Below are 55055 nucleotides of genomic sequence, written 5' to 3' on the forward strand. Positions count from 1 at the left end.
GCATATTCGGCGCCCGCCGACTATTTAGATCTTACTGTTCTCTCAGCCCGAGCTAAAAATTAGTGAAGTACTGAATCTAGTGGATTGCATTCACCACAGCCCGTGTGCCAATTCAAAATGTAATATTTAAGACAGATAGTTTGCATATAAAAAAAACATGGAGACTAGAATCAGTTATCAAACTTTTATATTTTTGATGATGATAATTAGTTCCTTTTCTGGATGTATTGGCGATACTGATACACAAACAACGACATCAACACCAAAATATCAGCAAGGCGACATTGTTTCAATTAATAGCACAGAGAAAGTGGGATTTGCCATCTTAAAATACAATACGGTTAATGATACATATCTTTCGAGAACGATTATTCAATTTCAGAACCACTCATGGGGTTTCTATAATCCGGATGATCTCCCAAAAGAATATGATCGGAAGGTTATTGAAGAAACACTCCCGTATAAATGTCTCCATTTAACAGATCTTAATAAAATCCCGTCATTCAAGACTGCTTTTGCGGTAGTACCTGTGACAGAAATGAACGTTAGGAAAATTATTTCTAAAAATATTGACACAAATACTGAATTAAAAAATGTCGAAGTAGTAGGAAGTACAGTAAGAATTCAACAATATATTCCGACCTTTTGGGATGAAGCCACTCTTTTTTCTTCTTCACTTAAGGCTGACACAAAACTGATGGAAATATTATTTGAAAATCCGAGTGTCGAGAAATGTAATTTTGAGACGTCTATTGATTTAACGGATGAATACGGAAATAAAGTAAATAAAATTGTTTTAAATATCACTGTTAATCGAGCAACACATGAAAAAATAAATTATGACAATTTCAATACCGACAACCTTTGGAATATCGCTGATTCTCATTGGAGACATCCGGCGATTTCACGAGGATTGGGTTTAAGCAATTCGGAGATTATTGCAGAACAAATCCTTAATGGGCAACAATGATCTGAATAATTATTTCTTCATGATAAAAAAATAATTGTTGCCCTGTGAGGGACACGTAGTAGTTACATCTTTTTTAATTCACATGTCGATTGCACTAGAGGCACTGGACATCATACGCGTCTGTGGTGAAGGACCAACCAATACTTGTTTTCTGTCTTTTACGACGATACAAAGTAAAAGCCTTTATAATATATTATAGAGAGAATGCAATAAAAATCAACTTGTACGACGTACGATGACTGAAAACGATTATACGGACTTCTTTCCGATAACGAAGGCAGTATTGACTTGCTTTCCGTTATTCTCCACATACCGAGATTCTGTCTTATAAATCTCTTTAATAAATTTCTTTATCCCCTCAACATCATAGATTTTAATTCTCTCGTGCAAGTCAGTAGCAATCACTTGAAGAGGAAGTGGCTCATCAGGATTGTCTTTAATCAACTTATCTATATTATCTTCAATAAACCGCTTTATTAGGGGTTTTAGTGCTGCTTGACTTGCTCTTCTATATGCATCGAAGAAAGGTGTCTTTCCTTTCTTTTTCCCTTGAACTATTGGGATTTCAGGTCTGATATTAGTCTTGATAACTGTACTACCATTTTGCTCTTTACACTCTTTGGCGATATCTATACTAGTGAAAACAATCACGATCTTAACAGCATTCGGAAAATCGGGACTATCACGAAGATTTCTACCAATCATCTGCACGAGATTAATTTTTGCCTCATGATCTGCGATTTTTCGAGGAACGTATGACAGAAATCCGTTCGGATTCTTTTCCCTCTCTTTCTTAATTTGCGCTTTAGTTTTCCAATGTGGCTCGAATGCAGGATGTAAGAAGTATTCTTGAGGATAGTATGGTGTGCCAAGAAGAAGTGAGATTGGATAATCTCTGTAATCGTTTGTACCACGAGTGTTAGATCCAAAATAGATTTCCGATGCAGTCTCTACACCAGAGAATACACTTTGTTTTCCCCATTCTTTTAGAACATCAGAATGTCCAAAAACGAGTAATTTTTGTTCTGTTGCAGACAATGTTGGTTTAATAACTTTTGTGATTTCTTTTACATCACCCTGCATTCTTCTTGATTTTTTAACGGTATCCTTTGTTGTAGCACTATCCATAATCTGAAAAACAACATATTTTTTTGATTCCTCAACAGTTGCTTTGAGAGTTTTGTAATCACCCAATTGCTTTATACAATATTCATCTTTGATGCCAGGTGTGGCATTGAGATAACACACTCTAATAGGCTTGAATTTCGATGATTCATCGGAGACGATTTTGAGTCTGTTAAAATCTGAATAGAAGTGGAGACTCCCATTAGTATTTACAGCAAGAATCAAACGAGATAGAAATGCAAGACCCTTGTGACTAGGTAAAACAGAAGTCCCTGTGTTATCTGTCAAGAATTGTTGTAACTCTCGTTTTAATTGACCATCATTTAAGGTTATGAAAGTGATTATTTCGATCTCGTTATCTTTCGTATAGTCTTTCAGCATCAAAGCCAATTCGTGAAGTTTCTGTGCTCGTGTTCCTTGTTTTTGTAAGTGCAGAATTAGTGAATCTAAATCATAAGATGTAATTTCACTTTCTGGCATCACGACTGAACAGAGTGAGATGTCGTCAATTATTAGAACTGGATTTAGATCCTTAATTTCAGAATAGACCTTATTGAAGTTCTTCTCTGTTGAAAGAACACAAAACCCTTCTTTGGACTTGGAGAAGTCTGATAAATCACTTAATTGCTTTTGGTATTGACAATTCTCTGATTCCGGACATTTATCGCATTCATTTTTTGGGGGTGTCTTGTCGTTCCAGAGTTTTTTATATTTCCGAGAATGAATACACAAACCCTCTTGGGTCTTACCTTTGAAAATTAGGGTTGGCACATTTGCTTCAACCAACTGCGGATGATAATTATTCTCTAATCGCTCATAGGATTGCATCAGGACGATAACAGGTCTATTCTCCTTAACGACGTCTATTATGTAATTGAGGGCTGCTGTAGTCTTTCCACTACCTGTGAATCGCGTATCGAAGATGTTTTGTTCCGTGATGTCAGAATAGCGTATCTCGTCCCGTGTGCTCACAATATCACGCTGATTTAGAAAGGTGAGTATGGAAAGTAATTCAGGATTCCGTTTTTCCTTTGAGATTCCTAATCAACCTGAAAGGTAGTAGTAAAAAATTGTCTTACTTCGAGATTTGTTGGTATTGTTATAATACCACAACCCATTATTCCACCTCTTGGGCAGGTACGAATAAGTGGCCTAACATGCTCATTGAACAACTGTGAACCAAATCGACGTCTCTGAAGGTAACCCAACGTCGCTCCTGCGATATAATCAGCAAATTGGATTCCACTACTATGATGAGATAATTCAAAATGAAGGCAATCTTTAATCACAAAATATCGTTCGATTAAGTCACCGTTTAAGTAAAGTTCATTGTAGGCATCGGTCAGTAATTTATTAATTTCACGAGAAACAGGATCCATGAAAATCAAACATAGGTTCTGGTTCGTATATGGATCTCTATCGGTCTGTAAATCCATCTGGATTCGTTGCATTAAATCTTGGATATGCATTTTATAGAGATTGATTTCACCAATTCGCCCAATTGCATCATTTTTAGATATGGTTATGATAATATTCGCGTATGGTAACGCATCGAGGATCCTAAAAGAATCCAAAATAAACTGCTCAATATGGTCAATGGGATAATCCTGAAAAGGAGTTAGTCTCGTTGCAAGTTGCCTTGTTGGTTCTCTTTGGTAACGGTAAAGAGTCCAGATGTCTGCATATTTAATTTCTGTTTCATGGGGTATCTGATATTCCTCTTTTAATTCTTTAAAACAGTTATCAAGAAAAAACCATGATTCCCCATCAATGATTAAAGTAGATCTTAGGTAATACGGGTTGCGTTGGTTATATTCGTCAGTTCGATATTGTCGATATTGTCCACTCTCATCACTGAATGCGAAATATATCCCCATCACTGGTGTGTTGAAAGTAAACTGAAATAATTGTTATCAAATTTTTATTTTACAATTTTCATTATTTGCCACACAAATTGTTATATAACTTAAGTTACATAACATTATACAACCAAAGGTGAGGCTCGTGAAGTTAGTAGGCAGATCGAAAATCGGCAAGGTTACTCCAAAGCCGAATATTACCTATCCATTTGCTCGTTTACCTCAAGAATGTGAAAATGTGATAGGTCATAATGTTGGAATTTATGAGACAGAACATGAGGGCAAGCGCGCGATATTACTCGTAATGGATGATGAAACAACATTACCCACTAAAGTTATACAATCAAGTGATACAACCAATACTGAAAAGCGCCTATCTGAACTTGAAAACGATATCAAAGAGTTAAAACAGGCAATTCTGAATAAATCTCCTCAAACCGTTGAGGAAACAGTAAAAGATTTACGCCCAGGTCGGAATTCGAATCCGAGTCGATTGCGTGACAGGCAATCATGATAGGCCACTACACTACCTGGGCATCTTTACAGTAAGTCCCGCCTCCCAGATTCGAACCGGGGACATCGCGGTAGCCGCGCAGTTACCTTGAACGGTAAACCAATCTACAGCCGCGCACTCTACCAGGCTGAGTTAAGGCGGGGCACTGCCTTATAGTGTAGGGGTAAATCAGTATTAAACGTATCGTAGCATCGCCCCGTTTTCCGGGGTAAACCGGCGGAAAAATGGCTGGTGCAGCGATTGTTTATATGGATCTCCTGCCCATTATGTTTGTATGACTGCTCGCAAGGATGTTGCGGGGGATCGTCTTCTTCACCGATAGCGAAGCTCGTGAAGAAGTGACTGTTTTTGACACTACGCTCCGGGACGGAGAACAAACCCCGGGGATTGCATTCACCTTTGAACAGAAACTCCAGATCGCACGCCAGCTCTCCGACATCGGCGTCCATGCAATCGAGGCAGGGTTCCCTGCATCAAGCAAGGCCGAGAAGGAGACGGTGACCGCTATCAAAAAGCTCGGTCTTGAGTCAGTGATCTGCGGGCTTGCCCGCTCCACGAAGAACGATGTTGACACCTGCCTTGAGTGCGGTGTCGACATGGTCCATGTCTTCATCCCGACCTCGGATATCCAGCGGGAGAACACCATCAACAAGACGCGGAAGGAGGTGCTCGGGATCACGGCCGATATCGTCGGCCATGTCCGGAGGCACAAGGACCTCTGCATGTTCTCCGCCATGGATGCAACGCGGACGGACTGGGACTACCTCATCGAGGTGTTCCGGACCGCTGCCGATGCCGGGGCCACGATCATCAACGTGCCCGACACTGTCGGCGTTATCTCGCCGTCCGCGATGAAGATGCTCGTCAGGCGCATCAACAAAGAGGTGCGTTGCCCCATCGATGTGCACTGCCACAACGACTTCGGCCTTGCGGTGGCAAACACCATCGCTGCTGTCGAGGCCGGGGCATCGCAGGTGCAGGTGACCGTGAACGGCCTCGGGGAACGGGCCGGTAATGCCGACCTTGCCCAGACCGTGATGATCATGGAGTCGATGTACCGGATCAAAACGGGGATCGAGAAGTCGCGCCTTGTCGAGACCTCTCGCCTCATCTCCCGGTTCAGCGGGATAACCATCCCGCCCACCCAGCCCGTTGTCGGGGAGAATGTCTTCTCGCACGAGAGCGGCATCCACTCGCACGGGGTTATCAAGAACGCGGCCACCTTCGAGCCGGGCATCATGACCCCGGAGATGGTGGGTCACCGCCGCAGGCTTACCCTCGGCAAGCACGTGGGCCGGCACGCGGTGCGGCAGATGCTGACCGACGTTCACATCGACCCGACCGACCAGCAGCTGGACGCCATCATCGAGAAGGTGAAGGCCATCGCCAGCCGGGGCAAGCGCGTGACAGACGCGGATCTCTACGAGATCGCAGAGACCGAGATGGGGATCGAGCTGGACAAGAAAGCGTTCGACCTCGTGGACATTGCCATCATGACCGGCAATCACGCCATCCCGACGGCAAGCGTCCGGGCAAAGGTGAACGGGAAGGAGCATGTCTTCTCTGCGGTCGGCAACGGCCCCGTGGACGCAGCCCTCAAGGCCATCCTCGGGATCACACCCTCGAAACTCCAATTAAAGGAGTTCAACATCGAGGCTATCTCCGGCGGCTCTGACGCGATGTGCCACGTCACCATCGCGGTGGAGGACGAGCACGGCAGGATCTTCGATGCGGCCGGCAGCGGGGATGACATCGTGTTGTCCTCAGTCGAGGCCATGGTCAATGCCGTGAACCTGATCAACCGGGCGTAAAAAATATCACCTTTTTCTGACGGTATGATGGGTTTCAGATTCGTATAATGGGGATGATTCCCCATACCCCCGATGTGATAACCGGCTGCTGCCCCCGCGGGGGCGCTCCCGCGGCGGCTTCATGTACCGGTTTTGTAAAGAAGTAATTTCCCCGCCATGCCGCGGAGCGATCCTGAGGCGGGGGACCATCATAATGGAGGGTCACCAATAAAAAACTGAAATGATTATTTCACAACCTCTTCAGATTCGAGTTCCGGATCTCGACAAGAATCCCAAGCGCCTCATCATACCCGTACTTCCCTGCCCGCTTCGACAGTTTCCCGATGACCTCATCGGTCGAGGCAAGGTAGCGCTTCGTGAATCCCCCGTTTCGGTCCGCGGAGTCAAGAAGGTTATCGATCCGGTCGCAGAGCTTAACGAGCGTTGCTTCTGGGGGTGCATCGAGGATCCGGTCGAGGCTGTCAGAGAGCCGGTCGGATTTCCCCGCAATGGTGTTCTTCTTGGTGAGTGCTGCGACTATCGCAGCAATATCACGACGCTCGCGGGCCGGCAGCGGCAGGCTTTCGATGAGTTCGTCGGTCTTCACGATCCATTCCGGCGAACAGTCCTCGTACACATCGTGAAGCCACGCGGAGATAATGGCGACATGGGACCCGTTGAAGGTTCCGACAAGGCCCGCGACGCGTGCCGGGTGAGTGATGTACGGAGTCTTCCGGTCCTTCCTGAACTGCCCTTTGTGGGCGCGGGATGCGTGGTCGGCGGCGGACTTGATCACAAGGAGGCGGTGGGCCGGTCGCTCCGTGAGGAAGTCCGCCAGGTGATCCATGCAGAACCTTGACTGCAAAATCCTATGAGGTTTTTGATCTGTTCACCGGATAACCGTTGCCCGGCATATCCCGGGAAAGGATGATCCTGCGGGTATTATCGATACGTTTCCTCCATTCCATGGTTTGCAGGCATACCTTCTTGAACCTGTCCGGATAATTCCCACACAACAGGTGGTCATACACGGAACAGCGGGAGATTATCATCATCGCCATCGGGGCAGGGATCCTGATCCTCGCGATCCTTGGTATCTCCGTCCTGCAGCAGGCAGGCCCAAAACCAGATCCGGCAGGAACCGCGGATCCCGGGTTCCTATCGCTTCCCCCGGGGTTCAAGGCGGAGATCTTTGCCGACAATCTCCCGGGCGCACGGTCCCTTGCCCTCGGAGACAATGGCACGGTATTCATCGGAACGCGCGACCGGGGCGTGGTGTATGCGGTCATGGATACCGATAACAACGGGCAGGCTGACCGGCGCTGGATCATAGCAGAAGGGCTTTTCACGCCCAACGGTGTCGCCTTCCGGAACGGATCGTTATATGTAGCGGAAGTGAACCGTATCCTCCGGTTTGACAATATTGAGGACAGGCTCGATAACCCCCCGGACGCAGTCACGGTCTACTCATCCCTGCCGTCGGATACCGCCCACGGGTGGAAGTATCTCCGTTTCGGGCCGGACGGGATGCTCTATATTCCCGTCGGGATGCCCTGCAACATCTGCGATCCGGCCGAAGAACGGTATGGTACCATCCTTCGTATCCGTCCTGACGGGAGCGGGTCAGAGATTTATGCCCGTGGCATCAGGAACACGGTAGGGTTTGACTGGGATCCCGAAACCGGGGATCTCTGGTTCACGGAGAACGGCCGGGACTGGCTGGGTGACGACCTCCCTCCCGACGAGCTGAACCGGGCACCGGTCGCGGGCATGCATTTCGGGTTCCCGGCGTATTACGGGAACTGCACGGAGGACCCGGAATATGCAGGGAAAACCCATTCCGAAGACTGTGTTCCTCCGGCCCTGAACCTGCCGGCACACGTCGCACCCCTCGGTATGCGGTTTTACACCGGTTCGATGTTCCCTGAAGAATACCGCAACGCGATATTTATTGCAGAACACGGGTCCTGGAACCGGAAGACGCCAATCGGGTACCAGGTCGTGACCGTGCAGCAGCATAACGGTACCGCCATGCCTGTCGTACCATTCGCGTGGGGATTCCTTGGCGCTGACGGAACAGTCCGCGGAAGGCCGGTCGATATCGGTATCCTCACCGACGGTTCAATCCTGATCTCAGATGATTATGCCGGGAGGATTTACCGGATCGTGTGGCTGACCCCATGGTGATTTCCCGACAGCCACGCACGGGACAAAGCCCTGCGGCAGCCGGTACCGGATTAACAGGACGGAAAAAATATTGCGGGAACCACGTGTTCCCGGCAAAAAACAGATCTGCAGCGCATCGGCACTGCAGGCTGAATTGGTGCGGGATCAGGTAGCCTGCGGGGCGCCCTTGCCCTCAAGGGCAGACTTGATCTGCGCCTGGAGCTGCTCGAACTTCCCCTGCAGCATCTTCTCCTGCTTCTCGAGCGACTTGATGCGGAGCTCGAGGGTTTCGACCTTCTCGGTGAGTTTTGCGTCAATGACCTCTTTCTTCTTCTGCATCATGACGGTGCCGACGCTCATGTACATCACCGCATCGTCGGCAGAGTCCTTGATCTCTTCCTGTGCGCGTTTGGCTTCGCGGACCGCCAGTTCGTACTGGGTCTTCTGCTGCAGGATAGTCTGGAGCTGCTGCTGGAGCTGCTGGAGCATGCTGATCTGGTTCTGGACTTTGGGTGAGATAGTGTTCATGATAGATCCTGTATCAATATCGGCGTCATCTGGTAAAAAGCGTTATTCAGGTATACAGAAGAAAACGGGCTCAGAAGAAATCCATTCCTCCCAACGCACACAATGGAATTACGAGGGTGGCCCCCCATCTTCCCCAGAGGGGGAAACAACCCAGGGGGGCAGGCGAGCCTGACCCCGGATTCTATCATTTTTCCGGATGCCCGGATAACGTCATGCTCCACGGGGCGAGGGTCGACAGACCCCGGGCGCCCGTTGCTCCATCCCAATCGGACGCTATACACCAGGAGGTTTTCTACCGGACCAAAAAATGAACTCCAGGACCGGGCCGAGATCCGTTATTTTTTCACGAGCCCCTGAACCTCATCGGCAACGTTCACGAGCCTGAGGATCATGTTGAGCGCTGCCCGGAGCGCTGCGGTATCCCCGGCCTCGACCTTCACAACAAGCGTTGACGGGCCTTCAAGCCAGCATCGGGTGGTTGACCGGGGATTGACTTCATCGGCCAGTTCCGGTGCAACGGCCCTGCAGATCTGTTCGGCATGATCGGTCGTGAAACGGAAGATCGCTTCATGCTGCGGCATGGGATTTCACACGGGAGTTGGGGAAAAAAGAAGATAAACGTATGGTATTATTACCGGGAATGAGTTACGTTACCGGGCTTTCAGTTCCTTGATTGCCGCGCCGCGTTCCTTGAAGAGGATGCGGTGCCCGCAATAGGGGCACCGGACGTTCACGTCAATCTCGACCTTCTGCTTGCACCGGGCACACTTGTAGGTACTTGCCATACCCAACCCTTCTTACTCGGTCCCTTCAACGGTCCGGTCGATTGCACGCTGGGCAATCTTCATGGTGGGGGTCGTCGGCTGGTATGCGCCGCCGGCGAACTTGAACCCGCACTTGCGGCACTCCCAGATGCCGGTGCCCTTGCGTGCCACGGACTCCATGTCACACTTGGGGCAGCGGTGAAGCGCCCGCGAGATGGTTTCGATGTCGGTTACACGCTTGCGCACGAACCTTCCGTACCGGCAGCCGAAACGCCCGGCGCTGCCGGTGACTTTTCCCTTTGCTTTCTGTGTTGATGACGATGCCATGATGGGTACCTGCCAATCTGTCTTCTTTTATTTGTCTTCCGTCCTAATATATCTGATTGAGGATCTTGACCTGCCCTTCGCCCTTGGAGAGCTTGTTGATGAGGTCGTAGAACTCTCCCTGGATTCCCGCGGGGATACGGACCACGCAGACCCACGAGCCGTCCTTCTGCCACTCGTCTTTCTCCATGGTCGAACCCGCAGCAATATCCCCGTAGGCCCTGGCAGCGTAATCGGCCGGGATCTTGATCGCGAGCCGGAGTTCCTCGAACCGGATCGGGAGGATGGGGCGGAGAGCCTTGACCGTCTCCTTCACCAGCTCGTCGAGGTGTTTGAAGGGATCGATGTTGACCCGGGCTTCCTCCATGGCCATCTCGATCCGCGTGGGCGGGTGCGGGTGGCCGGTCTGCGGATTGACCGCGTTCCGTGAGATAAACGTGACTACCTGACGGCGCTTCTCCTCGATCATCTGCTTGCGCTGTTCGGCAGTGAGGTGGATCTCGCCCTTCTCGATGATCTTCCGTGCAACGGTATCGAAATCGGTGGTATGGAAAACCTTCATGAGGGCTTCGTCCGAAGCGCGGGTGGCCTTCGATGAGTTGCCAAAGACGTTGAGCGCGGCTACGACGTCCTCGATATTGACCGGCTGGCCCTGCCGGACAAGGGCTGCCTGTTTGGGATCAACCAGGATCTCGAACCGTTCCCCGTGACTTTCGAGCCGTGCAACCACCGCATGGTCAAGGGAGATCATACACGATCACGGCTTGAACTGCTCGACGAAGGTAGCGACTTCCTGCCGGCTCATCTTCCGGAAGACCGGGTTGTTCCTCTCGATAACCCCGATCTCGACCTGGTCGCCGTCAAACTTGCCCTCGGTTGCCGAGTGGAGCGCCTTGAGTCCCAGCGGGATGGCGTCCCTGATCGCAGCTTCGGGATTGTACTCCTCCTCGAAGACCTTCATGGCAGCAGGCCGGCCGATGCCGATCCCGGTTGCCTTGTACTCGAGGAGCGTGCCGGAGGGGTCTGTCTCGAAGAGGCGGACCTCGCCGTCGCTGACGCCAGCAATAAGGAGGGCCGTGCCGTACGGACGGATGCCGCCGTACTGGGTGAGGGACTGCATGTGGTCGCAGAGCTTCTTGGCCAGGGCTTCAACCTCGATGGGTTCATCGTACGAGACGCGGTTGATCTGGCACTCGATCCGGGCACGGTCGACGAGTGCCCGGGCATCGCCGACCAGGCCCGATGAGGCGACCCCGATGTGCTCGTCGATTTTGAAGATCTTCTCGATCGATGATGCCTCAAGGAGCTTGGAGCTGACGCGTTTGTCGACGATCAGGACCACGCCGTCCTTTGCCTTGATACCGACCGCGGTCGTCCCCCTCTTTACGGCCTCGCGGGCGTACTCCACCTGGTAGAGCCTGCCGTCGGGCGAAAAAACGGTGATTGCCCGGTCATATCCCATCTGATATTGTGGCTGCATTATGAATTCTCCAGATCACTTCTTGTTACAAACAATCGGTGTGCATTTTTAAATCCCTTTTCAATCACATCAACCTTCTGACCGTTACAGTGCGTAACGAGAACCTCCCGCTTGTCCGAAAGACGGCCTTCAGGTTCCGGGGAAGGGTCGCCGGGTGCCTGTTCCTTCTGCTTCCGTATCCGTTCGCGCAGGCTCTCGATCGTGCCGGAAGCGGCAAGGATCCGGAGCGCGAGACGTGTGTCCCGCCAGGAGGTGACGGTCGAGAGGGCGATTGCAAGTTCCCTTTCGGTCCCCCGCAGGCACCGGATCATGACATACTCCTCTTCTGCCGCGACAACGGCCTGCATGATGACACCGCCGGCTGCATCGCCCCACAGGGATGTCACCGCATCGGCAATGGCGTAATACAGTTCCTTCTGGTCAACGACGGTCCCGGCCGGTTCGACCCGGACAAGGATGTACCGGCGGTTCTCCCGCAGGGTCGGCGGCCGCGGGCTCATGATACCACCCGGACAGCCGGTTCCGGTGGAGCCGTGATCCGGCCGATCGAACCGAGCGCCTTTTCCACACCGGTATCGTCTATGCCGATGAGGGAGCAGAGCCCGGTGATCTCGCGGACTGCACGCAGGTCGAGATACGAGCGGGCATGCGACGAGAGCGTGACAGGGAACTCAAACCGGCGCTCAAATGTCAGCATGTCCCGGAAACGGTGGATCGCACGCTGCCGGGCAGCACCGCGGCCGGCGATGAGGACCGACAGGTCGATATCGATTGCAACACCATTATCGGCGGCCATCTTCGCGGTGACATGGTCGAACGCAGTCTTGTCTGCTGCGTGGATAGCACGGAGGACGTGGATGCCCTTCAGACCGATTACCGCCCGGTTGAAACCATTGTCCCGGGCGCAGACCGAGACCACCGTGCCGGTATCCCTGACCCGTTTGAGCCGGTTGATGACGTCTTTTACCAGTGCATCCTGGATCACGATCCCGCTGAACACTTCGACACCGTCAAACGAGCCTGCAGGGGTATCCATCGCAACGATGCTGTCGAACCCGAGGGCCTTTGCCTCGAGTGCAAACCTCCGCACCGTTGTGTCGCCGCACGGGTACGGGTAAACGGCGGCGTCGGTGATCTTCATGAGAGTAACTGTTGTCAAAAAAGGATAAGGTTATTTGCCCTGGTTCGCGTGCGAACGGATGCTCGGGCGGGTCTTCTCGGTACCCCTGCCCCGGGTCCGCATACCGCGCCCCTGCCGGCCCGCGGAGGTCTTGCCGCGCTCGGCACGGCCCCGGTGGGTCGGGTTTGCAACCCATGCAAGCTGCTTGTCCGACTTTATGGCCGGGTGGTGGCCGTCAACGAGGATGACCTCGTAGTACTTCAGCTTGCCGTCCTGTCCTACCCAGTAGGAGTTGAGGACTTCCATGTTGGGGAACTTCTTCGATGCGCGTTCCTCGGCGATCCGCTGGATGCTCTTGCCTGCGGTGAGCCGGTTCTTGCCCATTCGTGCAGAGCGGCGTGCGCGGACGTACCGGGATGCCCGGCGGCCACCGCGGCGGACCTGCACGCGGGCAACTGCGATACCCTGCTTGGCGCGGTAGCCGAGCGAGCGGGCGCGGTCGATACGGGTCGGGCGCTCGATACGGACAACGCTGCCCTCGCGGCGCCATTCCTGCATCCGCTCCCAGAGGAGGTCGGATACAGCGGATTTGTCAGGTCTCTTCCAGGCGTCCCTGACGAACGCGTACATTGATTTTACCATGGTAAATCACCTTAAGGTTCGGCCCAAAGAGGGCTACATTCCTTTCACCGGGACGCATCCCGTGTGCCTTTATACATAGAACGGAGGGGGTAATAAAGGATGGGGGGGAGGAGACTTTGCACATAGACAAAATATTCTGAACCAACTTTAGTGCAAGTTATTGACATTAGGTGCTGCCTAGATTTTGCTGCCTAGATTTAGATAGGATTTTCTTATAATATGCAAGGATGCATGTATGGTTATGGATGATATCGATAGCGATATTAATAGAGCAAGAATTGGGAGGAGGGATGAACAGTTAATCGGTTGGGATAATATACGCAAGAAAGATGGATTGGAACCGAATTTGCCTCCATTAACGGTAATAAAAAAGTTTACACCGCCTTCTCGCATTTGTGATACATGTGCATATTACGGGTATTGGTCTCAAAAACACGGGGTTATTAGAGTATTTTGCAAGAAGAAAAATCATCTTATTACAAAATTTACTACAAGTGATTGTCTCAATTGGAAATCAAATGATTCCGACTCGTTATTAAAATAAGAGCGATTCATTTAACGTCGAAGAAAATTCGTCTCAATCCTGTTTTCTTACATCTCGTGAATTAGTACTATCATGGTTCTTTGATATCAGAGTCTTGTGGCACTTGCATTTGATTGCCGCGTTGGTTGCGTCAATGTCACTTCGCTTATGGTAGTGTTCTGTGAACTCAGGTTTGGTCATTTGGAAAAAATCATTTATCGTATCGCAGAGAAATGAACCATGAAAATTTTCAATTCCCATGCATGTTGATGAAATTGCGAATCTTCCCACCCCCTTTGGGGGTCGCTCGGCCGCCTCATCGGGGCCTCGCTGGGCAAGTTCGGTTTCCGGTTAAAACGTAATTGAAGCCGCCGCGGGGCGCCCTTCGGGGCGGCGGCTGTTCATCACAACCGGGGGCATAGGGGCATCAGCCCCCATCAATGACGAAAAAAACACTTCCCCTTCTTCTTCTCCACCACCCGCACATCCGTAATACGGGTCACCGGATACTGCCCGGCCGAATCCTTCTCAGCCGACTTCACTACATCCTATATCTAAGAAGAGCAACGGAAACCCCGGTCAATACCTCCATCTTCCCCAAGGTCATCAGGTCGTCCTTACGACAACAATTGCCTTGTGATAACCGTCGCCTCAGAATTGTCACATCACGATTATTGACCGAAGTAAAAGGGAGACAGTATCCTATTTCACGAATTCCACGCCAGCCATCCCTTCAAATTCCCGGTCACCGGTGAGAAACGGGAGTGACAGAGATGCTGCAACGGAATATCCCACACAATCTATCAGGGATAATTTCTTTCCCGCCAAGGCAGATTCACGACGTAGATACGACGCACCCAGGTAATCCCTGTCCCCGGGATGGTACAAATTCATCCCGTGTCTCACCTGTGAACAGATATCCTGTGCGGTATCAGGATAATCTCGGGCGACCGCGTATGCAAATTCTGCTAGATTGAACTCTGTCGTGATGAGCACTGCATCTTTGTATGGCCGATAGCGGGGTGATCCCTTCAGGAGCTCGATGATCGCATAGGTGTCGGCAAAAAAAGTGGACATAATTATTCTTTGAGTTCGTCGCTGAGTGCTTGGCTGTCTATCGTCCAGCCTTTCAACAACCCGAACAAACCTTTGTGTCTTTGGGGGGATTTTACAGGTTTTTTCGCTTTTTTCCCCGTCACAGTTCCGGATACATGAGTAATCGGGCGATGGACTGATGATGGTGCCATAATGTACTTCAATGATCTATTTCCTATCCATTATAAGTATCGGGCTCGGAATCCTGCCACGTATCATCGCAACAACACACACAATGATCGTCACTTCCCTTTCTTCTTCTTCACGACGCGGATATCGGTAATGGAAGTAACCGGATACTGCCCGGTCGAATCCTTCTCTGCCGACTTCACCATGTCCCATATCGTAAGAAGAGCAACAGACACTCCCGTCAAAGCCTCCATCTCCACCCCGGTCTTCCCGGTCATCTTCACGACGACAGTAGATTCGATAAATCCATCACCGTCAGAAAAATCCACGGTGATAGAACTGATAGGAATCGGGTGGCACATCGGGATGATCCCGGCTGTGTTCTTCACCGCAAGGGTTGCGGCAACGCGGGCAGTGGCAAGGACATTGCCCTTCACGACCTTCCCCTCGCGAATCGCTACAAGAGTCTCGGGACGGAGATAGATCTTCCCCGCTGCCGTTGCCTCGCGGGTCACGTCGCCCTTTGCGCTGATATCCACCATCTGTGCCCGATCGTCCTGGATGTGCGTGAACTTCGGCATGTTGCTATGTGATCTTGGGGACGTTCTCTATTATTGTTTTATTGTCTCTTACCGGAACAAACAGAGTTCCTCACTTCTTTACGATGTGACCACGGGTGCTCGCCGCGTCGTCGGGGCTCGCCCCGTGGAGCAGTGCGGTTGATTGAGATCTCTCTCAATGGTATCAGAAGAGAGCTTGCAGGGGATACTGTGGAATCGCACGCGCCCCCGCCCCCCGGGGGGCGGGCTGGCGCAAGGGGGGCGAACTATCAGGAAACAATTTTCTCCAGGGTTTAAGGAGTTACTGGCAATTACTAATTACCAGAATCGAAATTATTGATGAGACATTCTGCTGATACTAGGTTTTACACCCGTTTCCTGAACAGGATCCCGGGGATCCTGTCCACGAGGTCTGAAGCGAGCATCCCGCTGCCCCGCTCCGCTGCAACGATCTCCCCGGCTTTCCCGCAGACGAACGCAGCGATGCAGGCTGCCTCGAACCCCGGAAGGTGGCAGAGGAGTGCCCCCGCAACACCGGCAAGGACATCCCCTGTCCCTCCCGTGGTCATGGCAGGATCGCCGGTCCGGTTGAAGCGGACCCGGGTTCCGTCCGTGATAATGTCGGTGTGTCCCTTGAGGAGGAGCGTTCCCTTAATCCCGGCCTTCCGTGCAGCCCGGGCTCTGCCGATGGTGTCGTCCGGGAGCGCTGTCTTCGTGATCCGGGCATATTCGCCGGCATGCGGCGTATAGATTGTCTCGCTCTTTGCAGCGGGAAGCGGGAGCCGGAGGGCATCGGCATCGAAAACGGCATTCTTGCAGTGCGGGGCGATCGCTTCCACCACCGAGTGGCTCTCCGCGCCAAGCCCGTTGCCGCAGACAACAACATCTGCCCTCTCTGAGAGGGCAATGAGCCGTTCCAGATGCTCCGTCCCGATCTTCTTCCCCTCCAGCCGCTCGTAGATGAGATCGGGGATCGGCTCGAACGCGGGGGAGGCGATCCGCACGATATCCGCACCGGCCCGAAGTGCCCCGAGCCCTGCAAGGTACGGCGCTCCCTGGTACGGCCCCCCGCCGATGACCAGCACCTCCCCGCCCGCGCCCTTGTGGGCTTTCTTCCCGCGGGCAGGGAGGAGCGTGAGGTCCCCGGGTCCGACCGTACACTCCGCCATGAGCGGGATCCCGATATCCGCCACCGTTGCACCCGCGGTCTTAGCGCGATGGAATGCGCAGACCCGGTCAGCCCGCATCCCTGGTGTCGGAATGTCAGCTGCAACAATCTTTGCCGGGGACGCGTTCGCCATCCGGATACAGGTTGCGAGCGGCTCCTTTGCCATTCCTCTGCTGCCGGTGCCGAGCAGGGCATCGACAATCACACCGGCAGTATTGAACAGGGCCTGCAGCGCCTCGAGATCCTCGCGGCACCGGAACGGCTGAAGGGTGACTGCCGCGTGGCGAAGCGCCGCGAGGTTGTGTTCGCAGGCTTTGCTCCGTTTCCCGAGGTCAAGGTAAATGACCGAGGTATCGATCCCGCGCTGGAGGTAGCGGGCAGCAACCATCCCGTCGCCACCGTTGTTGCCGTTCCCGCAGAGGACCAGGACACGTGCGGGTGTGAAGGCTAGGACCTGCTCCGCGAGTGCCCTCCCGGCGCTCTCCATCAGCTGGAGCTCCGTCACGCCAAGCGCCATCGCGTTGGCGTCAATGGCACGCATCCGGGCGGGGGTGACAGGCCCGGTTTCAATGAATTCCCCGAACCGTTCCGGCTCCATTGTTCGTACAATTCATCTGTATGAACTCCCTAAATATATGACAATGGGTTTTTGCGATGATGTAAAGGCAGCCGCGGAACAGATCGCAGCGGCACAGGAAGTCACCATCATCTCCCACATCGATGCGGACGGCATCGCCTGCGAGGCAATCCTGTCGCAGGCGGTTTCGCGTCTCGAGATCCCCGTCAAATCCGTTTTTGTCCGGCAGCTGGAGCCCCTCACCATGCCGCAGGTGCCGGCCGACTCCTCGCTCAAGGTCTTTGCCGATCTCGGCGCCGGCCAGCAGAACCTGATGCGCGACCGGGGGTTCACCGATAAGGAGATCCTCATTATCGACCACCACGTCAGCCAGCCGGTTGAAGGCTGCCAGTATACGCAGGTCAACTGCCTGCCGTACGGTTTCACGCGGATGAGCGCAGCGGGGGTCTCGTATCTCGTCAGCAAAGAACTGGACAGCGCCAATACCGACCTTGCCATGCTCGCCGTAATCGGGAACGTGGGGGACATGATGGCACGGGAGAAGTGCGGTCTGGTCGGCCCTGCCCGCGACATCATTGTCGAGGACGGCGCACGGCACGGATCCGTGGAGGTCCGCAAAAAGGACCTTAACTGCTACGGCACATCGACCCGCCCGCTCCACCTCTCGCTCGCCTACAACGACGATCCGTTCATTAAGGGCATCACCAACAACCCCGAGGGCGCCCGCCAGTTCCTGAAGCGGCTCGGCATCCGCCAGCAGGCGCCGGACGGGCGCTGGTATGTCTGGGAGGAGATCCCGGTGGAGGACAAGCGGACTGTCATCTCGGCACTCGCCGAGCAGCTGATGGCGAACGGCGAGAAACTCGACCGGCTCCTTGCCGAGACGTACGGGTTCCCGCTCGAGACGCCACGCACCCCCCTGCGGAATGCCCAGGAGTACGCAACCGTGCTGAACGCCTGCGGGCGCTGGTCCAAGCCGCAGGTCGGTGGGGCCATCCTCCGGGGCGACCGGGGGCAGGCATACCGCGACGCCGAGCACATGCTCACCAACCACCGGAGCATCATCCGCGACCTGCTCCAGTTCATCATCGATACCGGCGTGAAAGAACTCGAGAACCTCCAGTGGCTGCACGTAGGGGGCAGGTATCCCGACACCATTGTCGGCATCGGCGCCGGTATGGCGCTCTCGAAACTGAACAGCAGCAAGCCGATCCTGATCATGTGCGAGGTGCCCGAGGACCGGAACCTGACCAAGGTCTCGATGCGGACGAACGAGCGCGTGGTGGAGAAAGGAATCGACCTCCAGCAGGCGCTCGCCAGCGCCTCGGCGGAATACGGCGGCGGGGGCGGCGGGCATAAGATCGCGGCGGGCGCGTATATCCCGAAAACGGCAGAACAGGAGTTTGTAGAGCGTGTCAACAGGATACTCGGAGAACAGTTCGCTGCGGCGTGTCCAGGTCATCGCTGACTATCAGTTCGGCGCGGGAACCGGTCCCGGTCTGTTCCCGGAAGGCAGCACCTTCATCCTCTCCACGACCGGGAGGATCCGGCAGGTGCTCTTTGACGGAGTCCGGCTCGTAACCGTCCGGGCTTCCGATGGCAGGCTGACGCTCGGGATCGAGGGGGCCAGGCGCCTTCAGGCCGTGCTCCCGGCGCCGGGGTACCGGGTCGTGATCCGGGACGACGTGGCAGAGTTTGTGGCGAAAGGCAAGAACGCGTTTGCAAAACACGTTGTCGCAGCCGACCCGCAGATTCGCGCGGGCGATGATGTTCTGGTCGTGGCGAGCGGCGATCGGCTTATTGCCTGCGGCGCAGCGGTCTTTTCCGGCGCGGAGATGCTTGCATTTAATTACGGAGTAGCGGTAAAAGTACGGCAGGGTAGTGAAAACAATGCTTCCGGGAAATATCAATCCCCGCCAGATGAAGGCGATGATGAAGAAGCTCGGCATGAGTGTCGAGCAGATTGAGGACGTCCAGAGTATCGTGATCAAGACCCCGAAGGGGGATTACGTCTTCGACAACGCCGAGGTGCAGGCCATGACCATGCAGGGCGTCACAACGTTCCAGATCCAGGGCGAGCCCCGCTTTGTGGAGGCAGCGCCTGCGATTCCGAAAGAGGACGTGACCATGGTCGCATCGCAGGCGAACGTCTCCGAGGAGAAGGCCCGCGAGGCGCTGGTCGCGACCAAGGGCGACATTGCCGAAGCCATCATGAAGCTGGCCCGGTGATGATCGAAGCGGGCGACCGGGTCCTTCTCGCAGGGGAAGGACGGGAATTCTGGGTCAGGGCGGGGCCGGGGAAGCTGGGCACCGACAAGGGCGAGATCGATCTGGCGTCCCTTGTCGGGAAATCCGGCGGGGACATCGTCGCCACCCACAGCGGTGCAGAGTTCACGATCCGCATCCCCCGCCCAACCGACTTTTTCACCTGGGGCAAGCGGTCCGGGGCGCCGATGCTTCCCAAGGATATCGGCCTCGTCATCGCGTATACCGGCATGAACCACAACGATGAGGTGCTGGACGCGGGGACGGGGAGCGGGATTGCCGCCATCTACTTTGGCGGCGTTGCCCGGAGCGTAAAGACCTTCGAGATCCGTCCCGAGTTCTCGGCCCTCGCGTTGAAGAATATCAAAGAAGCGAAGCTGGAGAATGTCGAAGCGGTCGCAAAGGACTTCCTTGACGCGGAAGGGACGTTCGACGTTGTCCACCTGGACATGCAGATCGAACCGCGCCACGTGGAGCATGCGTTCTCCCTGCTCCGGTCCGGCGGATACCTCGCGTGCTATACCCCGTTCCTCGAACAGATGGCGATTGTTGTGGATGCAGCAACCCCGCTCTTCCGCGAGGTCCACACCCACGAGCTGATCGAGCGGGAGATGACCCGGTCGAAGAGGGGGACGCGGCCGTCAACGTCGGTGAGCCACTCGGGGTACGTGACGATTGCGAGGAAATGATTTTCTTTTTCAACTACCGGCGTGTCCCTGAAATGATGGGGGCTGATGGTCCCACATTCCTCTTTGTGATGGGGGCCATCACTTATGAAGAACCTGAGGGTTCTTCTCGAATCGGTCATCGCAGATGCGACGACCGATTCCCCGCCGGGCACTCAGCGGCAGCTTCGACTGCTGTTTTTTTGAGATATGGAGAAAGCCCCGTAACCGCTTTGACCTCTGTTCCGGATATGACCTGACTCCTGAATTTCCGGACACATGATGCTCCACGGGGCGAGGGTCGACAGCCCCCGGGCACTCGTAGCTCCATCATAATGGAATGCTGTTCCGGGAAGGTTTTCAATCGTGCTTTTTATAATTTTGATAGTAGTCTACCGCTTCGCCGCGAGCAGAAGCGCTCCGGTAACCACGGCCAGCGCAATCCATGGCGCAACCGGAGACGATCGTGCCGGCGATGCTGCAGGACCCGTCGTGGGGATCGGGGAGACCGGGGGCAGGGCAGCGGGTTCGGCCGGGACCGCTGTCGAAGCGGGAGGTTCGGTCGTGACGGCCGGGGGAGTGGCGGCGGACGTGGCAGTCGTCAGGATGGTTGTGATGACGGGTGTCGGGGGGGTGGTCCTTGGGTTCAGGTTTGCCGTGACCTGGAATTGTCCCGAACTGCCCCCGCGATCTTCGACACGGACTGAGTAGGTCCGTACTGCGGTACTGGAACTTGTCCGGAACCGGACTACCGCAAGACCCGCGGTATCCGTTGTGACGAGTGCATAGTAATTCGTGCCCGGAAGACCATCCGGCGAAGGGGCGACATCGTCGATGATGGTACTGCCACTGCTGACGATATGCGAGCCGATGACATACGGTCCTTCCGCAGGATCTTTTTCAACGCCGCTAACCTCTCCGGAAATGACCGGTGGCTGGTCTCCCGGGGCACCCGACATCGGGGATGTCCCCGTAAGCCATACATAGTACGGCGTTCTCGGAGTGCCGGTGATGGTGACAGTGAACCCGCTTCCCCGGGGGAGGCTGCCCGGAGACTGCGCAGCCACAGCCACCGCCATGAGGGGGATAACGAACGCGATACACAGTAACAGAAGGTATATTCTGTATTGACAGGGATCTTTCATGGTAATCTCCGAACGTGGATGCGGGTTTTCTCCAAAGCGGAAAATTACTCCTTCTTCCCGTGCAGCATATTGCTCCGCTCGATCTTCTTCCTTACCCTCTCCCACGTTCCCGTGATCAGGAAGCTCTCATCCATGAACCCAGTCACCTTCTCAAACCGCTTCATCGGGAACGCCATGGTCATGACATCGAGCGGCACGCACTTCCGCGCCGACGGGTCGAACATGCCGAGGACAACCTTCTGGTCAGTGCCTGCCTTCTGCTGCTCGAGCCACGGGTAGTAGACAATGGATGCACACCCGGCGCCCATAGGGCAGATGACGCCGTGCGGGTCGCTCCGGTCGAAGTTCGCGAGCGTGAAGAGGCCGCTCATGACCTCGGCCCGGGCAAAGAAAATGACGACTTCAGGCTTGTTCTCTGTCGCGAGCTGGTCCCACCGCGTGAAGACCATCTGCTTTCCCTGCGACGAGAACGGGGGGATGAGCTTCTCCCAGGCATCGACGATCTCCGGGGTCTGCTTGTAGCGTTCGCCCTCCACGACACCATCCTTCCCCGACGAGAGGAAGAACCGGAAGTTCGGCGGGCGCTCGCAGGAATAGCCGGTATACATGAGCCCGCCGCGGCAGGTGACGGAACTCCCATCGAAAGCGAGCGGGGTGCCGTTCCGGGCCTGCCCGATCTGGCAGATGAGGCAGCGCCAGCCATCCGGAGGGAGAACTTTTTTTGCAGAGCCTGGCCCGTCGCGGAATTCGAGCGCAAGCGGGAGTTCGGTGCCGGGGAAAAACTTCTGCCACAACGTGATGAAGCGGTCGCGGAGTACGGTGTCCATGTATGCCCGTGAGGGTTCCTGAGGATAAATGGGTAACGGTGTTGCGAAGGTAAAAAACCGGCATTCACGGACATCTGACGAACAACATATTATTCCGGCAATGCCGACCCTCTTCCATGCCCACGGGCAGCCATGTCCACATCATCAGTGCGGGGAAAGATATCCATCTCGCATACCCCGCGACCTTCCGCACGCTGCCGTCCATCTCACGGACCTGCGTAATTGCCGATGAGGAGGTATACGGCATTTCACAAAACCCGGAGATCGGGAAGCAGCGGCAGGCCGTCCGCAATGCTGTCAGTTCGGTGAAAGAGATCTCCGCATCGCTCTCCATCCCGTTCTCGTACGAGATCGTGCATCACCCGGTCTATCCCTCCGTCCGTTCAATCCTGACGAAGATCCACCGGGAGAACCTGAAGGCCCGGTTCACGTTCGACGTTACGGGCGGGTCGAAGGAGCTCTGCCTTGCCCTGATGTCGTTCGCGCCATGGGTTGGCGGGGAAGTTTTCTCTTCGTTCGATGAGAAGACCCTGCGCAGCGTCCCGCTGCCGGACCGTTCGGTCAGGACCATGATGCAGAACCCGAACTACCAGACCATCCTTGCAGTGCTCCTCCGTAAAAACAGGAAGGGTGAATTGACATGGTTTTCGCGTTCGTACCTCTTCAGCCAGGTCTGGCCGTATTACCAACGCATGCGGACACGGAAACCGAAAGCTGGCGATCGGGTGATCCAGTACCGGAACGGACGAAAACCGGCCAATAACCTGTCACAAGCCACATTCTCATCATTCATGGCACATCTCCGGAGCGTTGGGTTCATTGAAGAGCAGCAGGATGAGAAGAACCGGAAAGAGAAGGCGTACCGGATAACAGAACCTGGCGAGACGGCATTCCGGTTTTTTGCGGATCCGGCCACCAGTTCGGACGTGAAAACGATTCTTGAGCGCCCGTGATCCGACCCCGGAATCCGGAAATATTTCCGGCAAACCCTGCTGAAAATTTTATCATCGCGAAAAATGGTTGTTCATTGACAAAGCGATTGTAGGTTATTTTACCTACAATACTATTGCACAACCTGCAATTTTTTTTATTCTCCTCCGTGAGCGTTCCTGTTGATCGATCAGATCCCGATTGAAAAATTGCAGGCAGGGTCTGAGGGGTCGATTGAAAAATTTTTTCCGGAGATCGTATGGCGATCAAAAATAATGATAAAAAATGATGGGGGATTATGCCCCCATACCCCCGGATACGACTGGAGCCGCCGCCCCCGCGGGGGCGCTCCCGCGGCGGCATTAAAGATGGTTGAGGCAAAAAAATGTCCCTGCCGACCCCGAAGGGGCGGGAAGAGTCATACTTTCTATCCGATAAACCGTTCACTGATGTTCAACAATCGCGTGCCCGTTCCTGTCCCCGCGCCCGATTCCCTTGTAGATGAATCCCTCGCGGATGTAGGCATCCGGATCCACCAGGTTCCGGCCGTCAATAATGACCGGGTGTTTCTTCCCGGACAGGTTCTTCAGCACGGGGGCCTGCAGGGTCCGGTACTGGTGGTGGCCGGCGAAGATCGCGATGGCATCGGCGCCTTCCAGCGCTTCCTCCACGAACGGTACGATGGAAACACCGGGATATTCTGCCACGTACGGGTCGTGCACGCTGACGCGTGCGCCGTGTGCGATGAGCAGGTCCCGGTACGGTTCCGATGGGGTGTTCCGCGTATCGTCCGAGTTTGCAAGGAATGCCCATCCGAGGAGGGCGACCTTCGCCCCCTTCAGCGGCATACCGGCCCGCTCCAGCCCTTCCTTCGTGAGCCGGAACATGTGGGTGGGCATAAAGTCGTTGATGTGGCGGGCGAGAACGTAGAGGGACGGCTCGCCCTTCGGGTAATCGAGCGTTCCTTTCCCGAGCACCTGCACGCCCCGCTCAAGATGGTACGTGTCCTTGGTCAGGCAGTGGCCGCCAACTCCGGCGCCCGGCCAGAGCATGGCGCGGGTGATACCCTCCCCCTTGAGGCTGTCGATGCCGGCCCGGACGTCGTAGAAGTTGATCCCCATCGCCTCACAGTACAGGGCAAGCTCGTTTGCAGCCGCGATCTGGAGATCGCGGAAGGTGTTCTCCGCGGTCTTGGTCACTTCCGCAGCCGTGGCGGTCATCGGGATAACCTTCCCGATGGTGAGAACAGGGGTGTAGAGCTCGGCTGCCCGCTTCGTGCTGACCTCGTCGATCCCGCCAACGCAGCGGTCGTGCTCCCGGATGTTCCGCAGCAGCCGGCCCACCATCACCCGTTCCGGCGCGTGGGCAAGGGCAAAGTCCTTCCCTGCAATGAGACCGGACTCCTTCTCCAGCAGCTCGCGGGCCATCCCGTTTGTTGTACCCGGCGTGATCGTGGACTCGAGCACGACCAGCATCCCGGGTCTCAGGTTTTTTCCGACATGCCGGATCCCCTCCATCAGCGCTGAAAAATCCGGAAGGAGATCGTCCTTGTTCAGAAACGGCGTCTGGATGGAGAGCGTCACGGCATCGAGACCGGCAATCTCTGAAAAATCAGATGTGCAGTGGAATTTTTTGGCGGTCACGACCTTTTTTAAAAGATCGTCGAGGCCGGGTTCCACCCCCTTCAGCGGGCTCTCCCCCCGGTTCAGCATCGCGATCTTGTATCCCGAAGAGGGCGAATCGCGCTGGAACCCGGTGACATGATCGAACTGCGGCACATCCGCGAGAAGTGCCGCGGCCGGGATCCCGACATACCCCATACCGATTACGCCGATCGTTCTGATGGGGCCCCGTTTAAGGAGCAGTGTCTCGAGGGTCATGGGACAGGTGCCTCCGTCGTTTAGTGCGCGGCGCGTATCTTTTCACAGAATTCCAGGTTCCGGATTGCCTGTTCCGGGGTGACGGGGAACGGCCGCCGGTGCTTCACGCAGTCAATGAAGGTTTCCAGTTCCCGTTTCAGGGGTTCAACCTTGCCCACCATCACTTTCTCAATAATGTTCTCCTGGACATAGCGCTGGGCCTCAACACCGTACTGGCCCGGCCTGCGGTGGATCGTGACCTCCTGCGACATGAAATCGCCTTCGATCGTAAAATCCTCGTCTTCAACGTAAAACAACCGGATCTTCTTCGACGCCTTGCGGCTTGCCGAAAGTGCAACCGGGATGCTGCTGCACTTCATGAGGACGCTCATCACATCATCGTTTCCCACCGAGTGGATATCGCAGGGATCCGGAAAGAACTCGTTGATGAGGATGTCGATATCGTGGATCATCAAATCCTCGACAACGGAACTGCCGGTGATCCGGGAAGACGTGGGGTTATGGCGTTTCATCTCGAAATAGCGGGGATTCTTCACGATCTTCTTGATCTCGGCAACGATGGGATTGAACCGCTCGATATGCCCGATACCGATAGTGATACCGTCCGGTGCGGATTTCATCAGGTCCCGGGCTTCCGCCGCAGTTGCACAGATGGGCTTTTCGATCAGGACTGATTTCTTCTTCCTGAACACCTCCCTGACAACACCGGCATGGAACTGGGTGGGAACCACGACGCTGACGGCATCGGCATGATCGAGAAGCTCGCCGATGGATCCGTACACGGTCGCCCCGTGCTTCTTTGCCAGTTCCTGTGCGGCAGCGGTGTTCACATCATAGATGCCCAGCGAATCAACGCTTTTCAGCTCGGAATAGATACGGACATGGTTGCGCCCCATCATGCCAACGCCGATAACTCCCGCATCCATCTCAGGTCACCCGGTTGATGGTGTCGCAGATATACCCCAGCTCCTTCTGGTCAAGGAGCGGGTGCACCGGAATGCTCATGACGGACCCGGCAAGGGCTGAGGCAACCGGGCAGGGATCGGGGTCCTCGAACGGGCTGAAGAGGGGCTGGCGGTGGAGGGGGATGGGATAGTGGATCGCGGTACCGATACCCTTGCCTTTCAGGTAGTCCATGAACGCCTGGCGGTTCAGGGGGAACTCCTCCCGGAGCCGGACCACGTACTGGTGGTAGACATGGTTCCGGGAAGGACCGACGAACGGGATGGAAAGCCCCCGTGCCGAGAGGTTGGCGTTGTAGAACTCCGCATTCTTCCGGCGCCGGAGGTTGAACTTCTCCAGCTTCCTGAGCTGGACGAGCCCGAGGGCTGCCGCAATATCGGTCATGCGGTAATTGTACCCGAGAATGGTATGGAGGTACTTTTCGCTCTGGCCGTGGTTGATGAGGAGACGCAGGCGCTGGTTGTACCCCTTGTCGTTCGTGGTCACCATGCCTCCTTCGCCGGTAATCATGTTCTTGGTCGCGTAGAACGAGAAGCACGCAAGGTGCCCGAACGAACCCACCCTCCCGTTCTTGTACATGGCACCCTGTGCCTGTGCGGCGTCCTCGATGAATTTTACGCTCTTTTGTTCGCAGATCTCCTGGAGTGCCTCGATATCGCACGGCTGGCCGAAGAGGTGCACGCCAATGACGGCCCGGGTCTTCTGTGTAATCTTCTCCGCGACCTGTGCCGGATCGATATTGAACGTCATCTCGTCGACATCGGCAAAAACCGGTCGTGCGCCGCACATGGCGACTGCCGATGCCGTGGCGACAAAGGTGAAGGCCGGTACAATGACCTCGTCGCCCGGACCGATGCCGGCAGCGAGCAGGGCGGCATGCAGCGCCGCTGTTCCGTTATTGACGGCCACCGCATGATTCGACCCGCAGAGGTCGGCGAATTTCGTCTCGAACTCCGCAACCCGTTCACCGGATGCAAGCATGCCGGATTTCAGGACCTCCGTTACCGCCGATATCTCTTCCTGGCCAATGGCAGGTCGTGCAACTGGTATCATGTCCAAGATCGTGGTCCCTCCAGAAACCTGGTTCTGTCAGCTAAAACTTGGCAGTGATCGGATAATATCATTCCCGATCCGGCCGGGGAAGGGGACCCTGTCCGGCCGAACGACCGGAAGATAGATACTTAGGGCAGGAACGCCAAACACGTGATCACAGAAGCAAGGGAGGGGTGCCGACGCGACATATCATATCCATTGGCGACTTTGACCGCAACGACATCGATCGCCTGCTGGACCATGCAGCGCAGATCGATGAGAGGAACTATGATGGAAACGCTCTCTGCGGCAAGATCCTTGCCGCCCTCTTTTTTGAACCCAGTACCCGCACGCGCATGTCCTTCGAATCGGCCATGGCACGCCTCGGGGGCTCGGTGCTCTCGGTCGGCAGCGTGGAAGCCTGCTCGATGGCCAAGGGCGAGACGCTCGCCGACACCATCCGCGTGGTGAGCGGGTACGCGGACGCAATCGTGATCCGCCACCCCAAGGAAGGGGCGGCACGCCTCGCGGCCGAGTTCGCAACCGTCCCGGTCATCAATGCCGGCGACGGTGCCGGCCAGCACCCCTCCCAGACCCTGCTCGACCTGTACACGATACGTCAGAGCATGCCCATCGACGGGATCGATATCGCGATGGTCGGCGACCTTCGCTACGGGCGAACTGCCCACTCCCTTGCCTCGGCCCTCTCCCTCTACAATGCCCGCCTCCATACCATCTCGCCCACGGGACTCGAGCTGCCGGCGAACCTTGCTGAAAGCCTCGCGGAGAAGGGGATGGAGATCATCGAGCACGACGACATCCGGGACGTCATCAGTACCGTCGACGTCCTCTACGTGACCCGGATCCAGCGCGAGCGGTTCCCTGACTCGGCTTCGTACTTCAATGTAGCTTCGAGCTACCGCATCACGCCTGAACTCCTCGCCGATGCAAGGGACCACCTGATCGTCCTCCACCCCCTCCCGCGGGTGGACGAGATCGACCCGCGGGTGGACGACTCCCCGCACGCCCGCTACTTCGACCAGTCCCGCAACGGCGTCCCGGTCAGGATGGCCATGCTGATGCAGGTGCTCCAATGAACGCATCGGCATCCGGGGAGAACGAGGGGCTGCTTGTCCGCCGGATCAAGAACGGCACCGTGATCGACCACATCGATGCCGGTGAGGCGCTCAACGTTGTCAAGATCCTCGGTATCACCGGCACGACGCAGGAAGCCCTCTCGATCGCAACGAACGTCCCCTCGCGGAATATGGGGAAGAAGGACATCGTCAAGCTCTCGAACCGGGAACTCTCCAAGGAGGAGGTCGACCGTATCGCCCTCATCTCCCCCCGCGCAACCATCAACATCATCAGGAACTTCAAAGTATGCGAGAAGAAGGGCGTGGAGATCCCGACGCTGATCGAGGGCGTTGTGCGGTGCCCGAACCCGGGATGCATCTCCAATACCCATGAGCCGATCCGCACGAAATTCCGGGTCCTGCCCGGGGGTCTCCACTGTTGTTACTGCGACTGGGTCATCAACCGGGATATTACCGGGCACATCATCTGATTCCCCCAAAAACAACACCCTTTTCAGGCTCAGAACAAGGTTCAGAAGTGTATTCGTATCCGTTTTCCCGAATACTCCATGGATAATCCCCGGCCGCCATACCGGAGAGCTCAGATATTAAATATCAGCCAGCCAATAGTTCTCTGATGAAGAGCAAGAGCCGATCATCGCTGCCAGTATACGCCCTCGTCCTCTTCCTGTTCCTTTCCTGCGCAGGTCCCGGCGTTGCAGCGGCGGACGCCACGCAGCCCGGCTATATCGTTGTCGGCGTCGTCCCGGTTGCACAGTTCGATGCATATTATGCATTCTCAACGGTCCCGACAAAGGTCAGCTTTGTCGATCATTCGCTGGGATCAACGCCCATGTCCTGGCAATGGGATTTCGGCGATGGTTCGAACTCGACCGAACAGAACCCTGAACACACGTACCTCCGGCGCGGCACCTATACTGTTTCCCTCACCGCGACAAACGCGTACGGCACCAGCACGGCAACAAAGAAGAATTACATCACCATCGGCATGGAACCGAAAGCGGATTTCTCCGCAAGCCCGCTGACCGGCGATTCTCCGCTGACCGTCAAGTTCACCGACAAATCTCTCGGGCAGGTGACACAATGGCAGTGGGACTTCGGCGACGGCAAGGGATCGTCCGATCAGAGCCCTGCCCACACGTACTGGTCCGGGGGCACTTATAACGTTATCCTGACGGTATCCAACGATTATGGATCCTCCGATATTACGAAGACCGGCTACATCACCGTCATCGGGGATTTGAAGTCGGCATTTACAGCGGACCCGGCCTCGGGCAAGGCACCCCTGACCGTCCGGTTCACGGACCGGTCGATCGGTTCCCCGACCGCGTGGGCATGGGATTTCGGGGACGGCACCAATTCGACAGACCAGAATCCCGTGCATGTTTTTACCAGGACCGGGACGTTCGATGTGACTCTGACCGTGACCCGCGGGGGGATCGGCGACAAATCCTCGCAGACCCTCAATGTCGGCGATGTCCCGGTCGCGGATTTCAACAGTTCGACAAGGTCGGGAAACGTGGGTCAGCAGATCAGGTTCACGGACACAACGGCCAACAACCCGACGGAATGGTGGTGGGACTTTGGCGATACGGCAACCTCGGATGCGAGGAATCCCTCCCATGCCTACCAGCTGAAGGGCATCTACACGGTCACCCTCACGGCAAAGAACGCCAATGGCGCGGATGCTGAGAGGAAACAGGATTATATCAACATCGGCATCGCGCCGGTCGCCGACTTCGTGCCGGTCATCATCCCCTACCAGAAGAACACGATCCCCCTGCAGGTACAGTTCGTTGACCAGTCGATGAATGTCCCGACGTCATGGACATGGGACTTCGGCGACGGCCAGATCTCCAATGAACAGAATCCCCGGCACTCGTACGTGAACGAAGGAACGTATACCGTCAGGCTGACCGTGAAAAACACCTTCGGCGAGGACACGAAGGTCCAGAACGGCCTCATCGAGGTCAGCAGGAGCCCGGCCGTTGACTTTGTCGCGGACAAGACCACGGTTGGCGTGGGCGGGAGGGTCACGTTCTCCGACCTCTCGTCCAATTCCCCGACCAGCTGGGTCTGGGACTTCGGGGACGGGAGCACGGGAACAGGTCCCAACCCGGACCACGTGTACCGCACCACGGGCGTCTATGACGTGACGCTCACGGCATCGAACCCTGACCTGACCAACAGCAGGACACGGAACAAGTACATCACGGTCATCAACATCCCGCGGGCAGGTTTTACCGCAGACCGGACACAGGGCGGCACGCCTCTCGGTGTACAATTCCTCGACCAATCAGCCGGGGCTCCCACATCGTGGCAATGGGATTTCGGGGACGGCACAACGTCCATGGAGACAAGCCCATCGCACCAGTACACGGCGCCCGGCAGTTTCACTGTCACGCTGAAGGTCTCGAATGCAAACGGCCAGGATACTACCGTAAAGAAAGACTATATCGTCACTACCCCGGCGCCGGTTGCGGACTTCCGGGCAGACCGCCAGGCCGGCAAGGCTCCTTTCGTTGTCCGCTTCACCGATCTATCGAAAGGCAGCCCGACCGCGTGGTTGTGGGATTTTGGAGACGGGACCGGATCGAAGGAGCAGAACCCGAGCCATATCTACATGAATGAGGGGACGTACGTTGTCAAGCTCACCGTATCAAACCAGTACGGCAGTGACTCGATCGTCATGACCGGGAATAAATCCGCCGCGTCACCCGCTTCAGGGACAATACCCTCTCCTGTTGCTGAGAGTACCGGAACGGTACCGACGGAACAGACACAGAGGCCCGTGACCCAGAGTCCTTCGGCAACCAGATCCCCGCTTTCGCCGTGTGTTGTCATCATCGCTGCCATGGCGGGGCTGCTTGGTGCGGCACGGGCCGGGCGGGAGTGACGTACCTTTTCCATCGTGATAGGGGATTCGAAATAATATCAGGTTTTTCTGCATTGTAGAAAATCTGCGAGGTATAGTATTGGATTATGATGGGGCCACGGGCGCTCGGGGTCTGTCGACCCTCGCCCCGTGGAGCATGGCCTTATCCAGGCATTTTAAAAAAAAAAGATCGAGGATGGGAATCGAGGGAGCTTGCACCCATGAGCTGCCTCCATTTCTGGGGACCGCACGCAATGATACCACAGAATGCTTCAGCCTGTCAGGATGAAGCAGGATAATCACTGCATGAGCCGCCCGTGGACATCGATCTCCCCGCGGTAGATCCGGGTGCTCGAGATCCAGCGACCGTCCTCGGCAAGCACGCAGCTGATCTGGTGGATGTCGACCTTCTTCATCTTCTGCTCCTTACGGAGCCTGTTGATCTCGACGGCGACCGGCAGGGTTTCCTCGGAGACCACGATGGCATCAAAGTCTGCGGTGAGGGCGGAACCAAAACGGTCGTTCAGCGGTTCAACCTGCCAGCGGGCTCTATGCCTTCCCTCCCGGATATACTGCTCGAGTTCGGTTTTCCGGATCTCAAACGGGCGGATGGGGTGCATCTTCCTGCTCGCGAACGTATCCGTGGTGAGGCCTATCACCACCATGCCGTCAGGGCCGGCGATCGAGAACGAGCGGTCGAGGAGGCGCTTGTGTCCGTCGTGAAGGGGATCGAAGGTACCCCCTACCATAACCTTCATACTCTTGGATTCTTAATTTCCTATGTTATTATGCATTGGGATGGGAAGGTCAGCGGGGAGGCTCTTTTTCAGGCCGGCAACGCCACGGTTATCGGCGATGTCACGCTCGGGAACCAGGTCGGGATCTGGTTCGGTGCAGTCGTGCGGGCAGACAAGGACCGGATCGTGATCGGGGACCGGTCCAATATCCAGGACAATTGTGTGGTCCATACCAGCAAAGGGTTCCCGGTAATTCTGGGGAACGATGTCTCGGTCGGCCACGGAGCCATCCTGCACGGCTGCACGATCGCCGACCAGGTGCTCGTCGGCATGGGCGCCATCATCCTCAACGGGGCGCGTATCGGCAAGGGATCCGTAATCGGGGCAGGTGCCGTTGTCCGCGAAGGTGCGGAGATCCCGGATGGTTCTGTTGTCGTCGGCGTCCCGGGAAAAGTGATCAAGCAGGCCGACGATAACCAGCAGCAGCATATCCTGAACAATGCCGCTGCCTACGTCGAGCTTGCCGGGGAGTATGCCCGCCATGGGTAACGTCGTCGTCATCGGGGCGGGCGTGGCCGGCATCCAGGCTGCCCTCGACATCGCTTCCCACGGAATCCATGTCGACCTCATCGAGCGCGAGCCGACCATCGGCGGCCACATGGCGATGCTCGACAAGACATTCCCGACAAACGACTGCTCGATGTGCATCCTCTCGCCCAAGATGGTGGATGTTTCCCGCCACCCCAATATTACCATCCATACCTGCACGGACGTGGAGAAGGTCGAGGGGGAAGCCGGCCATTTCCGCGTTACGGTGAAGAAACACCCGCGGTATATCGACGAGACGACCTGCACCGGCTGCGGGGACTGCGTGCTCGTCTGCCCGGTTGAGGTCTACAACCGCTTCGATGCCGGGATCGGCGTCCGCAAGGCGATCTACAAGCCGCACCCGCAGGCAGTCCCCGACATCGTTGTCAGGGACCAGGAGCACTGCATCGAGTGCGGACTCTGCTACGATGTCTGCGGCCCCGGTTCGGTAAAACGGGAGGACACGGAAAAGGAGATTGTCATCGACGCAGCCAGCATCGTCCTTGCTACCGGGTACGAGGTCTTCAACCCGAAGAAGAAACCGCAGCTCGGTCACCTCACCCTTCCCGATGTCATCACCAGCCTCGAGCTGGAGCGGATGATCAATGCCGGCGGCCCCACCGGGGGAAAGGTCCTGCGGCTGAGCACCGGGGAGAAACCAAAGAGCATTATCTTCCTCCAGTGTGTCGGATCGCGGGACATGACCGTCGACCGGCCATACTGCTCCTGCGTCTGCTGCATGCAGGCCATCAAGAATGCGATCCTGATCAAGGAGAAGTCCCCTGATACAGATGTGACCATCTGCTACATGGACATCCGGTCATTTGGCAAGGGATACGAGGAGTACTACGAGCGGGCGAAGGCACTCGGCGTCCGGTTCCTGCGGGGGATGCCGTCCGACATCATCCCCGACAAGGGCGGCCAGATCGTGCAGGTCGAGAACACCGAGACCGCCGAGGTGACGGTGATGCACCCCGACCTTGTCGTGCTCTCGGTTGGCATGGAACCTGCACCATCCCTCGCGACCCTTGCGGAAAAGTCCGGTATCCCTCTCGAGGAATCCGGCTTTGTGAAGACCGTGCACGATGCCCTCGACACCACGACAACGCTGCGCCCGGGGATCTATGTTGCCGGGACGGCAGTTGCCCCGAAGGATATCCCGGACAGCGTTTCATCGGGGGGATCGGCTGCCATGCGGGCATACCGCGATGCAGTCGCCCCGGTGAACACCCCGTATGGAACGATACCCGAAAGACCGGAACCGGTACGGGAACACCGGAAGACGGCCAGGTCGCGATCAGAGTGAGCCCCGGCCCGACCCTCTGGTGGGACAAAGAGGCCGGAAGCATCTGCTATATCGACCAGACCCTGCTCCCCGGCCGGGAACGTATCGTCACCTGCCGGAGTGTCCGGCAGCTTGCCCGTGCGATCCGGAAACTCGGGATCCGGGGGGCGCCGGCGCTTGGCGTTGCAGGCGCATTCGGCATCGCCCTTTCCGCATCGCTGTGCAGGAAAAAGGATCCGGGACAGTTCCATGCACAGGTCACCCGTGATGCGGAACTGCTCCGCTCAACCCGCCCGACCGCCGTGAACCTCGGATGGGGGATCGACCGGGTGCTCGGTGCCATGCGGGATACCCGTGACGTACAGGCTGCACGGGCAGCGGCTCTTGCAGAGGCAGAACTGATCTTTATTGAGGATACCGCCTGCTGCCACGCCATCGGCGATCACGGTGCAGCGCTGCTCCCGGACACCTGCACGGTACTCACCCACTGCAATGCCGGCGCCCTTGCCTGTTCGTCGTGGGGGACCGCACTCGGCGTTATCCGTTCTGCCGTCCAGGCGGGAAAGCAGGTGAACGTGATCGCGTGCGAGACCCGGCCGCTCCTGCAGGGGGCACGGCTCACGGCATGGGAGCTCTTGCGGGACGGGATTCCGGTCACGGTCATCACGGACTCCATGGCTGCCCACATCATGCGGAATGAGAAGATCGATGCCGTTATCGTCGGGGCCGACCGGATCACGCGCGACGCTGTCTTCAACAAGATCGGGACCTACATGCACGCGGTCTGTGCCCGCCACCATGGGATCCCGTTCTATGTCGCAGCCCCGCTCTCGACCTTCGATCTGAAAAGGATGGCAGTCGACGTCGTGATCGAGGAGCGCGGGAGGGAGGAGGTCGCCGTGATCGGGAACCGGATTTTTGTGCCGCCGGCCGCTTCCGTGAAGAACCCGGCGTTCGATGCAACGCCTCTTGAACTCGTCACCGCCATTGTCACGGAAAAGGGGGTTGTCCGCCCGCCCTTCACACCGGAAGACCTTTCACGGGGAAGGACTAAATAATCCGGCACCCCACACGCGAGAGTAGAATGGCACTGGATTTTCTCACCCTGAACCACCTCATTTTCATTGTCGGCGAGATCACCATCGTCGTGATACTGGGCTCGCTCATCACCGCGTTCATCCTGGTTGTCATCTCGCTCTACTCGATCAAGATGAAAAAGCTGTACTTCCCGCAGCTCATCAAGTCCGGCCTGGTCTTCCTCGAAGGTATCATGAAGGCGATGTTCCGCTTCTTCGGTCTCGAAGACCGGGACCTCTATACGTTCTTAATCAAGCTGATGAATTCCATGAATGCAGCGGAATTTGCCAGGATCCCCGTCACGGACCGCGCGATATTCATGCCGCAGTGCCTGCGCTCCTCCAAGTGCCCGGCACACCTGACCCCCGAGGGGCTCAAGTGCAGGAACTGCGGGCAGTGCGAGGTCGGCGGGGCCCATCTCCTTCTCGAGAAAATGGGCTACCGTGTATTCATTGTTCCCGGGTCCTCATTCATCAAACGGATGGTGAAGAAATACCGGCCGAAAGCGATTGTCGGGGTCGGGTGCCTGTCAGAAGTCAAGGAGGGCATCGACATGGCAGACAAGATGGGTCTTGTCGTGATGGGTGTCGTGACATTAAAAGAAGGGTGCGTGGAGACAATCAACAACTGGCCGGAACTCTACGAGATCGCCATACTGGGTATCGACCCTGCCTCAGTCCCCGAGGACCTTCATACTCTTGCCGACTAGGTTCCCGCTTTTTATCTTGCCGTGGACGATGATGGCGTCCCCGCTCCTGACGTCGCCAACCGTGACGCCGGTGCGCAGGATAACTTTTCCCCCGGCATCGATTGTGTGGACAACGGAATGGTCGAGGACCGTGACATCGCCTCTGGCTGTGATCGGGCCTTTGATCCGGCACTGGCTGCCGATGACCGCGTCCCGGCAGGTGACATCGAGGGCAACGCTGGACCGGGGGCCGAGCTCGAGGGTTCCCGCCACGTTCAGCCGGCCCCAGAAGTGCGTACGGGCAGGGACGATGAAATCGCCGTCGATCTTTACGTTCCCTTCGAAATAGGACCCTTTCTGTGCGTAAAAGGCAGTGCCCTTCTGTATGACAGTCGGCATATCTTCCTCAGTCAGATGTGGCACGGTTCGGGGATAAACTTGTTGCTCGCCGTTAAGGGACCGTACGTCCGGGGATATACACCGGGGATTACAGAATGATGGCCGAGAGGGTGAAGACAACGAGTGAAGCGAACATGCCTGCCTTGAGCAGGTCTGATGCCCCCGATCCTTTCACCTGAACGGGATCGGTACACCGGATTACCCTGAGCGCAGCTGCAAGAAGGATGATATCGACAATGGCGATACCGCCGATATACCACAGGCCCCACCGCAGGTACGGTACCAGGCTTGCTGCTATCCCGAGAAGTGCACTGAAAAAGGCAAGGCGGAGCGTGAACGGAATCCCCTGCAGGATCGGGAGGGTTGCTGCACCGCTCGCCCGGTCCCCCTCGACATCCTCAGCATCCTTGACAAGTTCACGGGCCAGCATGGCAAAGAAGGTCATGGCCGCAAAGGGTATGACCTGCGATATACCGGGCACGCCGTCCAGTGCACCGCCGAACAGGAACATGCTTGCCGCAAGGTATGATACGGCGATATTGCCGACAAGGGGCGTGCGTTTCAGCCGGGCTGCATAGACGATAAGGAGCAGTGCGTTGAAAACAGCGATCGCGATGCAGAGGGCATTGGTCTTCAGGCAGACAAGCATACCGGCAAGGAAGAGCGTGAGAGCGAATGCCCGGGATGCGGGAAGGGTGACCTTTCCCGAGGGAATGGGACGGTCCGGCCGGTTCACCCGGTCGATCTCCACGTCGAAATAGTCGTTGATAACATTCCCTGCAGCCGTGATCAGGGCAACAGCCGTAAAGAGGAGCAGGGTCTCCGGAATGATCGTGCCGGTGGCGATGAGGTACGCAACGATGGCCGCAAGGCCGGCGGCAAGGGAGTTGACCGGGCGGGTGATAGAGACATAGCCGGAAAGGCTCATTGATTAACTCTCGCACTGCCGGATAATTAACCTGCAGGAAAAGGTCGGGAACGAACGGGCGAGGGGGGATTTGAACCCCCGGCATTCAGCTTAGGAGGCTGACGCTATGTCCGGGCTAAGCCACTCGCCCTGCTCATATCCATTGCGGGGGAATATGTATATGTTTTTTGGGCTGCAACAGATGTGCGCAATGGACCTGACAGAGGTGAGGGAGGGGACAACAACGGTGCTCGTGCCGGTGCAGGACGCCACAGCCCGGTTCCCGCCGGGCACCGGGCCGATTTTCTTTAACCGGAAGATGGAGATGAACCGGGATATCACCATCCTGCTCCTCTCTCTCCTCGAACCCTCCGATTACCTTGACGCCATGGGGGCGACCGGCATCCGGGGGCTGCGGGTTGCCGGCGAATGCAGTATCCCGGTGACCATCTGCGACCGTGAGCCGGCCTCCGTCTGGCTGATAACACGGAACCGGGAGCACACCGGCCTTCCCGTGACCGTCGTGGAACGGGATGTCAATGCCCTGCTCTCGGAGCAGTCGTTCGATGCGGTTGATCTCGATCCGTTCGGGACCCCCGCGATGTTCACCGATGCTGCGATCCGGGGGTGCCGGCGGTTCCTCTCCGTGACTGCGACCGATACCGCACCCCTCTGCGGCGCCCACCTGAAAGCTGGCATCCGCCGGTACGGTGCGGTGCCGATGAATACCGAGTACCACTGCGAGGTCGGCCTCCGGATCCTGCTCGGGTTTGTCGCCCGGCAGACGGTAAAGTACGACCGTGGCGTAACGCCGCTCTTCTGCTATGCCCGGGAGCATTATACCCGGCTCCACCTCCGGCTGCTCCGGGGAGCACAGGCCGCGGACGAGACCCTGAAGCGCCTGGGATACATCTACCAGTGCAGGAGATGCCCGTACCGCGAGGAGCTGCCGGGCCTGCTCGCGCACGACCGCACCTGCCCGCACTGCACCGAGCCGCTGCAGCCGGTCGGGCCGCTCTGGCTCGGGAGTACCCGGGACGGCGATATCGTCTGCCGCATGCTGGCAGCAGCAGCGGAACGGGAGCTCGGGACAAAGAAAGACATCATCCCCCTGCTGGACACCTGCAGGCAGGAACTGCCGGTGTCAACGTTCTACGATTACCACCATATCGCGAAGGCGCTGCGCTGCTCGCCGCCTCATATCGGGACGGTTCTTGACCGGATCCGTGCTGCCGGCTACCCTGCAACACGGACCCATTTTTCCGGCTACGGCATTAAGACGGAAGCCCCGCTCAGCGTCATCCTGGATGCGGTTGGACGATCGTCATAATCCCGTTTTGAAGGGGCATACGGACCGATCTCTCCCGTGATCGCGGGAAAGGGAAGTCTGCGCGGGGGGTTATGGACCTGCCGGCCTGAACGATCGTTCCGGCACGGTGATCTCGAACCGGGCGCCTTTGCCCTGTGCCCCCGTCTCGGCAATCGAGATACCGGTAACCGCGAGGATTTCGCGGGCAAGGAAGGTGCCATAACCGGTATCTTTCCCCTTGCCATGTTCGAAGAGGAGTGCACGGGTCCTTGGAGCGATGCCGATCCCGTTATCTTCATACACGATGACGAGCCGGCCACCCTCCTCACGGCAGCTGATTCGGATCTCCGAGACATTCTCACCATGGCGGATGGAGTTCTCGATGAGATTGGAAAATACCCTGACCAGCGTGGGATCTGCAAAGATCGCGACATGATTGCAGGTCCCGTCCGTAGAAATCCTGACATTTCCCGGTTCGGTCATGGTTTTTGCAACCCGGATCGTATCGGCGAGGACCTGCCATGCGGGAGGCTCTGCCCCGATCTCCTGATAGTCCCGGGTGAATTTCAGGATGCGCTGGATCCTGGCGGATGCCCGCTGCAGGATCCCGATGATGTCGCTGCTCTTCATCGAAGGGGTTCCAGCCTCCAGCAGGGCGAGGTACCCGTTCAGGATGGTCAGCTGGTTGTTGATATCATGCCGGGAAACGCTGCTCATTTTGCTGAACTTCTGGTACCGGTCCTTCATGTCCCGGAGCAGGCGCCGGTGCCGGGTTATGTCGCGGAGGATCGCTATCCCTGTCAGGGAATTCTCCCCGGGTATCCAGACCGTACAGGATTCAAGGACACGGACTCCTGAATCCGGGCCGCGGATCTCGTGTTCTGTCCTGCGGGGAGCCGCAGTCCCGCTGGCTGCCGGTACGGGGAGAACCTGCTGTCTGATGACATCGAGGGAACCGGGGACCTTCTTATCCTCAGGGAGCAGCTGGAACAGCACGTCAGGCAGTGGCTTCCCGAGAACGGCAGGACCGGCAAGCCCGGTGAACCGTTCCATTGCAGGATTCCATCCAGCAACGGTTCCTGACCCGTCGGTCAGGATGATACCGTCCCCGCATTGCAGGAACAGTCCGGGGAATGCATCCCTGAAGGTTACGGGAAGCGGTATATTCCCGGCATCTGCCTCGCCAGCGCTCCTGCCCGGTATCCCGCTCTTGGTTCTTTCGTCTGACAAACTCCCGTCGCCTCCAGGGTACCGTACCGGAACAGACCGTTTAACCCGTAAGGAAAGGTTTTCCCTGTTTTTAAAATTGCCGTACGGCAAAATATACCTTTTCCTGTGGTTGAATGCCCGCAAACGGCAGGATTATCGTTCTACGATAATCGTGAGCAGGTCCCCGTCAGTCATTGTATGGGTGAGGCCGACCCGCTGGCCCGGGTGCTTGACCGATTTGCCCCAGATCCGGGCATACCGGAATTTCTCGGCAAAATCCCGGTGGAGCTTGTTGCAGATATCCTCGACCGTGCTCCCCCTGCGGATGATGAGGGGTTCCTCGAGGTCCGCCTCACCTCCGTGGGGTTTGAGATAGACACGGATGAACCCGAGGCAGTCGTAGAGGGCGTCCTTGAGCTCCTCGAGATGGAACCCTGCTGCCGCGGAGATCATGATCGGCGGGTTCCCGAACCTGCCACCGATATCGTGCTCGATCTCGAGGTACCGCTCCTTGTCCACGAGGTCGACCTTGTTGACCGCGATGAAAGCCGGGATATACATGCGGTTGCCCTGCACGGCGTCGATGAGATCGTCCTGCGTTGCGTTCCCGCGGATCAGGATATCGGCGTTCATCATCTTGCTCTCGGCAAGGATCGACCGCACCTCCTCGATATCGAGGTCGAGTGTGCCGACGGCATTGAGGCGGATGCCGCCATGCGAGGACTTCTTGATGGTGATGTCGGGTTTCGGTACGTTGATCCGGATGCCGGCATCGTAGAGTTCACGGAGGAGGACATCGAAGTGCTGCTCGTTGAAGACATCCACAAGGATGATGATGATATCGGCATTCCGCACGACGGCAATGACTTCCTTGCCCCGGCCTTTCCCCATCGCAGCGCCGGCGATGAGCCCGGGAATATCGAGGAGCTGGATCTTTGCGCCCTTGTGTTCAAGGGCCCCGGGAACAACGGTGAGCGTGGTAAAAGCGTATGCTCCGACTGCACTGTCCGTGCCGGTCAGCTTGTTGAGAAGGGTGCTCTTACCGGTGGACGGGAACCCGACGAGAACGGCCGTTGCGTCACCGGATTTCCTGACCTGGTAGCCTTCCCCGCCGCCACCGGCCTTCATTGCCCGGTTGACTGCCTCGTCCTTGAGCCGGGCAATCTTCGCCTTGACGCGGCCGATGTGCTTGGACGTAGCCTTGTTGTAGGGAGTCCTGACTAACTCGTCTTCAAGCTCCTTGATCTGCTCCTCAAGACTACTCATTTCCTATAGTATTCGCCGCACGTACGGGATATAGTTGTTCCCCCGTGCAGGAGAGGGAAACGATCGTTCCGGATGCCCCGGCCGCTGCACAGACCCGGGCCCCGGTTTTTATCCCCACTGACCCCCCTTCCGCGCAAGCCTGCATCCGGTGACATATTTCACTCGTGAATTGAGGGGATACCGGCAGGGTTCAGGCAGGATCAGATGGGGGGTCATTGGGGATAATTGAGCGGAACGGGACCCGGACAGGAGAAGGCGGGGAGAATTTTCCGGTGTAAATCCTGTTTGAACCTCCCGGATGCAGAGACGTGATTATCCCCTCCGACCCCCTCACCATTCCGGGCCGGTATTTCCGGATATCCACAACCGGCACACGGCAGGGGCATTACCGGTCGCCTTCCTCAGGCAATGCCGGAGTAACGGCAGACTCCTGATCAGGGAGTATCAACATGTTTAAGTAACCCGATGTCGTAAATAAGAGGGCAACTGCTGCTATAGTGTAGTCCGGCCAATCATGCGAGCCTCTCACGCTCGCGACTGGGGTTCGAATCCCCATAGCAGCATCCTGATCGGCTGTCCGATCGCTGTTTTCGTTCTTTTGTCAGGCCAGCGGAGTCGGAAGCAGTGTCTTGAATCCTGAACCGGGACAATCGCCGGGGAAGGATCGTCAGACCATCAAATCCGGAAAAAAAAGGGGCCGTTCTCCCGGCTCTTCACCGGTGGCAGCCGCCGCCCGAGGAACTCCCGCCGGAGGAACTGCTCTCGGAGGCTTCCTGGCCGGCAGTAACGCCGTCCGAAGCGCTCCCCCCGCCACCATCCCAGTCGGAGGAGTCGAACATCCGGACATCCCGCACGGAATCCTTTGGGGGAACGACCGCCCCGGTAAGATCATACAGGGGAATCACCGTGCCCGGGACTGTTGCGCCGGTACTCCGGGGATAATACCGGAATGATGATACAACCTGCTCGAAATCCTCCAGCTCGAACCGGTTGCAGTCCCGGGCCGTGAATACCAGAACGCCGGCATACCCCCGCTCGTTCGCGCTGTTGGTATCCATGATATAGGCAACCGACGTATTCCCGGCCGACCTGCTCTCGAACCGGTCGTACCGGATGCCGTTTATCGTCACCGTTGATTCCGTGGGGGCAGGCGACCACAGACGGTACTGGTCCCGGTATGCCTGTTCCCGGCTCCGGGAACTGGGATACGACCAGACCGAGAAGACGCCCCCGGAAACCAGGTCCGTGCGGTAATCCGGCAGGTCCGCTTTCATCAGGCGCCATGTCGATACATTCCATTCGGCAGGAACCCTGATGGCAAACAGGAGTTCCGGGTCCCTGAGATCCTTCAGCCGGGGGACATATCGGACCACCGTGACAGTCTCCTGAGGTGCCGCTGTTGTTCCAGCTGCGGAAATACCGGGAGAGGCGGACGCTGCGGGTTCCGTCACGGACGGGGAGATTGTTGTGATACCCTCCGCGGGGGGAGCCGGGTTTTTTCCGGACGATATTATGCATCCTGCCGAAAGAGAGCAGGAGAGAAGAATAAGGACAATGAGTACCGTCCGCAATCCTGACATTGATCTCATAGTTCATCTTTCAGAGGATTAGCATTTCCCATCGCTCACCTGCCGATACAAGATGCCTGCAGGAAAGCCGTGGATTTTCAGTCATATCATGGTCACAGCGATGCTGTCAGCATGCAGCACGCCATGACGGGTGAGAAATTACGGTGCAACAGGTAAAGGAAAAGAAGAATGGATCAGACCGGGCGCCACCTCTTCACGATGATATCATCGCCCTTTTTCCTGATCTCGACCTTGATTCTGGAATCCTTGTACTTCACTTCGAATATACCGAACTTTTTTGCATCAACGAGCCGCTGCAGTGCAGCCATATCGGTCCTCAGCATGCGTTTGAAATCATCACCCTCAAAGATAACTTTTCCCACAGTACACAATCCTCCTGAATATGATGGACAATTGACCAGAAGACTTATCAATGTTGTGCGATGCGTGTTTTGACCGCCATGAACCGCCCGTACAGCGATTAATCCGATTTTTTGGCGTTTTTTATGGGAATCATTAAATATCGTTACCGGGCATAAACCTTATATGAGAATCTATGAGCAGGGAGAAGATCAAGGTCCCCGTAAAGGTCTATGATGAGCTGGTCGCCCTCATGCGCGAGATCCATTTCACCCAGGACCACCAGGACACCATCAAGAAAGCAGAAGACCGCGGATACATGAACGCGGCAACATGGATCCGGGAGAACGAGCGTGCGTACAAGATCGGGTTCACCTGGGGTTTTGAGCCCGATACCAGCACATCGCAGGGAACCCTGCAGGACATCCCCCCGCGGGAGGCCCCGGTCCAGCACCGGACCATCCACCGCGAGAGCACGATCCAGCCCAAATCCCAGAAGAAATCATCCGGCGGCTTTTTTGACCGGATCAAAAAATGGCTGGGCTTCTGATCCCCTTTTTTCAGCCCGGCCGGTTATGCCGCAATCATAATCTTCCATCAGTGATGAGTGGAATATATGCCCACGTGCTCTGACTGCATCAGTTATTCACCGAAAACAAAGGATCGCGGGGAATGCCGGATCAATGGCGGGACCTGGCCGGACCGGGACAGCGACCGGTGCCCATCCCGCACGTTTATTCCAAAGCCGGCGAAATAAGTACCCTGGAGATGTTTATGCCGCGGGAGCTTGATGAAAAGGATATCGCGATACTCAGGAAACTTGCACCGGAATGCGGTGATCTTACCTGCTCGGGGTCGGGCCATATGTTCCATTCCATCCTTCCCCCGGTCTCCAACCATTTTGCCGAGGACAACAATGATTTCATCGGTCGGATTACGAGGCTCACCGACGATGAACTGACGTACATTGCAGGAATGATAGAAAACGGCGAGGAGAGCATGGGCTGCATGCCTGTGGAAGACGTTGAGGCCCTGGTGAAGATCATCCATGACCGCCTGTCACCGGAGGCTGCACGAAAGGTCATCGCGGCGTACGAATCCGGAAACGAGTGCCGGCACTGATACATGCATGACCGACATTTCTTCAATGATTGATGCACTCAGCCGTCCTTCCATCAGGGATCGCATGGCAGCAGCGGCAGCACTGGGCAAATCAGGGAACCCTTCAGCAACCGCTCCCCTCATCCACGCATTGTCCGACCCGCACCCCCGGGTCCGCCGGGAGTGCATCCATGCGCTCGGCCGGCTCGGGGATTCCGATGCTGTCCCGTCGCTTATCGCAGCGATCGCAAACGCCGATACAGAGACCCGTATCGCCGGAATCGCGGCACTCGGGAGAATACGGGATCCACGGGCAATACCGTCGCTCATCTCCTGCCTGAAAGACTCCGATGACCGGGTGAGGACTGGTGCTGCTGATGTCCTGGGAAGGCTGGGTGATCCCCGGGCAATCGGTCCGCTTGAAACACTGGGCAGCGATCCCTTCTCGGGGGTCCGGGAATCTGCTGATGCAGCGATCGCGAAGATCCGGAAAAGACGGGTATCCCACGGATAATCCTTCAGTTCACACAGACTCCGGATTATCCGGGCCATCATTCTTTTTATTCCTGACCAGCTACACTCAGTGCAGTGGAAGGTGACAGTCCTGATGCCGGAAAAACCAAACCTGACCGAGATCCTCACGAACTTCTTCTCGGTCGTTCCCCTCGTGCTCTACACCATCGTCGCGATCATGCTCACGATCATCGCGGTCTTCTCGGTCTGGGATGCCGGGCTGCTGATCTGGCGCCTTGCCGTGCCTTCCGCGGTACCGGTCAGTATCATCGATGTCATTAATGCGCTCCTGCTTACGATCACCATCATTGTGCTGTTCGAGACCGTTACGGTCTATTTCCGGACAAAACACGTGGAGGTAAGGGCACTGCTCGTTGCGGGTTTCACCGGCATGATCCGCCATATCCTCGTCTACAACATGGAGGCCATCGATCCCCTGACCATGTTCGCAACTGTGACCCTCCTTGCAGTCCTGATTGCCGGTATCGTCTTCGTCAAACCCGAAATGGTCCCGTAAGTGCCGCCCTTGGATGGAAATTAAATTTAATTTTTTAAATTTTATTTCATAAAGCCTATATATAACAGAACACGTACATACCAGGTTGAATATAGCATGAACAAGGTCCCCTCCCTTCACGGGCCGGTATCCCCAACCAAGGATATCCGCCCGGCCAGCATACCGGACGTCATCCAGGCAAAGAACCTGTACAAGACATTCGGCAGCATGACTGCTGTGGACGGGATCGCATTCAGCGTGCAGAAAGGCGAGGTCTTCGGTTTCCTCGGCCCCAACGGTGCGGGCAAAACAACGACCATGAAGATGATTGCCTGCGTATCCCCGAAGACATCGGGAAGCCTTGTGGTTCTCGGCATGAACCCGGATATGGAACCGGCTGCAATCAAGGCACGGATCGGGGTAGTACCGCAGGAGACAAACCTTGACCCTGACTTCACCTGTTTTGGCAACCTGTTCACGTACGCCCGGTACTTCGATATCCCCGACGAGGCTGCGGCACAGAAAGCCGATGAACTGCTGGAGTTTGTCCAGCTGACCGAGAAACGGGACGTGCCGGTCGAGAAACTCTCCGGCGGAATGAAGCGCCGGCTGATCCTTGCCCGGGCTCTCGTCAACAACCCGGAGATCCTCATCCTTGACGAACCAACTATCGGTCTCGACCCGCAGGCCCGGCATCTCATGTGGGAGAAACTCCGCGCCCTCCGGGCACAGGGCAATACCATCGTCCTTACCACCCATTACCTCGACGAGGCCGCACGGCTCTGCGATCGGCTCGTCATCATGGACAATGGCAGGATCCTTGTCGAGGGCGCGCCGGCCGATCTGGTGCGCGAGCATGCCGGGCAGGAGATAGTCGAGGTCGAAACGAGCGATGATGTCGTTGCCTGCCTGCAGGACTTAAAAGTCCCGTACGAGATGGCCGGGGACATGATCCTGATCGCGACCGGGTCATCGCGCGACATTGCCCGTGTCCTCCTGGACCGCTGCAAACCCGAGAAGGTCATCACCCGGCCGGCAACGCTCGAAGACGTGTTCCTGAAACTGACCGGGAGGAAACTCCGGGAGTGACCATGAACGGCATCCTCTCCCTTCCTCCGCTCAGCCGGCGTGCCATCAAAGTCTGGCATCGCAACCTCACCGTCTTTATCCGGACATGGCATGTCAACTTCTTCCCCCCGCTTGTCGAGGCGCTCCTCTACCTCTTTGCCATCGGCATGGGTATCGGGTCCTATATCCCGGAGGTCGAGGGGCAGCCGTACGTGACCTTCATAGCACCCGCGATCCTCACCATCGCTGTCATGAACTCCGCGTTCTTTGAATGCACCTACGGGTCGTACGTCCGCATGTATTACCAGAAGGCGTTCGACGCAATGATCGCCACGCCGCTCTCCATCGAGGACGTTATTGCCGGGGAACTGCTCTGGGGGGCGACGCGGAGCGTTATCTATGTCGTGATCATGATGCCGGTCCTTGCCGCGTTCGGGGTCATCTCCCTGCCCCTTGCGCTTTTTGCCATCCCGCTTGCATTCCTCGGGGGGCTGATGTTTGCGGGCATCGCGATGTGCTTTACTGCCGTCACACCCGGGATAGATACCCTGAACTATCCGGCGTTCCTCTTCATCACGCCCATGACCCTGTTCTCGGGGACATTCTTCCCGCTCACGATCCTGCCGGTTGTCCTCCAGTACCTTGCCCTGGCGCTGCTGCCGCTGACCCACCTTGTCGCTGTAATGCGGATGCTGACTCTGGCGGCCGTTACACCGGTCGTGCTCCTGCATCTCGCATGGATTGTGGCGGTCACGGTGCTCTGCTGTATCATCGCCATCAACCTGATGAAACGGCGCCTGATCGTCTGAACGGACGAGCAGCAGCGGAGGATCACGCAGTGTGAACCTGATGCAGCCCGGATAACGTGGGGCTGGAGTGGATCGGGGAGAATGCTCTGATAATATCCATTCCGGAATCCTGCATGAGAACCAGCATGGCCCGCCGGGTGCAGGTGTTCCTGCCCTGCTTCCTGTCAACCGCCGGCCTTTCCGCCCCGATCTTCCTTCCATCGGACATCACACTCTTGGAGAAAGGCATGTGCAGTATCGGGGTAATCCACGTCACCAGTATCATGGTCGTCATCATGCAGATGCACAAGTGACACGGGGGGCAGAACGCCAATTAACGGTTAATTTTCAGGACATACAGAACTTCATCCTCAACCGGCTGCTGCAGCATAATGCTGACTGCATAACCGGTTCGGGAGAAGAGATCCCGGACTTCGGCCAGACCCGTGAGTGACGATATCAGGAGCAGGATCCGCCCTCCCGGGGCAAGGACCCTCCCGACATCGCCTGCGAACCGTTCTATCACGGCACGACCGTTGTCCCCGCCATCGAGGGCATACTCGAGCCAGTCGTCCATCCGCTCCTCCGGCCGGGTTGGCAGGTACGGAGGATTGAACAGGACAAGGTCGAACGGCCCCCGGATCCCTCTCAGGAGATCGGCCCGGATTACACCGGTACAGGCATCGCGTGCAGCGATGACGGCATGGGGATTGATGTCAGTCGCGACAACGCGGGCGATCTTCGCAATCTCGCGGGCAATCAGCCCGGAACCTGTACCTACTTCGAGGACACGGTCGCCGGGCCCTGCTTCCGCCCGGGCTGCCTCGAGAAGGAGGACGGTATCTGCCTCAGGGGAATAGACCTGGGACGGATCGTACTTCATGGTCAGGGTACCATTGGACGGGCAGCGCAAAAAAGCGATTTCCTGCAGGGAACTCCGTCAGAAAATTTTCCGTTCATGGTGCGTCCGAAAAACCAGCGTTACATAAACCTGCCGGCAGTTTATGATAAGAAACCGGGGGATTATACCCGATTTTTGGGAGAATGGAAACCAATTATGCCGTAGTATCAGGAATAGACTCCGGACAGGAGCCCGGATTGAATAAAAGAGAGGAATTTACCCCGGTTTTCTACAGGATCCCGGGGTGACAGGGATCAGCCGGTTATCGTATCGTGGAAGATCCCGCGATCCCGGTTGAGGCAATATTCAGCGTATTTCCTCCGGGCTGACTCCTGCGAGGTGTTGGCGTAGCAGTATGAGCAGAGATGCATGCAGGTGGAATACTCGCCGATATCCTTCGATACGATGCAGCAGCAGGTGTTGCGCTGACCAGGATCCTTCAGCCAGCGTAATGCATCAGAGGCGGTTGAACTGCCGGCAAGGACCTGCTGCCCGGCGGGCTGCAGGAAATCCATCAGGACCCGGTCTTTCCCGAACTCCCGGACCATCAGGTCGCTGCTGATGCACTGCCCCCTGCCGATACCAAACCGGGAGAGGTCCCTGCCCTCCGCACAGGCTGTGACCGTGAGGTCCCACCGCCGGTTGAGGGAGGCGAGGCCGCAACAGAACTCCTCCACTTCGTTTTCCGTGAATTCGCGGGCACCGGTGATTCCTGCTGCCTGCAGGTTCCGCCGTACCTTCATGTATTTTTCAATATCAACGAAGCTGAAGACAAGCCTGCGGGTGAAGGGGGCGATGCGGTCGCCGATACAACGGATCTTCTCCAGCAGGTCGCCGACAGTAATCCGGTCCGACAGGACGAGGGGATCGAACCGCCAGACGACCCTGCCATTGCCGATGCGACGCGAGAGCCGGATGAAGGTATCGATACGTTCGTTCAGCGCGGGAACGCCCGGCTCGAGTCCTTCCTTCTCGTAATCGTTCAGGGTGTACAGGAAATAATAGTTATATCCCGTGCGGTCGAGCGCATCGAGACACGGCAGGAACGGTGAAGGATTCTTGGACCAGAACACGAAGACCCTTGTCTTCGCAAAGGAAACGCAGACGGGATTTCCCCCGAACGGGCTCTTCCACCGGACGTATCCTTCCCGGAGACGCGACAGGAACCAGTCCCCGTAGAATGCCGGGATATCAGTCGAGCGGCTGGCTGAGATGATGAGCGGTGCTATTGCGTCGACGGTCCGGGTATTCCCGGGCGCTGCCGGATCGGGTATGGTGAGCGGGACCTTTTCCCAGCCTTTCCATCTCACAGGAGCACCCCCTGAGTGCGATACCGGGTAAGAAGACCGTTGAACAGAAAAAACATTCCAGGAGCAGAAACACGGTCCTGTTCACAGAATATTGGCAATCGTTGCAAAATCCTCGAGATAGAGGGCCTCCGGTCTGCTCGTGAGGATCTCGTCCGGCAGGGCAGCGATTGCCCGCTCCACCCAGAGCGGCGAGAGCATGCTGCCTGCCGATCCCTTCAGGCAGTTCCTGACCGTCTTCCGCCGGTGAGAGAAGAGCGCCCGAACCACGTCCGCGTACAGGTGCCGGTCATTGATGGGAAAGATCGGTTCGCGGGGGAATATCTTCACAACCGTTGAATGCACCTGCGGTTTTGGCGTAAAGCACTGGGGGGGCAGGCGGAAGCAGATCTGGACCGCTGCGTAGGTCTGGACCATGATGGAGAGGCGCCCGCAGTCCTTGGTGCCGGCCTTTGCAACCATCCGCTCGGCGAATTCGCTCTGGTACATCAGGACCCCGACAGAAAAACCCGCCTCAAGCAGCCGGAACGTGATCTTGGAAGATGCAGAATAGGGAAGGTTTGAGACCGTAATCTCGAAGGGAGGATACGGGCACTTCGTGGCATCACCATGCTGCACCGTGAGCCGGCCACCGGAGATCTCATCGGAAAAAATCTCGTTCAGCTGCTCACACAGGATGCTGTCGAGCTCGATGGCATGGACGAAAGCACCACGGTCGAGCAGGGCGCGGGTGAGTGCCCCGTTGCCCGGCCCGATCTCGAGCACCCGTTTTCCCCGGACATCCTCAAGATCTGCGATCCGGTTAACCGCGTTCTGGTCAGTGAGGAAGTGCTGGTCGTGGTACGCTTTCATCGCGTGGTGAAGAGGTGGTACTTGACGTCCTTGTCCTGGAGTTCCTCGAGGATACGGGCCTGGATCATCTTCTCCGGGTGGGGGATGGATTTGATCCGGGCGGAGATATCCGAAAAGCTCTCGAACGGTTTTTTATTGCGCTGCTCAAGGATCTCCCACATCAGTTTCTTGCCGATACCCGGAAGGAGGTGGAGCATGTGGAGCTTGGGCGTGATGGATATAGCCTTGTTGAAGAAGGTGACAAAATCCTGCTCGCGGCTTTTGATCACTTCTTCGATGACAAAGGGAAGCTCTCCCTGGGCCGTGTGCGTCAGCTCCGTGTAGCTGATCCGTCGCTTGACCCGTTCTATCTTATCCCGCTCGGCATCACCGATATACACCTTCTCGTGGAGATCAAGCGTTGCCGTGGGTTTCGGGACGAGCTCGAGGAGCTTGAACTGCTCGATACCCATGGCCTGGACCACCGGTTCCCGCTTGAATGCCGGGCGGGGATCCTCGGCATGCCCCTTCATGAGCACATCCAGTACTATTGCGTTAACCTCTTTTTTCTCGGCCTTCATGCCACACCTCAGAAGTGTGTCGTAACCAGCTCAATGATCTTATCGATCTCTTCGGGTGTGAGCGTAAAACGCTCCTTGGCAAAGATGGCACGTACCTCGTCGCGGGTCTTTGGCATGATGTTGGCGATGCGGTACGCGATCTCGGGCTTCATCTTCTCCATCTGCACGAGCTGATCGACAAGGTCCTTTGCCTTTTCCGGAGTGGTTTTTGCAAGCTGATTGGCATGCTCGGTGCTGCGCCGGAACTCGTATGACGATTCTTTCTCGGCAGCGATCCTTTCGGCTTCGAGGCCGGCCAGGACACTGCGCAGCTCCGGGAGCGTAACCTTCTCTTCGCTAATGATACCCTTTACTTTCATGCCAATCACCTGACAGAGAATTTACTTTTGTGCTTTTAGATGTTGTGGTCTTGCAATGACGACCTTGTCGGCGTCACCGTCGCGGATAGCGAGCATCCATGCCCGGCCGCGCTGGCCGATGACGGTACCGGTCTTCCCGTGGAAGCGGCGGTGCGGCATACCCTTCTGGATACTGGATTCCACGACAACGTGGACCCGGTCCCCGATCTCGAACCGCTGGATAACGGAGGTGACGGGGGGAAGTCCCCGCTTTCTCAATTCCTTCTTGAACTTGTACCGTGTCTTCTTTCTTGGACCATTGTGATGTGCCATTGTTATTCTCCCTCCTTTGCTCCTTCCACCTGCGTAACGTCGAGGCTGGTGACGAGAGCCTTTCTCTTCAGGATCTCGGCAAGACTGGGGGTGGTTCTGCCCGAGTCACCGGATACGAGTTCCTTGATGTAGAGGCCGGCTTCGCCCAGGACTTCGACAACAAATCTGCCGTCCTGCTCCCCTACGAGACTGATATCCAGGACTCTGCGCTCCCGGACCTTGTCGGCTCTCCGGTGTGCGACCCTTTCGGGCGTGCGCTGCTGTATTGTGACGCCCTTTAGGGAATCCAGGGCTTTTGCGAACTCATCCGCAGATAATTCGCCGTCAACCTCGACCAGGATCCTGTATTTTTTATGCGCTTTGTTTGATTTAAGGGTTTCCACCTCCGAACGGTCCGCCCAGCGCTTCAACGCCACGGAAACGCGTCCATCAGCAGTCCGGTTGATCTCTGCCTCAAGCTCTGCAAGGTCAACGGACCGTTTCTTCGGGGCAACCACCTCGAGGATGAACGGCCGTCCGGTGCCGACCATCCGGGCGTCGATGTCCTCCCGGCCGGCCCCGTGCAGCACCGCGTTTTCCGCGTTGAACAACTCTATTACCGGCCTTCCGATGAGTTCCTCTACCGAATCGAGATACTGGGCACCGGTGAAGTTACACTTCTCGCAGCCCTTCCCCCTGCATACCCGGCAGTCCCAGTGCGTCTGGGGGATGCCCCGCTCGAACTTCTGGTACCTGCCATAGAAGAAAACGGAATTGATCTGCACCTCGACATTCCCCGAAGCAGGATCGAGGATGACGACAACCTCCGGTTTTTTTATGTCTGCGATCCTGCCAATGCGTGCCGAGACTGCCTTGCCGACCTCCCGGTTTACCTCGGACTTGAAGGGTTCGGGATCGGTCAGGGAGAGATCGCTCCAGACCATCTCCTCGTTCTCCGCTATGAGTGGCGGGACACGGCACCCGACAAGGAACGTCGAGAATTCAATTCCCTTCACCGCATCGGCCACCCGGTCTGCCCAGAGGGGGATCGAGTCAAAGAAATTTGCGCAGACCCAGCATGAACCCCCGGCAGGTTTATAGGGCCGGTTTTCCGCAAGTGCAGACGCTATCCGGATCCCACGGCCGCGTTCGTCATTGGAGAGCCCGTGCGAGCGTTTCCCGAAGAACCTGCCGAGGCAGTGATCGCAGATCTCCCCATAGGCCAGGATGGCCTTTGCCTGTTCGTTTATGTCCATCCGCAGCTCCTCCGGTCCAGTTCATTGCGAAGAACAGTAATGGCATGATCGGCGTGAAGGCACTTCGGCCCCACGGAATACCGGGGGCAGTCGCGGATCAGTATCTCTTCACCCTCCGTGAAATTCAGGTGATCCGAGAGGAGGTACGCTTCCGGCAGGGTTTCTGCCTTCCGGATATCGATCCCGTTTTCATCCAGTACCGCAAAGGTATGCTCGGTAATCAGCCGGTCAAGGCCGCCTTTCCGGATAAAAACCCCCTGCGCGGCCTCACGGAATTCGCTGCCGCATGGCGTGTCGATCACCTTTTTTATCAGGGCGGCAGCGCTGCGCTCGTCAGGAGAAAGGGACCGCACCAGCGCACCCGAAAACTTCACAGTCCTGGGTCCGGCCGGTTCGCCGCAGAGGACGAGGTAGCAGTCGGTATCCCTCCTCATGTCATGTGAGAGGAAGAGCGATGCGTTCACGCACCGGCAGAGCACGTCCATCCTGCCGCCACTGCCCGGAAGATCATTGATCGAGAAGCCCCCGTCCGTCCGGGCATGGTGCCCGATGATTGCAAAGGAGGTCATCTTACTGCATTCCGGAGAAGCGTTTCATCAGGCGCTGCATGTTGAACTTCCCGCCGCTTGCGCCCCGCAGGCCCTTGAGGGTCCGCTGCATCATCTTGTAGTATTTCAGGAGTTCCCGCACCTCGTCCGGAGATGCCCCGGCGCCATGGGCGATCCGCTGCATGCGGGAGCTGTTGATCAGCGACGGATCGTCAAGTTCCCCGGGCGTCATTGAGTCCATGATGATCCGGTAGCGGACCATTTTTGTACTTGTCACGTCGTAGACGCCTTCCGGCAGCTCCATGTTCCCGAGCGGGAGCATTCCCATGATCTGTTTCAGGGGCCCCATCTTGTTCAGGGCCTCGAGCTGCTTGTACATGTCGCGAAGGGTGAACTTCCCCTTCATCATCGCGTCCACGTTCACGTCCTCGGGCCTGATGGCTTCGTTTGCTTTCTCCATCAGCGCCTTGAGGTCGCCCATGCCGAGGAGACGGGAGATAAACCCGTCGGGATCGAACCGTTCGAGGTCCTCGATCGTTTCTCCGCTGCCGATGAACGCAATCCCGCTCCTGGTCTCGGCAACCGCCGACAGGGCGCCGCCTCCCTTTGCGGTGCCGTCCATCTTCGTGATGATGACACCGTCGATATTGATGGCTTCGTGGAACCGTCGTGCCTGTTCGCTCGCCATCTGGCCGAGCGCGGCATCGATCACGAGCCAGCGGTGCGTTGCCTTTGTCAGCAGGTTGAGGTCGATGATCTCCCTGATCAGGTCCGCTTCCAGCGCATGCCGGCCCTGGGTATCTACGATGATCAGTTCCTGCTCCTTGAGCGCTGCAAGTCCTTCGCGGGTGATCTTCAGGGCGTCCTTTTCCTGCGGGTTGCCGTAGCAGGGAACGTGGATCTTCGTGCACAGGGTCGAGATCTGGTCGAAGGCACCGGGACGGAACGTATCGGCGCAGATAACCCCCACCTTCATTCCCTTCTTCTGGAAAAACCGGGCAAGCTTTGCCGTCGTGGTGGTCTTGCCGCTTCCCTGCAGCCCCGCCATGAGGATCGTCTGGGGCTCAAGTTTCACATCAGTGGATGCCCAGACGAGCCGGACAAGCTCCTGGTACACGATCCGGAGCACGTGCTCGCGGACTGTCATACCCTTGGGAGGTTCTTCCTCGAGCGAGCGGGTGCGGACTGATTTTGACAGTTCCATCACCAGCTTTACATTGACATCGGAGGATATCAGCGCCCGCTGGAGGTCTTTTACCAGCTCGTCAACGGCTGCCCGGTCAATGACCGTCTTGCCTGCAAGCTTCTTGAGGGCGTCCTTGAGCGATGATGAGAGTCCGTCGAGCATCAGGCATCACCCAGCAGTTCCCCGACAACCCCTGCCGGTTCAAAGGGGGCGATGTCATCGTAGGATTGGCCGGTCCCGATGAACATGAGAGGTTTTCCGATCGTGTGGGCAATCGAGATCGCGGCACCTCCCCGCGAGTCCATATCCGCCTTGGTAAGGACAACGGCATCTGCCCCGACGGTCTTGTCGAACTCGGCCGCACGGGTCACGGCATCGTTCCCCGCAACTGCTTCATCGACATAGACCACGAGATCGGGTTTCATCACACGCTTGATCTTGTCGAGCTGGCTCATCAGGTTTGCCTTGTTATGGAACCTTCCCGCGGTGTCGGCGAGAACGACATCGATCTTGTGCGAGGTGGCGTACTGGACCGTATCAAAGAGGACTGCAGACGGATCGCCACCTTCCGGGTGCTGGATGATCTTGATCCCGAGACGTTCCGCATGGACACCGATCTGTTCGATGGCACCGGCACGGTAGGTATCGCCTGCCCCGATAACAACGGAGAATCCCTGCTTTTTCAGGTACGAACCGATCTTGGCAACGGTCGTGGTTTTACCGGTCCCGTTCACGCCGGTGAACAGGATCTTGACCGGCCGGGGATGGGACCGGATGTACGCCTGCAGGTCGAAACCGCTGCCCAGCACGTCAAGCAGCGCATCGCGGAGCGCCCCGACAACAAGAGAATCCACGGATTCGCCAATCTTGCGGTGCTTCCCGACAAGGCTCTTTTTTACATGTGCGATGATCGCATCCGTTACCGGGAGGGCGACATCGCTTTCGAGCAGGGTCATCTCCAGTTCGGAGAGTGCATCGGATACATCCTTCTCCGAGACGATCAGCTCGCGTTCGATCAGGAGGACCTTGAATTTGTCAACAATCGTTGGTTTTACGGTTATTTCGGGAGTTACCGGGGGTACGGATTGTTTTTCCGGAGCCGGCGCTGATGTATTCGATGCACCAGTCTTTTCAGCATCGGCTGCCGGAGAGGTAATTACCGTCTGGATGCTCGAACCCAGCCGGCTCCGGGCTGCCTGCAGCTTTTCCCTCAGTCCCCCGAACATAGAGAAAGTTTCCCCGTGGTTATTCCTGGCCCGCGGCCATGGACTGCTGGTATGCAGCCTCGAGCCTCTTGTTAATCTCGTTCATCTGGGAACGCAGACGATCAAGGGTCTCGGCTACTTTCTTCTGGGAGGCTTCCATCTCGATGATCCGCTCTTTTAAGTACTCGACTGCCTCCTTGTTCGGGCGCTCGACAACG

The 55055-nt window shown here is 56.8% G+C and carries 62 protein-coding genes, 4 tRNA genes and 1 pseudogene (1 of these 67 running past the window's edge); 25 read left to right on the forward strand and 42 right to left on the reverse strand.

Annotation, left to right across the window (positions count from 1 at the left end):
• Positions 1 to 157: 157 nt before the first annotated feature.
• A complete protein-coding gene (locus tag A4E33_RS00300; protein WP_292345335.1) occupies positions 158 to 970 on the forward strand; it encodes a hypothetical protein in 813 nt (270 codons plus the stop codon).
• Positions 971 to 1219: 249 nt separating this feature from the next.
• On the opposite strand, the gene A4E33_RS00305 is transcribed toward A4E33_RS00300, so the two are convergent.
• From A4E33_RS00305 to A4E33_RS00320, 4 genes are all read right to left on the reverse strand, one after another.
• Positions 1220 to 3067 (reverse strand): hypothetical protein, encoded by a 1848-nt coding sequence (locus A4E33_RS00305; protein ID WP_292345336.1) that lies wholly within the window; start codon positions 3065 to 3067, stop codon positions 1220 to 1222.
• A 68-nt stretch (positions 3068 to 3135) separates the two neighbouring features.
• Complete coding sequence (locus A4E33_RS00310) at positions 3136 to 3972, reverse strand: DUF3800 domain-containing protein (RefSeq protein WP_292345337.1); 837 nt, start codon at positions 3970 to 3972, stop codon at positions 3136 to 3138.
• A gap of 445 nt (positions 3973 to 4417) precedes the next feature.
• Positions 4418 to 4490: transfer RNA gene (locus A4E33_RS00315), tRNA-Asp, on the reverse strand.
• A gap of 14 nt (positions 4491 to 4504) precedes the next feature.
• Positions 4505 to 4610 (reverse strand) — tRNA-Tyr (locus A4E33_RS00320).
• 148 nt (positions 4611 to 4758) lie between these two features.
• Here A4E33_RS00320 and A4E33_RS00325 point away from each other — a divergent pair.
• A complete protein-coding gene (locus A4E33_RS00325; RefSeq protein WP_292345338.1) occupies positions 4759 to 6279 on the forward strand; it encodes a 2-isopropylmalate synthase in 1521 nt (506 codons plus the stop codon).
• Positions 6280 to 6508: 229 nt separating this feature from the next.
• Here A4E33_RS00325 and A4E33_RS00330 read toward each other — a convergent pair whose 3' ends face one another.
• Complete coding sequence (locus A4E33_RS00330) at positions 6509 to 7105, reverse strand: HD domain-containing protein (protein WP_292345340.1); 597 nt, start codon at positions 7103 to 7105, stop codon at positions 6509 to 6511.
• A 440-nt stretch (positions 7106 to 7545) separates the two neighbouring features.
• On the opposite strand from A4E33_RS00330, the gene A4E33_RS00335 reads away from it, so the two are divergent.
• A complete protein-coding gene (locus A4E33_RS00335) occupies positions 7546 to 8445 on the forward strand; it encodes a sorbosone dehydrogenase family protein (RefSeq protein WP_292345342.1) in 900 nt (299 codons plus the stop codon).
• A gap of 144 nt (positions 8446 to 8589) precedes the next feature.
• On the opposite strand, the gene A4E33_RS00340 is transcribed toward A4E33_RS00335, so the two are convergent.
• From A4E33_RS00340 to A4E33_RS00380, 9 genes are all read right to left on the reverse strand, one after another.
• Positions 8590 to 8952: a prefoldin subunit beta gene (locus A4E33_RS00340; protein ID WP_292345344.1), complete on the reverse strand. Its 363-nt coding sequence runs from the start codon at positions 8950 to 8952 to the stop codon at positions 8590 to 8592.
• A 335-nt stretch (positions 8953 to 9287) separates the two neighbouring features.
• Complete coding sequence (locus A4E33_RS00345; RefSeq protein ID WP_292345346.1) at positions 9288 to 9533, reverse strand: KEOPS complex subunit Pcc1; 246 nt, start codon at positions 9531 to 9533, stop codon at positions 9288 to 9290.
• A 69-nt stretch (positions 9534 to 9602) separates the two neighbouring features.
• The gene (locus tag A4E33_RS00350) at positions 9603 to 9737 is read right to left on the reverse strand and encodes a DNA-directed RNA polymerase subunit P (RefSeq protein ID WP_012107386.1); all 135 of its coding nucleotides are present in this window, start codon (positions 9735 to 9737) and stop codon (positions 9603 to 9605) included.
• A 12-nt stretch (positions 9738 to 9749) separates the two neighbouring features.
• Complete coding sequence (locus tag A4E33_RS00355) at positions 9750 to 10043, reverse strand: 50S ribosomal protein L37ae (RefSeq protein WP_292345352.1); 294 nt, start codon at positions 10041 to 10043, stop codon at positions 9750 to 9752.
• Positions 10044 to 10086: 43 nt separating this feature from the next.
• Positions 10087 to 10791, reverse strand: a complete 705-nt coding sequence (locus tag A4E33_RS00360; protein ID WP_292345354.1) for a ribosome assembly factor SBDS — start codon at positions 10789 to 10791, stop codon at positions 10087 to 10089.
• Positions 10792 to 10797: 6 nt separating this feature from the next.
• A complete protein-coding gene (gene psmA, locus A4E33_RS00365; RefSeq protein WP_292345356.1) occupies positions 10798 to 11520 on the reverse strand; it encodes an archaeal proteasome endopeptidase complex subunit alpha in 723 nt (240 codons plus the stop codon).
• Positions 11520 to 12020, reverse strand: a complete 501-nt coding sequence (locus tag A4E33_RS00370; protein WP_292345358.1) for an Rpp14/Pop5 family protein — start codon at positions 12018 to 12020, stop codon at positions 11520 to 11522. The genes psmA and A4E33_RS00370 overlap by 1 nt, the downstream gene beginning before the upstream one ends.
• Positions 12017 to 12661 (reverse strand): RNase P subunit p30 family protein, encoded by a 645-nt coding sequence (locus tag A4E33_RS00375; RefSeq protein WP_292345360.1) that lies wholly within the window; start codon positions 12659 to 12661, stop codon positions 12017 to 12019. The genes A4E33_RS00370 and A4E33_RS00375 overlap by 4 nt, the downstream gene beginning before the upstream one ends.
• Before the next feature lie 30 nt (positions 12662 to 12691).
• Positions 12692 to 13282 (reverse strand): 50S ribosomal protein L15e, encoded by a 591-nt coding sequence (locus A4E33_RS00380; protein WP_292345362.1) that lies wholly within the window; start codon positions 13280 to 13282, stop codon positions 12692 to 12694.
• A 241-nt stretch (positions 13283 to 13523) separates the two neighbouring features.
• Between A4E33_RS00380 and A4E33_RS00385 the strand changes: the two genes are divergently transcribed.
• On the forward strand, positions 13524 to 13826 hold the full coding sequence (locus A4E33_RS00385) for a hypothetical protein (protein ID WP_292345364.1): 303 nt from the start codon (positions 13524 to 13526) through the stop codon (positions 13824 to 13826).
• A 416-nt stretch (positions 13827 to 14242) separates the two neighbouring features.
• On the opposite strand, the pseudogene A4E33_RS00390 reads toward A4E33_RS00385, so the two are convergent.
• The 4 genes and pseudogenes from A4E33_RS00390 to A4E33_RS00405 all read right to left on the reverse strand — a co-directional run.
• Positions 14243 to 14400, reverse strand: a pseudogene (locus tag A4E33_RS00390) (cyclic pyranopterin monophosphate synthase MoaC); the annotation flags it as partial.
• A 107-nt stretch (positions 14401 to 14507) separates the two neighbouring features.
• On the reverse strand, positions 14508 to 14882 hold the full coding sequence (locus A4E33_RS00395) for a PIN domain-containing protein (protein ID WP_292345365.1): 375 nt from the start codon (positions 14880 to 14882) through the stop codon (positions 14508 to 14510).
• 260 nt (positions 14883 to 15142) lie between these two features.
• Positions 15143 to 15610, reverse strand: a complete 468-nt coding sequence (moaC, locus tag A4E33_RS00400) for a cyclic pyranopterin monophosphate synthase MoaC (protein ID WP_292345367.1) — start codon at positions 15608 to 15610, stop codon at positions 15143 to 15145.
• A gap of 344 nt (positions 15611 to 15954) precedes the next feature.
• Positions 15955 to 17355, reverse strand: a complete 1401-nt coding sequence (locus A4E33_RS00405) for an NAD(P)H-hydrate dehydratase (RefSeq protein WP_292345369.1) — start codon at positions 17353 to 17355, stop codon at positions 15955 to 15957.
• A gap of 43 nt (positions 17356 to 17398) precedes the next feature.
• On the opposite strand from A4E33_RS00405, the gene A4E33_RS00410 reads away from it, so the two are divergent.
• The 4 genes from A4E33_RS00410 to A4E33_RS00425 are packed head-to-tail and all read left to right on the forward strand — an operon-like array spanning position 17399 to position 20288.
• A complete protein-coding gene (locus A4E33_RS00410) occupies positions 17399 to 18802 on the forward strand; it encodes a DHH family phosphoesterase (RefSeq protein WP_292345449.1) in 1404 nt (467 codons plus the stop codon).
• On the forward strand, positions 18747 to 19301 hold the full coding sequence (locus A4E33_RS00415; RefSeq protein WP_292345371.1) for a PUA domain-containing protein: 555 nt from the start codon (positions 18747 to 18749) through the stop codon (positions 19299 to 19301). Before A4E33_RS00410 ends, A4E33_RS00415 begins: the two co-directional genes overlap by 56 nt.
• On the forward strand, positions 19225 to 19563 hold the full coding sequence (locus tag A4E33_RS00420) for a nascent polypeptide-associated complex protein (protein WP_292345373.1): 339 nt from the start codon (positions 19225 to 19227) through the stop codon (positions 19561 to 19563). The genes A4E33_RS00415 and A4E33_RS00420 overlap by 77 nt, the downstream gene beginning before the upstream one ends.
• Positions 19563 to 20288, forward strand: a complete 726-nt coding sequence (locus A4E33_RS00425) for a methyltransferase domain-containing protein (RefSeq protein ID WP_292345450.1) — start codon at positions 19563 to 19565, stop codon at positions 20286 to 20288. The genes A4E33_RS00420 and A4E33_RS00425 overlap by 1 nt, the downstream gene beginning before the upstream one ends.
• A 368-nt stretch (positions 20289 to 20656) precedes the next feature.
• On the opposite strand, the gene A4E33_RS00430 is transcribed toward A4E33_RS00425, so the two are convergent.
• Positions 20657 to 21409, reverse strand: coding sequence for a hypothetical protein (locus A4E33_RS00430; protein WP_292345375.1), 753 nt, complete (start codon positions 21407 to 21409; stop codon positions 20657 to 20659).
• A gap of 44 nt (positions 21410 to 21453) precedes the next feature.
• Positions 21454 to 22236: a DUF169 domain-containing protein gene (locus A4E33_RS00435; RefSeq protein WP_292345377.1), complete on the reverse strand. Its 783-nt coding sequence runs from the start codon at positions 22234 to 22236 to the stop codon at positions 21454 to 21456.
• A gap of 116 nt (positions 22237 to 22352) precedes the next feature.
• Between A4E33_RS00435 and A4E33_RS00440 the strand changes: the two genes are divergently transcribed.
• On the forward strand, positions 22353 to 23189 hold the full coding sequence (locus A4E33_RS00440) for a winged helix DNA-binding protein (protein WP_292345379.1): 837 nt from the start codon (positions 22353 to 22355) through the stop codon (positions 23187 to 23189).
• A 420-nt stretch (positions 23190 to 23609) separates the two neighbouring features.
• Here A4E33_RS00440 and A4E33_RS00445 read toward each other — a convergent pair whose 3' ends face one another.
• The 3 genes from A4E33_RS00445 to A4E33_RS00455 are packed head-to-tail and all read right to left on the reverse strand — an operon-like array spanning position 23610 to position 27062.
• Positions 23610 to 25046, reverse strand: coding sequence for a nucleotide sugar dehydrogenase (locus A4E33_RS00445; protein WP_292345381.1), 1437 nt, complete (start codon positions 25044 to 25046; stop codon positions 23610 to 23612).
• 20 nt (positions 25047 to 25066) lie between these two features.
• Entirely contained in the window at positions 25067 to 25972 is a 906-nt protein-coding gene (locus tag A4E33_RS00450) for a Gfo/Idh/MocA family protein (protein WP_292345383.1), read from the reverse strand.
• Between the two features lies 1 nt (position 25973).
• Complete coding sequence (locus tag A4E33_RS00455; protein WP_292345451.1) at positions 25974 to 27062, reverse strand: DegT/DnrJ/EryC1/StrS aminotransferase family protein; 1089 nt, start codon at positions 27060 to 27062, stop codon at positions 25974 to 25976.
• 173 nt (positions 27063 to 27235) lie between these two features.
• Here A4E33_RS00455 and pyrB point away from each other — a divergent pair, with 173 nt between their 5' ends.
• The 3 genes from pyrB to A4E33_RS00470 all read left to right on the forward strand — a co-directional run bounded on the left by pyrB (position 27236) and on the right by A4E33_RS00470 (position 31034).
• The gene (gene pyrB / locus A4E33_RS00460) at positions 27236 to 28138 is read left to right on the forward strand and encodes an aspartate carbamoyltransferase (protein WP_292345385.1); all 903 of its coding nucleotides are present in this window, start codon (positions 27236 to 27238) and stop codon (positions 28136 to 28138) included.
• Positions 28135 to 28608: an aspartate carbamoyltransferase regulatory subunit gene (gene pyrI, locus A4E33_RS00465; protein ID WP_292345387.1), complete on the forward strand. Its 474-nt coding sequence runs from the start codon at positions 28135 to 28137 to the stop codon at positions 28606 to 28608. Before pyrB ends, pyrI begins: the two co-directional genes overlap by 4 nt.
• Positions 28609 to 28754: 146 nt before the next feature.
• Positions 28755 to 31034, forward strand: a complete 2280-nt coding sequence (locus A4E33_RS00470) for a PKD domain-containing protein (RefSeq protein WP_292345389.1) — start codon at positions 28755 to 28757, stop codon at positions 31032 to 31034.
• A 278-nt stretch (positions 31035 to 31312) separates the two neighbouring features.
• Here the strand turns inward: A4E33_RS00470 and A4E33_RS00475 are convergent, their stop codons facing one another.
• Positions 31313 to 31771, reverse strand: a complete 459-nt coding sequence (locus A4E33_RS00475; protein WP_292345391.1) for a phosphopantetheine adenylyltransferase — start codon at positions 31769 to 31771, stop codon at positions 31313 to 31315.
• A 30-nt stretch (positions 31772 to 31801) separates the two neighbouring features.
• Here A4E33_RS00475 and A4E33_RS00480 point away from each other — a divergent pair, with 30 nt between their 5' ends.
• The 4 genes from A4E33_RS00480 to A4E33_RS00495 are packed head-to-tail and all read left to right on the forward strand — an operon-like array spanning position 31802 to position 35409.
• Positions 31802 to 32299: a gamma carbonic anhydrase family protein gene (locus A4E33_RS00480; RefSeq protein ID WP_292345393.1), complete on the forward strand. Its 498-nt coding sequence runs from the start codon at positions 31802 to 31804 to the stop codon at positions 32297 to 32299.
• A complete protein-coding gene (locus A4E33_RS00485) occupies positions 32292 to 33644 on the forward strand; it encodes a CoB--CoM heterodisulfide reductase iron-sulfur subunit A family protein (RefSeq protein WP_292345395.1) in 1353 nt (450 codons plus the stop codon). Before A4E33_RS00480 ends, A4E33_RS00485 begins: the two co-directional genes overlap by 8 nt.
• Positions 33641 to 34681, forward strand: coding sequence for an S-methyl-5-thioribose-1-phosphate isomerase (gene mtnA / locus A4E33_RS00490; RefSeq protein ID WP_292345397.1), 1041 nt, complete (start codon positions 33641 to 33643; stop codon positions 34679 to 34681). The genes A4E33_RS00485 and mtnA overlap by 4 nt, the downstream gene beginning before the upstream one ends.
• A gap of 26 nt (positions 34682 to 34707) precedes the next feature.
• Positions 34708 to 35409, forward strand: a complete 702-nt coding sequence (locus A4E33_RS00495; protein WP_292345399.1) for a DUF116 domain-containing protein — start codon at positions 34708 to 34710, stop codon at positions 35407 to 35409.
• On the opposite strand, the gene A4E33_RS00500 is transcribed toward A4E33_RS00495, so the two are convergent.
• From A4E33_RS00500 to A4E33_RS00510, 3 genes are all read right to left on the reverse strand, one after another.
• Positions 35374 to 35787 carry a polymer-forming cytoskeletal protein gene (locus A4E33_RS00500; protein WP_292345401.1) on the reverse strand — a complete coding sequence of 138 codons (414 nt, stop codon included), beginning with the start codon at positions 35785 to 35787 and terminating at the stop codon, positions 35374 to 35376. The two genes, A4E33_RS00495 and A4E33_RS00500, sit on opposite strands and share 36 nt — an antisense overlap.
• A gap of 88 nt (positions 35788 to 35875) precedes the next feature.
• A complete protein-coding gene (locus A4E33_RS00505) occupies positions 35876 to 36715 on the reverse strand; it encodes a geranylgeranylglycerol-phosphate geranylgeranyltransferase (protein ID WP_292345403.1) in 840 nt (279 codons plus the stop codon).
• Positions 36716 to 36770: 55 nt separating this feature from the next.
• Positions 36771 to 36845, reverse strand: a tRNA-Arg gene (locus tag A4E33_RS00510).
• Positions 36846 to 36905: 60 nt separating this feature from the next.
• Here A4E33_RS00510 and A4E33_RS00515 point away from each other — a divergent pair.
• The gene (locus A4E33_RS00515) at positions 36906 to 38024 is read left to right on the forward strand and encodes a tRNA (guanine(10)-N(2))-dimethyltransferase (RefSeq protein WP_292345405.1); all 1119 of its coding nucleotides are present in this window, start codon (positions 36906 to 36908) and stop codon (positions 38022 to 38024) included.
• Positions 38025 to 38093: 69 nt separating this feature from the next.
• Here the strand turns inward: A4E33_RS00515 and A4E33_RS00520 are convergent, their stop codons facing one another.
• Complete coding sequence (locus A4E33_RS00520) at positions 38094 to 39233, reverse strand: ATP-binding protein (protein WP_292345407.1); 1140 nt, start codon at positions 39231 to 39233, stop codon at positions 38094 to 38096.
• A 132-nt stretch (positions 39234 to 39365) separates the two neighbouring features.
• Entirely contained in the window at positions 39366 to 40478 is a 1113-nt protein-coding gene (locus A4E33_RS00525; protein WP_292345409.1) for a GTP-binding protein, read from the reverse strand.
• A gap of 488 nt (positions 40479 to 40966) precedes the next feature.
• Between A4E33_RS00525 and A4E33_RS00530 the strand changes: the two genes are divergently transcribed.
• Positions 40967 to 41041 (forward strand) — tRNA-Glu (locus tag A4E33_RS00530).
• Positions 41042 to 41191: 150 nt separating this feature from the next.
• Here the strand turns inward: A4E33_RS00530 and A4E33_RS00535 are convergent.
• Complete coding sequence (locus tag A4E33_RS00535) at positions 41192 to 42058, reverse strand: hypothetical protein (RefSeq protein WP_292345411.1); 867 nt, start codon at positions 42056 to 42058, stop codon at positions 41192 to 41194.
• A gap of 182 nt (positions 42059 to 42240) precedes the next feature.
• Positions 42241 to 42390: a hypothetical protein gene (locus A4E33_RS00540; RefSeq protein ID WP_292345413.1), complete on the reverse strand. Its 150-nt coding sequence runs from the start codon at positions 42388 to 42390 to the stop codon at positions 42241 to 42243.
• A 212-nt stretch (positions 42391 to 42602) separates the two neighbouring features.
• On the opposite strand from A4E33_RS00540, the gene A4E33_RS00545 reads away from it, so the two are divergent.
• From A4E33_RS00545 to A4E33_RS00575, 7 genes are all read left to right on the forward strand, one after another.
• Entirely contained in the window at positions 42603 to 42956 is a 354-nt protein-coding gene (locus tag A4E33_RS00545) for a hypothetical protein (protein ID WP_292345415.1), read from the forward strand.
• Between the two features lie 218 nt (positions 42957 to 43174).
• The gene (locus A4E33_RS00550) at positions 43175 to 43528 is read left to right on the forward strand and encodes a hypothetical protein (protein WP_292345417.1); all 354 of its coding nucleotides are present in this window, start codon (positions 43175 to 43177) and stop codon (positions 43526 to 43528) included.
• 7 nt (positions 43529 to 43535) lie between these two features.
• Entirely contained in the window at positions 43536 to 44021 is a 486-nt protein-coding gene (locus A4E33_RS00555; RefSeq protein WP_292345419.1) for a HEAT repeat domain-containing protein, read from the forward strand.
• A 93-nt stretch (positions 44022 to 44114) separates the two neighbouring features.
• On the forward strand, positions 44115 to 44537 hold the full coding sequence (locus A4E33_RS00560) for a phosphate-starvation-inducible PsiE family protein (RefSeq protein ID WP_292345421.1): 423 nt from the start codon (positions 44115 to 44117) through the stop codon (positions 44535 to 44537).
• Between the two features lie 207 nt (positions 44538 to 44744).
• A complete protein-coding gene (locus tag A4E33_RS00565; protein WP_292345452.1) occupies positions 44745 to 45605 on the forward strand; it encodes an ABC transporter ATP-binding protein in 861 nt (286 codons plus the stop codon).
• A gap of 2 nt (positions 45606 to 45607) precedes the next feature.
• Positions 45608 to 46393: an ABC transporter permease gene (locus A4E33_RS00570; protein ID WP_292345423.1), complete on the forward strand. Its 786-nt coding sequence runs from the start codon at positions 45608 to 45610 to the stop codon at positions 46391 to 46393.
• Between the two features lie 113 nt (positions 46394 to 46506).
• Complete coding sequence (locus A4E33_RS00575) at positions 46507 to 46686, forward strand: hypothetical protein (protein ID WP_292345425.1); 180 nt, start codon at positions 46507 to 46509, stop codon at positions 46684 to 46686.
• Positions 46687 to 46706: 20 nt separating this feature from the next.
• Here the strand turns inward: A4E33_RS00575 and A4E33_RS00580 are convergent, their stop codons facing one another.
• The 11 genes from A4E33_RS00580 to pfdA all read right to left on the reverse strand — a co-directional run.
• Complete coding sequence (locus A4E33_RS00580; RefSeq protein WP_292345426.1) at positions 46707 to 47255, reverse strand: HemK2/MTQ2 family protein methyltransferase; 549 nt, start codon at positions 47253 to 47255, stop codon at positions 46707 to 46709.
• A gap of 272 nt (positions 47256 to 47527) precedes the next feature.
• Positions 47528 to 48583 (reverse strand): DUF1848 domain-containing protein, encoded by a 1056-nt coding sequence (locus A4E33_RS00585; protein ID WP_292345428.1) that lies wholly within the window; start codon positions 48581 to 48583, stop codon positions 47528 to 47530.
• 81 nt (positions 48584 to 48664) lie between these two features.
• Positions 48665 to 49432, reverse strand: coding sequence for a 16S rRNA (adenine(1518)-N(6)/adenine(1519)-N(6))-dimethyltransferase RsmA (rsmA, locus tag A4E33_RS00590; protein WP_292345430.1), 768 nt, complete (start codon positions 49430 to 49432; stop codon positions 48665 to 48667).
• On the reverse strand, positions 49429 to 49992 hold the full coding sequence (locus tag A4E33_RS00595) for a DUF655 domain-containing protein (RefSeq protein ID WP_292345432.1): 564 nt from the start codon (positions 49990 to 49992) through the stop codon (positions 49429 to 49431). Before A4E33_RS00595 ends, rsmA begins: the two co-directional genes overlap by 4 nt.
• Positions 49993 to 50000: 8 nt before the next feature.
• On the reverse strand, positions 50001 to 50351 hold the full coding sequence (locus tag A4E33_RS00600; protein ID WP_292345434.1) for an RNA polymerase Rpb4 family protein: 351 nt from the start codon (positions 50349 to 50351) through the stop codon (positions 50001 to 50003).
• A 21-nt stretch (positions 50352 to 50372) separates the two neighbouring features.
• On the reverse strand, positions 50373 to 50663 hold the full coding sequence (locus tag A4E33_RS00605; protein WP_292345437.1) for a 50S ribosomal protein L21e: 291 nt from the start codon (positions 50661 to 50663) through the stop codon (positions 50373 to 50375).
• 2 nt (positions 50664 to 50665) lie between these two features.
• Positions 50666 to 51898: a tRNA pseudouridine(54/55) synthase Pus10 gene (locus A4E33_RS00610; RefSeq protein ID WP_292345439.1), complete on the reverse strand. Its 1233-nt coding sequence runs from the start codon at positions 51896 to 51898 to the stop codon at positions 50666 to 50668.
• Positions 51889 to 52467 (reverse strand): tRNA (pseudouridine(54)-N(1))-methyltransferase TrmY, encoded by a 579-nt coding sequence (gene trmY / locus A4E33_RS00615; protein WP_292345441.1) that lies wholly within the window; start codon positions 52465 to 52467, stop codon positions 51889 to 51891. The genes A4E33_RS00610 and trmY overlap by 10 nt, the downstream gene beginning before the upstream one ends.
• Before the next feature lies 1 nt (position 52468).
• Positions 52469 to 53794, reverse strand: coding sequence for a signal recognition particle protein Srp54 (locus tag A4E33_RS00620; RefSeq protein WP_292345443.1), 1326 nt, complete (start codon positions 53792 to 53794; stop codon positions 52469 to 52471).
• Entirely contained in the window at positions 53794 to 54858 is a 1065-nt protein-coding gene (gene ftsY / locus A4E33_RS00625) for a signal recognition particle-docking protein FtsY (RefSeq protein ID WP_292345444.1), read from the reverse strand. Before ftsY ends, A4E33_RS00620 begins: the two co-directional genes overlap by 1 nt.
• A gap of 19 nt (positions 54859 to 54877) precedes the next feature.
• On the reverse strand, positions 54878 to 55055 hold the end of the coding sequence (gene pfdA / locus A4E33_RS00630; protein WP_363053519.1) for a prefoldin subunit alpha. Its footprint extends 269 nt past the window's final position; only the last 178 of its 447 coding nucleotides appear in the window; the start codon falls outside the window, past its right edge; the stop codon is at positions 54878 to 54880.

The organism is Methanoregula sp. PtaB.Bin085 (genome assembly GCF_002067035.1).
In the GTDB taxonomy this organism is placed as follows: Archaea; Halobacteriota; Methanomicrobia; order Methanomicrobiales; family Methanospirillaceae; genus Methanoregula.

Excerpts from the sequence above, each read along its gene's own strand:
- A4E33_RS00300 (WP_292345335.1), top strand. The coding sequence starts at position 158 with ATGGAGACTAGAATCAGTTATCAAACTTTTATATTTTTGATGATGATA.
- A4E33_RS00310 (WP_292345337.1), bottom strand. The coding sequence starts at position 3,972 with ATGGGGATATATTTCGCATTCAGTGATGAGAGTGGACAATATCGACAA.
- A4E33_RS00325 (WP_292345338.1), top strand. The coding sequence starts at position 4,759 with ATGTTGCGGGGGATCGTCTTCTTCACCGATAGCGAAGCTCGTGAAGAA.
- A4E33_RS00330 (WP_292345340.1), bottom strand. The coding sequence starts at position 7,105 with ATGGATCACCTGGCGGACTTCCTCACGGAGCGACCGGCCCACCGCCTC.
- A4E33_RS00335 (WP_292345342.1), top strand. The coding sequence starts at position 7,546 with ATGGATACCGATAACAACGGGCAGGCTGACCGGCGCTGGATCATAGCA.
- A4E33_RS00340 (WP_292345344.1), bottom strand. The coding sequence starts at position 8,952 with ATGAACACTATCTCACCCAAAGTCCAGAACCAGATCAGCATGCTCCAG.
- A4E33_RS00345 (WP_292345346.1), bottom strand. The coding sequence starts at position 9,533 with ATGCCGCAGCATGAAGCGATCTTCCGTTTCACGACCGATCATGCCGAA.
- A4E33_RS00350 (WP_012107386.1), bottom strand. The coding sequence starts at position 9,737 with ATGGCAAGTACCTACAAGTGTGCCCGGTGCAAGCAGAAGGTCGAGATT.
- A4E33_RS00355 (WP_292345352.1), bottom strand. The coding sequence starts at position 10,043 with ATGGCATCGTCATCAACACAGAAAGCAAAGGGAAAAGTCACCGGCAGC.
- A4E33_RS00360 (WP_292345354.1), bottom strand. The coding sequence starts at position 10,791 with ATGATCTCCCTTGACCATGCGGTGGTTGCACGGCTCGAAAGTCACGGG.
- psmA (WP_292345356.1), bottom strand. The coding sequence starts at position 11,520 with ATGCAGCCACAATATCAGATGGGATATGACCGGGCAATCACCGTTTTT.
- A4E33_RS00370 (WP_292345358.1), bottom strand. The coding sequence starts at position 12,020 with ATGAGCCCGCGGCCGCCGACCCTGCGGGAGAACCGCCGGTACATCCTT.
- A4E33_RS00375 (WP_292345360.1), bottom strand. The coding sequence starts at position 12,661 with ATGAAGATCACCGACGCCGCCGTTTACCCGTACCCGTGCGGCGACACA.
- A4E33_RS00380 (WP_292345362.1), bottom strand. The coding sequence starts at position 13,282 with ATGGTAAAATCAATGTACGCGTTCGTCAGGGACGCCTGGAAGAGACCT.
- A4E33_RS00385 (WP_292345364.1), top strand. The coding sequence starts at position 13,524 with ATGGATGATATCGATAGCGATATTAATAGAGCAAGAATTGGGAGGAGG.
- A4E33_RS00395 (WP_292345365.1), bottom strand. The coding sequence starts at position 14,882 with ATGTCCACTTTTTTTGCCGACACCTATGCGATCATCGAGCTCCTGAAG.
- moaC (WP_292345367.1), bottom strand. The coding sequence starts at position 15,610 with ATGCCGAAGTTCACGCACATCCAGGACGATCGGGCACAGATGGTGGAT.
- A4E33_RS00405 (WP_292345369.1), bottom strand. The coding sequence starts at position 17,355 with ATGGAGCCGGAACGGTTCGGGGAATTCATTGAAACCGGGCCTGTCACC.
- A4E33_RS00410 (WP_292345449.1), top strand. The coding sequence starts at position 17,399 with ATGGGTTTTTGCGATGATGTAAAGGCAGCCGCGGAACAGATCGCAGCG.
- A4E33_RS00420 (WP_292345373.1), top strand. The coding sequence starts at position 19,225 with ATGCTTCCGGGAAATATCAATCCCCGCCAGATGAAGGCGATGATGAAG.
- A4E33_RS00425 (WP_292345450.1), top strand. The coding sequence starts at position 19,563 with ATGATCGAAGCGGGCGACCGGGTCCTTCTCGCAGGGGAAGGACGGGAA.
- A4E33_RS00430 (WP_292345375.1), bottom strand. The coding sequence starts at position 21,409 with ATGAAAGATCCCTGTCAATACAGAATATACCTTCTGTTACTGTGTATC.
- A4E33_RS00435 (WP_292345377.1), bottom strand. The coding sequence starts at position 22,236 with ATGGACACCGTACTCCGCGACCGCTTCATCACGTTGTGGCAGAAGTTT.
- A4E33_RS00440 (WP_292345379.1), top strand. The coding sequence starts at position 22,353 with ATGCCCACGGGCAGCCATGTCCACATCATCAGTGCGGGGAAAGATATC.
- A4E33_RS00445 (WP_292345381.1), bottom strand. The coding sequence starts at position 25,046 with ATGACCCTCGAGACACTGCTCCTTAAACGGGGCCCCATCAGAACGATC.
- A4E33_RS00450 (WP_292345383.1), bottom strand. The coding sequence starts at position 25,972 with ATGGATGCGGGAGTTATCGGCGTTGGCATGATGGGGCGCAACCATGTC.
- A4E33_RS00455 (WP_292345451.1), bottom strand. The coding sequence starts at position 27,062 with ATGATACCAGTTGCACGACCTGCCATTGGCCAGGAAGAGATATCGGCG.
- pyrI (WP_292345387.1), top strand. The coding sequence starts at position 28,135 with ATGAACGCATCGGCATCCGGGGAGAACGAGGGGCTGCTTGTCCGCCGG.
- A4E33_RS00470 (WP_292345389.1), top strand. The coding sequence starts at position 28,755 with ATGAAGAGCAAGAGCCGATCATCGCTGCCAGTATACGCCCTCGTCCTC.
- A4E33_RS00475 (WP_292345391.1), bottom strand. The coding sequence starts at position 31,771 with ATGAAGGTTATGGTAGGGGGTACCTTCGATCCCCTTCACGACGGACAC.
- A4E33_RS00480 (WP_292345393.1), top strand. The coding sequence starts at position 31,802 with ATGCATTGGGATGGGAAGGTCAGCGGGGAGGCTCTTTTTCAGGCCGGC.
- A4E33_RS00485 (WP_292345395.1), top strand. The coding sequence starts at position 32,292 with ATGGGTAACGTCGTCGTCATCGGGGCGGGCGTGGCCGGCATCCAGGCT.
- A4E33_RS00495 (WP_292345399.1), top strand. The coding sequence starts at position 34,708 with ATGGCACTGGATTTTCTCACCCTGAACCACCTCATTTTCATTGTCGGC.
- A4E33_RS00500 (WP_292345401.1), bottom strand. The coding sequence starts at position 35,787 with ATGCCGACTGTCATACAGAAGGGCACTGCCTTTTACGCACAGAAAGGG.
- A4E33_RS00505 (WP_292345403.1), bottom strand. The coding sequence starts at position 36,715 with ATGAGCCTTTCCGGCTATGTCTCTATCACCCGCCCGGTCAACTCCCTT.
- A4E33_RS00515 (WP_292345405.1), top strand. The coding sequence starts at position 36,906 with ATGGACCTGACAGAGGTGAGGGAGGGGACAACAACGGTGCTCGTGCCG.
- A4E33_RS00525 (WP_292345409.1), bottom strand. The coding sequence starts at position 40,478 with ATGAGTAGTCTTGAGGAGCAGATCAAGGAGCTTGAAGACGAGTTAGTC.
- A4E33_RS00535 (WP_292345411.1), bottom strand. The coding sequence starts at position 42,058 with ATGTCAGGATTGCGGACGGTACTCATTGTCCTTATTCTTCTCTCCTGC.
- A4E33_RS00540 (WP_292345413.1), bottom strand. The coding sequence starts at position 42,390 with ATGCTGAGGACCGATATGGCTGCACTGCAGCGGCTCGTTGATGCAAAA.
- A4E33_RS00545 (WP_292345415.1), top strand. The coding sequence starts at position 42,603 with ATGAGCAGGGAGAAGATCAAGGTCCCCGTAAAGGTCTATGATGAGCTG.
- A4E33_RS00550 (WP_292345417.1), top strand. The coding sequence starts at position 43,175 with ATGTTTATGCCGCGGGAGCTTGATGAAAAGGATATCGCGATACTCAGG.
- A4E33_RS00555 (WP_292345419.1), top strand. The coding sequence starts at position 43,536 with ATGACCGACATTTCTTCAATGATTGATGCACTCAGCCGTCCTTCCATC.
- A4E33_RS00560 (WP_292345421.1), top strand. The coding sequence starts at position 44,115 with ATGCCGGAAAAACCAAACCTGACCGAGATCCTCACGAACTTCTTCTCG.
- A4E33_RS00565 (WP_292345452.1), top strand. The coding sequence starts at position 44,745 with ATGACTGCTGTGGACGGGATCGCATTCAGCGTGCAGAAAGGCGAGGTC.
- A4E33_RS00570 (WP_292345423.1), top strand. The coding sequence starts at position 45,608 with ATGAACGGCATCCTCTCCCTTCCTCCGCTCAGCCGGCGTGCCATCAAA.
- A4E33_RS00575 (WP_292345425.1), top strand. The coding sequence starts at position 46,507 with ATGAGAACCAGCATGGCCCGCCGGGTGCAGGTGTTCCTGCCCTGCTTC.
- A4E33_RS00580 (WP_292345426.1), bottom strand. The coding sequence starts at position 47,255 with ATGAAGTACGATCCGTCCCAGGTCTATTCCCCTGAGGCAGATACCGTC.
- rsmA (WP_292345430.1), bottom strand. The coding sequence starts at position 49,432 with ATGAAAGCGTACCACGACCAGCACTTCCTCACTGACCAGAACGCGGTT.
- A4E33_RS00595 (WP_292345432.1), bottom strand. The coding sequence starts at position 49,992 with ATGAAGGCCGAGAAAAAAGAGGTTAACGCAATAGTACTGGATGTGCTC.
- A4E33_RS00600 (WP_292345434.1), bottom strand. The coding sequence starts at position 50,351 with ATGAAAGTAAAGGGTATCATTAGCGAAGAGAAGGTTACGCTCCCGGAG.
- A4E33_RS00605 (WP_292345437.1), bottom strand. The coding sequence starts at position 50,663 with ATGGCACATCACAATGGTCCAAGAAAGAAGACACGGTACAAGTTCAAG.
- A4E33_RS00610 (WP_292345439.1), bottom strand. The coding sequence starts at position 51,898 with ATGGACATAAACGAACAGGCAAAGGCCATCCTGGCCTATGGGGAGATC.
- trmY (WP_292345441.1), bottom strand. The coding sequence starts at position 52,467 with ATGACCTCCTTTGCAATCATCGGGCACCATGCCCGGACGGACGGGGGC.
- A4E33_RS00620 (WP_292345443.1), bottom strand. The coding sequence starts at position 53,794 with ATGCTCGACGGACTCTCATCATCGCTCAAGGACGCCCTCAAGAAGCTT.
- ftsY (WP_292345444.1), bottom strand. The coding sequence starts at position 54,858 with ATGTTCGGGGGACTGAGGGAAAAGCTGCAGGCAGCCCGGAGCCGGCTG.